Raw genomic sequence first — 56,530 nt, 5'->3', positions numbered from 1 at the left:
GAGCCGTCCCGCCGCTCTGTCGGCTCCTCGGGCCGGCGGTGCTGACGACCTCAAGAAGATCAAGGGCGTCGGTCCTAAACTGGAGAAGCAGGTGAACGATCTGGGGATCTATCACTACGACCAGATCGCGTCCTGGACGGCCGAAGACATTGCCTGGATGGACGAGAACCTGGAAGGCTTCAAAGGCCGTGTCAGCCGGGATGACTGGGTGGCACAGGCCAAGGCTCTGGCCAGCGAGGCCTGAGCGAGGCAGGGCAGGCGGGCCGTTTGCGAACGGCCGCGGCCGGGGTCCTGCAAGATCATCAAAGCGCCCGGCGGGTGGCCATGCCAGCCCGCCGGCCGCGCCAAGACCCAGCAGGCCGCGAGGCCGCGTCAGGACACCACAGCGGGGACGAACCATGCTGACCGATCAGGACCGGATCTTTACCAATCTCTACGGGATGTTCGACCGCAGCCTCTCCGGCGCGCGCGCCCGGGGACATTGGGACGGCACGGCTCAGGTCATCGCCAAGGGCCGGGACTGGATCATCGACGAGATGAAGAAATCCGGTTTGCGCGGCCGTGGCGGGGCTGGTTTCCCTACCGGGCTTAAATGGTCCTTCATGCCGAAGGAAAGCGACGGAAGGCCGCACTACCTTGTAATCAACGCCGACGAGTCCGAGCCGGGCACCTGCAAGGACCGCGAAATCATGCGGCACGACCCCCATACGCTGATCGAGGGCGCGCTGATCGCCTCTTTCGCGATGGGCGCGCATGCCGCCTATATCTACATCCGGGGCGAATATATCCGCGAGCGCGAGGCGCTGCAGGCGGCCATCGACGAGGCCTATGACGCCGGGCTTCTGGGCGCCAATGCCGCCAAGTCGGGCTGGGATTTCGACCTGTACCTGCATCACGGCGCCGGCGCCTATATCTGCGGCGAGGAAACCGCCCTGCTCGAAAGCCTCGAGGGCAAGAAGGGCATGCCGCGGATGAAGCCGCCCTTCCCGGCGGGCTCGGGGCTTTACGGCTGCCCGACCACGGTCAACAATGTCGAATCCATCGCGGTCGTGCCGACCATCCTGCGCCGGGGCGGCGACTGGTTCGCGTCCTTCGGGCGGCCGAACAACGCGGGCACCAAGCTTTTCGCCGTCTCGGGCCATGTGAACCGTCCCTGCGTGGTCGAGGAAAGCATGTCGATCGGGCTGCGCGAGTTGCTGGACCGCCATTGCGGCGGCGTGCGCGGCGGCTGGGACAATCTCAAGGCGGTGATCCCGGGCGGCTGTTCGGTGCCGCTTCTGCCTGCCAGCATCTGCGAGGATGCGATCATGGATTTCGACTGGCTGCGCGAGCAGCGCTCGGGGCTCGGCACCGCGGCGGTCATCGTGATGGACCAGTCGACCGATATCATCAAGGCGATCTGGCGCTTCGCGAAATTCTACAAGCATGAAAGCTGCGGCCAGTGCACGCCCTGCCGCGAGGGCACCGGCTGGATGATGCGGGTGATGGACCGTCTGGTGAGGGGCGAAGCCGAGATCGAAGAGATCGACATGCTGTTCGATGTCACCAAGCAGGTCGAGGGCCACACAATCTGCGCCCTCGGCGACGCGGCCGCCTGGCCGATCCAGGGCCTGATCCGGCATTTCCGCGACGAGATCGAGGATCGGATCCGGTCGCAGAAGACCGGGCGTTCGGGCGTCCTGGCGGCGGAGTAGGCGGATGAGCGAGCTCAGGAAGATCATCACCGACCGCGCGGAGTTCGAGGCGCGGACCATCGGGCGCGACAGCGCGGTGGCGGCGGCGTGATCGCGGGGGCGGTCATATCGCCCCGAGGACGGGCTGCGGCGCTTGCCGCGACGCTTGCCCTTGCCGCCGCGGCCACGGCCGAGGGGGCCGAGGCGCGTCCGGCGCTTCGCGACCAGGCCGGGATCGTCGAGGGGCTGCAGGTGATCGCGACCGCCAACATGATCCGCAAGAAATGCCCGCGGATCGAGGCGCGGATGCTGACCGCCTATGGCTATATGCGCGGGTTGAAATCGCGGGCATCGCGGCTTGGCTATTCGGATGCCGAGATCCGGGCCTTCGTCGAGGACAAGGCCGAGAAGGCGCGGGTCGAGGGCGCCGCGCGCGACTGGCTGGCGGCGCGGGGCGTCCGGAGCGACCAGCCCGAAAGCTATTGCCCGGTCGGTCTGGCCGAAATCAGGGCCCGGACCGAAATCGGCCGGCTGCTGAGGGCGCGCTAGGCATGGCGCTGCGGGCAGGGCCGATGGGGGCAGGAACAGGCCGGAGGGGCGCCGGATGGGCGGCCTTTGCGGCGGGGACGGGCGCCGGGCGCGCCCGCCCCGGGATCTAGGACGCAGCCCGCCGGACCGGGGGCGGGACGCAGCAAGCGACAAGGCAAGAGCATGGCACAGCTACGCAAGATCATCATCGACGGCACAGAGATCGAGGTCGACCCGGCCATGACGGTGCTTCAGGCCTGCGAGGTCGCCGGGATCGAGATCCCGCGCTTCTGCTACCATGAACGCCTGTCCATCGCCGGGAACTGCCGGATGTGTCTGGTCGAGATCGTCGGCGGCCCGCCGAAGCCCGCCGCCTCCTGCGCGATGCAGGTCAAGGACCTGCGCCCCGGCCCCGACGGTGCGCCGCCGGTCGTCAAGACCAACTCGCCCATGGTCAAGAAGGCCCGCGAGGGGGTGATGGAGTTCCTGCTGATCAACCACCCGCTCGACTGCCCGATCTGCGATCAGGGCGGCGAATGCGACCTGCAGGACCAGGCGATGGCCTATGGCGTCGATTTCAGCCGCTATCGCGAACCCAAGCGCGCCTCGATCGACCCCGATCTGGGACCGCTGGTCGGCACCTGCATGACCCGCTGCATCTCCTGTACCCGCTGCGTGCGCTTCACGACCGAGGTCGCGGGCATCACCCAGATGGGCCAGACCGGGCGCGGCGAGGATGCCGAGATCACCTCCTATCTGGGCCAGACGCTCGACAGCGAGTTGCAGGGCAACATCATCGACCTGTGCCCCGTGGGCGCGCTGACCTCGAAACCCTATGCCTTCACCGCCCGGCCCTGGGAGCTGACCAAGACCGAAACCATCGACGTGATGGACGCGCTCGGTTCGAACATCCGGGTCGATACCAAGGGCCGCGAGGTGATGCGGATCCTGCCGCGCAACCATGACGGCGTGAACGAGGAATGGATCTCGGACAAGACCCGCTTTGTCTGGGACGGGCTGAAACGCCAGCGGCTCGACCGGCCCTATCTCCGCGAGAACGGCAAGCTTCGGCCCGCAACCTGGCCCGAGGCGCTGCGCGCCGCCGCCGCCGCCATGACCGGGCGCAAGGTGACCGGGCTCATCGGCGATCTGGCCCCGGCCGAGGCGATCTTCGCGCTGAAATCGCTGGTCGAGGGTCTGGGCGGCACGGTCGAATGCCGGACCGACGGGGCCAAGCTGCCTGCGGGCAACCGCTCGGCCTATGTCGGCACCGCGGCCATCGAGGATATCGACCATGCCCGGCAGATCTATCTGATCAGCACCAATCCCCGCGCCGAGTCGCCGGTGCTGAACGCCCGCATCCGCAAGGCCTGGATGCACGGCGCGGCCGTGCATAGGGTCGGCCCGGCCGTCGATCTGACCTATGACGTGATTGAGGAAGGCTCGGACCGCGCGGCGCTGGTGAAGCTGGCGAAAGCCGCGAAACCGGCAGAAGGCGCGCTGGTCATCGTCGGGCAGGGCGCGCTGATCGAGGTCGATGGCGCGGCCGTCCTCAGCCAGGCGATGGCGCTGGCGGGCGGGCTGGGCGCGGGACTTCTGGTGCTGCACACCGCCGCCTCGCGGGTCGGCGCGCTGGATCTGGGCGCCGTCACCGAGGGCGGGATCGAGGCCGCGACGAAAGGCGCCGAGGTCATCTACAATCTGGGTGCCGACGAGGTCGAGATCGGCGAGGGGCCCTTCGTCATCTATCAGGGCAGCCATGGCGACCGCGGCGCGCATCGTGCCGACATCATCCTGCCCGGCGCGGCCTACACCGAAGAGGCGGGGCTGTTCGTCAATACCGAAGGGCGGCCGCAGATGGCGCTGCGCGCGGGCTTCCCGCCGGGCGAGGCCAAGGAAAACTGGGCGATCCTGCGGGCGCTGTCGGCCGAACTGGGCGCGACGCTGCCCTTCAACGATCTGGTGCAGCTGCGCCGCAAGCTGGTCGCGGCGGCGCCGGATCTGGCGCTGGTCGACGAGGTGATCGTGAACCACTGGCAGCCGCTGCCGGTCTCCGAGCCCGCCCGGGCCGAGTTCCGCTACGCGGTCAAGGATTTCTACCTGACCAACCCGATTGCCCGCGCCTCGGCGCTGATGGCCGAGCTGTCGGCCAATGCCAAGGCCCGGCGCGCCGCACCGATGGCGGCAGAGTAGGGTGGGTCTGGCGCCCCGACATATGGCCGGGCTGGCCGTTGCGGTGGCCACCGGAACCGCGGCGGGCTGTTCGCCGTTGCCGGGCGCCAATCGTGAGGGCGTCGTGCCCGCCTATCTGGGTGCCGAGACCACGGCGCTGAAGGACGGGCTGGTCGAGGTGGCGCTGAAGATGCGCGATCCCGGCGGGGTCGCGGCGCTGGACGAGTACGGGCGCTGCGCGGTCGCGCGGCATGCGCTCGACACCGGGTTCGGCTTCGCGCGCCATCTGCGCACGCGGATCGGCCGCGAGCAGGGCGGCGTCTGGACGGCAGACGCGGTCTACATGATGACAAGGACGTTTCCGCGGGGCGTCAGCCGGGTCGATGCCCGGCAGGAAATAAAAGACTGCGCCGCGCGGGGCGTACCGACGGTCTGAGGAATGACGAGGCGAGATGGCTGACTTCATGGATACCGGCATTGGGCTGGCGCTGACGATCATGGGACATGGCCTGCTGGTCATTGCCTTCGTGATGGTTTCGCTGCTGTTCCTGGTCTATGGCGACCGCAAGATCTGGGCGGCGGTGCAGATGCGGCGCGGGCCCAACGTGGTGGGGGTCTTCGGGATCCTGCAGACCGTGGCCGACGCGCTGAAATACGTGGTCAAGGAGGTGGTGATCCCCGCGGGGGTCGACCGCCCGGTCTTCTTCATCGCGCCGCTCATCGCCTTCGTGATGCCGCTCTTGTGCTGGGCGGTGATCCCGTTCTCGGACCGGCTGGTGATGGCCGACATCAACGTGGCCGTGCTCTACATCCTCGCGATCTCGTCGCTCGAGGTTTACGGCGTCATCATGGGCGGCTGGGCCTCGAACTCGAAATACGCCTTCCTCGGCTCGCTGCGGTCTGCGGCGCAGATGATCTCCTACGAGGTGTCGATCGGGCTGATCATCATCGGGGTGATCCTGTCGACGGGCTCTTTGAACTTCGGCGACATCGTCGCCGCCCAGGACGGCCGCTTCGGCTTCCTGTCCTGGTACTGGCTGCCGCATTTCCCGATGGTGTTCCTGTTCTTCATCTCGGCGCTGGCCGAAACCAACCGCCCGCCCTTCGACCTTCCCGAGGCCGAGTCCGAACTGGTCGCGGGCTATCAGGTGGAATACGGCTCGACGCCCTTCCTGCTGTTCATGGCCTGCGAATACATCGCGATCTTCCTGATGTGCGCGCTGATCAGCCTTCTGTTCTTCGGCGGCTGGCTGTCGCCGATCCCGGGTCTGCCCGACGGCGCGATCTGGATGGTGGCCAAGATGGCGGTGTTCTTCTTCCTCTTCTCGATGGTCAAGGCCATCGTCCCGCGCTACCGCTACGACCAGCTGATGCGGCTGGGCTGGAAGGTGTTCCTGCCGATGTCGCTGATCTGGGTCGTCGCGGTGGCCTTCTTCGCACAATTCGAACTGTTCGGCGGCGCCTATGCCCGCTGGGCGGTGGGAGGCTGACATGGCTGCAATCGACTGGCAACGGGCGGGCAAGTACTTCCTGCTTCTGGACTTCTTCGAAGGCTTCAAGCTCGGGATGAAGTATTTCTTCGCCCCCAAGGCCACGCTGAACTATCCGCATGAAAAGGGGCCGCTCAGCCCGCGTTTCCGGGGCGAGCATGCGCTGCGGCGCTATCCCTCGGGCGAGGAACGCTGCATCGCCTGCAAGCTCTGCGAGGCGATCTGCCCGGCCCAGGCCATCACCATCGACGCCGAACCCCGCGAGGACGGCTCGCGCCGGACCACGCGCTACGACATCGACATGACCAAGTGCATCTATTGCGGCTTCTGCCAGGAGGCCTGCCCGGTCGATGCCATCGTCGAGGGGCCGAATTTCGAATTCGCGACCGAAACCCGCGAAGAGCTGTTCTACGACAAGGCCAAGCTGCTGGAGAACGGCGACCGCTGGGAGGCCGAGATCGCCCGCAACCTCGAACTGGACGCGCCCTACAGATGAGCGGATACGCGAAACTCTTCGAACAGATGCTGGAGCAGAGCCACAAGATGGCCCGCGCCTTCAACCCGGCGTTGGAAAGCTTCCAGGTGCACGGGTTCGACAAGCTGATCCCGACCATGCCCAAGGACTTCATGGACATGATGTGGGGCAACACGTTCAACCCCGAGGGGCTGGACAGCAAGACCCGGCTGCTGGCGGTGATCGCGGGGCTCACGGTGCTGGGCGCGCAGGCCGATGCCCAGTTCAAGGTCACCGTGCGCCACGCGCTCGAGGCGGGGGCCACGGAACGGGAAGTCGCCGAGGTGATCTACCAGATGGCGATGCTGGGCGGCATTCCCGCCATGAGCCGGGCGCTGGAACTGGCGCAGACGGTGTTCGACGAAAAGGACGAGGAGACGGGCAAATGACCCTGGGTGAATTCGCGTTCTATGCGTTTTCGGTGGTGACCGTGGTCTCGGGCCTCTTCGTGGTCCTGGCGCGCAACCCCGTGCATTCGGTCCTGTGGCTGATCCTCGCCTTTCTGAGCTCGGCCGGGCTCTTCGTGCTGCTCGGGGCCGAATTCGTGGCGATGCTGATGGTGATCGTCTATGTCGGCGCCGTCGCCGTGCTGTTCCTGTTCGTCGTGATGATGCTCGATGTCGATTTCACCGAGCTCAAGGCGAAGATGGCGGCCTATTTCCCCATCGCGGGGCTCATCGGCGCGGTTTTCCTGGCGCAGCTGGTGCTGGTCTACGGCGTCTGGAAAAGCTCGGACGGCGCTGCGGCGCTGCGGGGCGCGCCGACGCCCGATCCGGCCGAGATTCACAACACGCTGGCGATCGGTCAGCTCATCTATGACGACTACATCCATCTCTTCCAGGCCGCCGGGCTGGTGCTGCTGGTCGCGATGATCGGGGCCATCGTGCTGACGCTTCGCCACCGGCCGAACGTCAAGCGTCAGAACGTGCTGGCGCAGATGTATCGCGACCCGGCGAAGGCGATGGAACTGAAAGACGTGAAACCGGGGCAGGGGCTGTGAGCGGCGCCGCGACCCCGGAACGGACGGGAATAGCGGGCGGACGGCCCGGAGGGACGGAATGATCGGACTGGAACATTACCTGACGGTGGCCGCGGCGTTGTTCGTCATCGCCATCTTCGGGATCTTCGTGAACCGCAAGAACGTGATCGTCATCCTGATGTCGATCGAGCTGATGCTCTTGTCGGTCAACATCAACCTGGTCGCCTTCTCGGCCTATCTGGGCGATCTGGTCGGCCAGATCTTCACCATGTTCGTGCTGACCGTCGCCGCGGCCGAGGCCGCCATCGGGCTTGCCATCCTGGTCTGCTTCTACCGCAACCGCGGGTCGATCGCGGTCGATGATGTCAACGTGATGAAAGGCTAGGGGCTCATGGAAAAGATCATCCTCTTCGCCCCGCTGATCGGCGCGCTGCTGTGCGGCTTCGGCTACCGGATGTTCGGCGAGAAGGCCGCGATGTGGATCACCACCGCGATGGTATTCCTGTCGATGCTGTTCTCCTGGGTCGTGTTCATGGGCTTCGACGGCGAGATGCGCCAGGTCGAGATCTTCCGCTGGATCGACAGCGGCAGCTTCGTGGCCGACTGGGCGATCCGGGTCGACCGGCTGACCGCTATCATGCTGATCGTGGTGACGACGGTGTCGGCCTTCGTCCATCTCTACAGCTTCGGCTACATGGCGCATGACCCCGAATGGCGCGAGGGCGAAAGCTACAAGCCGCGCTTCTTCGCCTATCTGTCCTTCTTCACCTTCACCATGCTGGCGCTGGTGACGGCCGACAACCTCGTGCAGCTGTTCTTCGGCTGGGAGGGCGTGGGCGTCGCCTCCTACCTCTTGATCGGGTTCTATTACCGCAAGCCCTCGGCCAATGCCGCGGCGATCAAGGCCTTCGTGGTCAACCGGGTCGGCGATTTCGGCTTCCTGCTGGCGATGTTCGCGCTGTTCTTCCTGCTCGACAGCGTCCGCTTCGACGACATCTTCGACAATGCGCCCCAGCTGGCGACGATGCAGCTGAGCTTCCTGAACGGGACCTGGAGCGCGGCTAATGTGGTCGGTGTGCTGCTGTTCATCGGGGCGATGGGGAAATCGGCGCAGCTGTTCCTGCATACCTGGCTGCCCGACGCGATGGAGGGGCCGACGCCCGTCTCGGCGCTGATCCACGCCGCGACCATGGTCACGGCCGGGGTGTTCCTGGTCTGCCGGATGTCGCCGGTGCTGGAATTCGCGCCCGATGCGAAAAACATGATCGTCTTCATCGGCGCCACCACGGCCTTCTTCGCGGCGACCGTGGGGCTGGTGCAGAACGACATCAAGCGGGTGATCGCCTATTCGACCTGCTCGCAGCTGGGCTACATGTTCGTGGCGGCGGGCGTCGGGGTCTATTCGGCGGCGATGTTCCACCTGCTGACGCATGCCTTCTTCAAGGCGCTGCTGTTCCTCTGCGCGGGCTCGGTGATCCATGCCATGCATCACGAACAGGACATGCGGAACTATGGCGGGCTTCGCAAGAAGATCCCGTTCACCTTCTGGACCATGGTGATCGGCACGCTCGCGATCACCGGCGTCGGCATTCCGCTGACCCATATCGGCTTCGCGGGCTTCCTGTCGAAGGATGCCATCATCGAAAGCGCCTGGGGCGGGCATGCCTATTTCGCCTTCTGGATGCTCGTGATCGCCGCGGCCTTCACCAGCTTCTATTCCTGGCGGCTGATCTTCATGACCTTCTTCGGCGAACCGAAGGGCGACCGGCATGCCCATGACCATGCCCATGAAAGCCCCGTGACCATGCTGGTGCCGCTGGGCGTGCTGAGCGTCGGGGCGGTGCTGGCGGGCATGATGTGGTACGGCAACTTCTTCGGCGACCATGACAGCGTGAACCGCTTCTACGGGGTGCCCTCGCATGAGGTGGCCGCCGTCGCGGGGCATGGCGAGACCGCCGCCGAGGGCGAAGCCGCGGCCGCGTTGCCGGGGCAGGGCGCGATCTATACCGCGCCCGACAACCACGCGATGGAAAACGCCCATCACGCGCCGCAATGGGTCAAGGCCGCGCCCTTCCTGGCGATGCTTGCGGGTTTCGCCGTGGCGTGGCTCTTCTACATCAACAAGCCCGAGCTTCCGGGCCAGACCGCGCGTGCGGCCCGTCCGCTGTACCTGTTCCTGCTGAACAAGTGGTATTTCGACGAGCTTTATGACGCGATCATCGTCCAGCCCGCGCGCAATATCGGCCGGGCGCTCTGGAAGGGAGGCGATGGCAGCATCATCGACGGCGGCATCAACGGGGTGGCGATGGGCATCGTGCCCTTCTTCACCCGCGTCGCCGGGCGGCTGCAGTCGGGCTATCTGTTCCACTACGCCTTCGCCATGGTCATCGGCATTGCCGTACTCGTTACCTGGATGGCTCTGACCGGAGGGGCCGAGTAATGGACAACCTGCTTTCGATCATCACCTTCACGCCCCTGATCGCGGCGCTGATCCTCGGCGTCTTCCTCAAGGGCGACAGCCCCTCGGATCAGGCCAACGCGAAATGGGTGGCACTGATCGCGACGACGGCGACCTTCCTGATCTCGCTCTTCGTGCTGTTCGAGTTCGATCCCTCGGATGCCGGCTTCCAGTTCGTCGAGGACCGGTCCTGGCTGCTGGGCCTGCGCTACAAGATGGGCGTCGACGGCATCTCGATCCTCTTCGTGATGCTGACCACCTTCCTGATGCCGATCACCATCGGCGCCTGCTGGACGGTGACGCACCGGGTGAAGGAATACATGATCGCCTTCCTGGTGCTGGAAACGCTGATGCTCGGCGTCTTCTGCGCGCTCGATCTGGTGCTGTTCTACCTGTTCTTCGAGGGCGGCCTGATCCCGATGTTCCTGATCATCGGCATCTGGGGCGGCAAGGACCGGATCTACGCCACCTTCAAGTTCTTCCTCTACACCTTCCTCGGGTCCGTCCTGATGCTGGTGGCGATGGTGGCCATGTACATGGATGCGGGCACCACCGACATTCCGACCCTGCTGGCGCATCAGTTCAGCGCGGGCGACATCGTGATCGGCGGCAAGACGATTGTCGGCGGCATGCAGACCTTCCTGTGGTTCGCTTTCCTCGCCTCCTTCGCGGTCAAGATGCCGATGTGGCCGGTCCATACCTGGCTGCCCGACGCCCACGTGCAGGCGCCGACGGCGGGGTCCGTGGTGCTGGCGGCGATCATGCTGAAGATGGGCGGCTACGGCTTCCTGCGCTTCAGCCTGCCGATGTTCCCGGTCGCTTCGGACATCTGGGCGCCGCTGATCTTCTGGATGTCGGCCATCGCCATCGTCTACACCTCGCTGGTGGCGCTGGCGCAGCAGGACATGAAGAAGCTGATCGCCTATTCCTCGGTCGCCCATATGGGCTACGTGACCATGGGCATCTTTGCCGCGAACCAGCAGGGCGTCGACGGCGCGATCTTCCAGATGCTGAGCCACGGCTTCGTCTCGGGCGCGCTCTTCCTCTGCGTGGGCGTCATCTACGACCGGATGCACACCCGCGAGATCGACGCCTATGGCGGGCTGGTGAACCGCATGCCCGCCTATGCGCTGGTCTTCATGCTGTTCACCATGGCCAATGTGGGGCTGCCGGGCACCTCGGGCTTCATCGGCGAGTTCCTGACGCTGGCGGGCATCTTCCAGGTCAATACCTGGGTGGCGGCGGTCGCCGCGACCGGGGTGATCCTGTCGGCGGCCTATGCGCTGTGGCTTTACCGCCGGGTGGTCTTTGGCGACCTGATCAAGGAAAGCCTGCGCACCATCACCGACATGAACCTGCGTGAACGCGCGATCTTCGCGCCGCTGGTGGCGATGACCCTGCTTCTGGGCGTCTACCCGTCGCTGGTGACCGACATCATCGGGCCCTCGGTCGAGGCGCTTCTTTCGAACTACCAGATGGCACTGGCCGAGACGCCCGTCTCGACCCAGCTGGCCGGAAACTGAGGGGAACGAGATGATCTCTGACGATCTTTCCGTCGTCCTGCCGGAAATCATCCTTTCGGTCTACGCGATGCTGGCGCTGGTCGGGGCCGTCTATACCGGCAAGGACAAGGCGGCGCCAATGCTGGTCTGGACCACCTCGGCGCTGATGCTGGCGCTGGCGGTCTGGATCGGGCTGACCGCGGGGCCCACCGAAACCGCCTTCGGCGGCGCGCTGATCGATGACGGCTTCGCCCGCTTCGCCAAGGTGGTGGTGCTGGCCTCGGCCGCGCTTGTCATGCTGATGAGCCAGGACTACATGCGCCGCCAGAAGACGTTGCTGTTTGAATTCCCGGTGCTGATCACGCTGGCGGTCGTCGGCATGATGCTGATGGTCTCGGCGGGCGATCTGATGACGCTTTACATGGGGCTCGAGCTGCAATCGCTGGCGCTGTATGTCGTCGCCGCGATCCGGCGCGACAACCTGAAATCGACCGAGGCCGGGCTGAAGTACTTCGTACTCGGCGCGCTGTCTTCGGGCTTGCTGCTCTATGGCGCCTCGCTGACCTACGGCTATTCCGGCACCACGCTGTTTGCGGGCATCCTTGCCTCGATCGGCGACGGGCCGATCGGCATCGGGCTGCTTTTCGGGCTGGTCTTCATGATCACGGGCCTTGCCTTCAAGGTCTCGGCCGTGCCCTTCCACATGTGGACGCCCGATGTCTATGAGGGTGCGCCGACGCCCGTGACCGCCTTCTTCGCGACCGCGCCCAAGATGGCCGCGATGGCGTTGTTCGCGCGGGTGCTGTTCGACGCCTTCGGGTCGGTCCCGGGCGACTGGGGGCAGGTGATCGCGGTTCTGTCGCTGCTGTCGATGTTCCTTGGGGCCTTCGCCGGGATCGGCCAGCGCAACTTCAAGCGGCTGATGGCCTATTCCTCGATTGCCCATATGGGCTTCGCGCTGATGGGGCTGGTCGCGGGCACCGCGCTTGGCGTGCAGGCGATGCTGGTCTACATGGCGATCTATGTCACCATGAGCATCGGCACCTTCGCCTTCATCATGGGCATGCAGAAGGACGGCCAGCCGGTCGTCGATATCCGCAGCCTGAACATGTATGCCTCGGTCGAGCCGCTGAAGGCGCTGGCGCTGATGATGCTTCTGTTCAGCCTTGCGGGCGTGCCGCCCTTCGTGGGCTTCTTCGGGAAGTTCTACGTCATCAAGGCGGCGGTCGATGGCGGCTATGTCTGGCTGGCCGTGGCGGGCGTGATCGCCTCGGTGATCTCGGCCTTCTACTACCTGCGCATCGTCTTCTACATGTATTTCGGCGAGGAGGGCGACCGCCGCCTCGACGGAACCATGCCGCCGGTGATGTGGGGCATCATGATGGTCGCGTCCTTCGCGATGATCGTGGGGGTCGTGAACCTCTTCGGTGTCGAGGGGCTGGCGCTGGCCGCGGCTCAGACCCTTGTCAACTGAGGGGCAGGGCTGGCACTGGCCGGCCGGGCATGACCTGATCCTGCTCGACGAGGTCGACAGCACCATGGCCGAGGCCCGGCGGCGCCGCGACATCACGCGGCCGACCTGGATCGTCGCCCGCCGCCAGACGGCGGGCGTCGGCCGCCGGGGCCGGGCCTGGGGCGCGCCCGAGGGAAACCTTGCCGCGACCCTGGTGCTGGCGCCGGGCTGCCCGCCCGCGACGGCCGCGCTTTATTCCTTCGTGACCTCGTTTTCGCTGTATGCAACCTGTCTGGCCTATGTCGAGGACCGCGAGGCGATCACGCTGAAATGGCCCAATGACGTGCTGCTGAACGGCGGCAAGCTGGCGGGCATCCTGCTTGAATCCGAAGGGACGATGTCCGAGGTCGGGCGGCTGTCGATCGGGCTGGGGGTCAATCTCAACGCCTTGCCCGAGGCCTCGGTGGTCGAGCCCCGGGCCTTGATGCCGGTGACGCTGGCCGAAGAGATCGGCGATGCCGTCGATCCGCTGGAATTCCTGGCCTTCTTCGCCGAGCATTTCGCCCATCAGGACCGCTTCTTCCGCGACGAGGGTTTCGGGCCGTTGCGGTCAGCCTGGCTGGAACGCGCCGCGCGGCTGGGCGACACGATCACCGCGCGGATGGGCGCCGAAGAGGTGTCGGGGCGGTTCCTGACAGTGGACGAGGACGGGCAGCTTGTCCTAGAGACGCCCGGCGGGCGGCGTGCCATCGCTGCTGCGGACGTGTTCTTCTGACGGGGGACCCCATGCTTCTTTGCATCGACTGCGGCAACACCAATACGGTGTTTTCGCTTTGGGACGGTGAAAGGTTCCTCTGCACGCTCAGGACGGCGACCGAGCATACCCGAACGGCCGATCAGTACTATGTCTGGTTCTCGACCTTGCTGGCGCGCTATCGGATCGAGCCCGAGATCACCGACGCCATCATCTCGTCGACGGTGCCGCGGGTCGTCTTCAACCTGCGGGTCTTCACCGACCGGTTCTTCAACATCCGCCCCTGGGTCGTGGGCAAGCCCGAATGCCTGTTGCCGCACTTGCCCCGGGTCGATCAGGGCACCAATGTCGGGCCCGACCGGCTGGTCAACACGGCCGGGGCCTTCGACCGGCACGGGGGCGATCTGATCGTGGTCGATTTCGGCACTGCCACCACCTTCGACGTGGTCGGGCAGGACGGGGCCTATCTGGGCGGCGTGATCGCGCCGGGGGTGAATCTCAGCCTCGAGGCGCTGCACATGGCGGCGGCGGCGCTGCCGCATGTGGATGTAACAAAGCCCGACCGGGTGATCGGCACGAATACGGTTGCCTGCATGCAGTCAGGTGTGTTCTGGGGCTATGTGGGTCTGGTGCGCGAGATCTGCGACAGGATCCGCACGGAATATGACCGGCCGATGCGCGTCATCGGCACCGGGGGGCTTGCGCCTCTGTTCGCGCAGGGCGATGTCCTGTTCGACCAGATCGAGGACGACCTGACCATGCACGGGCTGACCGTGATCCACGCCTATAACAAGGAAAACGGGGCGATATGAGCAAGAACAGACTGATCTACCTTCCCCTCGGCGGCGCCGGGGAAATCGGCATGAACGCCTATGTCTACGGCTATGGCGCCCCCGGGAAGGAGCGTCTGATCCTCGTGGACCTGGGCGTGACCTTTCCCAACATGGACACAAGCCCCGGCGTCGACCTGATCTTCGCCGACATCGCCTGGCTCGAGGAACGCCGCGACCGGCTCGAGGCGATCTTCATCACCCATGCCCATGAGGATCATGTGGGCGCTTTGGGGCATCTCTGGCCGCGGCTCAAGGCGCCGGTCTATGCCCGACCCTTCACCGGCACCATTGCCCGGCTGAAGATGGAGGATCAGGGCCAGGACCCCGAAACCGTCCGCTTCGTCGAGCCCTGGCCGAACCGGATCGCGGCGGGACCGTTCCAGGTGTCCTATCTGCCGGTGTCGCATTCGATTCCCGAAAGCTCGGGGCTGGTCATCGACACGCCGGTGGGGCGGATCGTTCATACCGGCGATTTCAAGCTCGACCGCACGCCCATCGTCGGCGACCCCTTCGACCCCGATCTCTGGGCCGAGGTCGCGGCGGACGGCGTCAAGGTGCTGACCTGCGATTCGACCAACGTCTTCTCGCCCAATCCGGGTCGGTCCGAAACCACGGTGGGTCCGGCGATCCGCCAGCTTGTGGAACGGGCCGAGGGCATGGTGGTGGCCACCACCTTCGCCTCGAACATCGCGCGGCTGAAGACCCTGGCCGAGGCCGGGCGCGATGCGGGTCGGTCGATCTGTCTTCTGGGCCGGGCGATGCGGCGGATGATCGAGGCGGGCGTCGAAAGCGGCGTGCTGACCGATTTTCCCAAGGTCGTCAGCCCCGAAGAGGCGGCCGACCTGCCGCGTGACAAGGTGATGCTGATCGTGACCGGCAGCCAGGGCGAACGGCGCGCCGCCTCGGCCCAGCTGTCGCGCGGCAAGTACATGGGGCTCAGCCTCGCTGCGGGCGATCTTTTCCTCTTTTCGTCCAAGACCATTCCGGGCAACGAGCGCGACGTGATCCGCATCGTCAACGCACTGTCCGAAATGGGCGTCGACGTGGTGTCGGACGATGCCGATCTTTACCACGTCTCGGGCCATGCCAACCGGCCGGACCTGTCGCGCATCCATACCCTGATGAAGCCCGAAATGGTCGTGCCGATGCATGGCGAACACCGCCACCTGCGCGAGCATGTGAAACTGGCCGCCGAGAACGGGCTGCCGGCGGTGGTGGCGGTCAACGGCACGATGCTGGATCTGGGCGGCGACCGGCCGCAGCCGGTCGAATTCATCGAGACCGGGCGGACCTATCTTGACGGCGCGGTGCAGATCGGCGCGATGGACGGGATCGTCCGCGACCGCATCCGCATGGCGCTGAACGGGCTGGTGGTCGTGACCGTGATCCTCGACGAAGAGGACGAGCCGCTGGGCGAGCCCTGGGTCGATCTGACCGGCCTGCCCGAGACCGGGCGGTCCCGCGCGGCGCTGTCCGAGGTGCTGGAGGAGGATCTGGACCAGTTCCTGCGCCGGGCCGACGACAAGACGCTGGCCGATGACGACAAGATCGAGGAGGCGATGCGCCGGATCGTGCGTCAGTCGGCACAGACCGAGATCGGCAAGAAGCCCGAGGTCGTGGTGGTCATCAGCCGCCTGAGCGCCTGAGCGCCTGAGCCCCGGGCCCGGTTTCAAGCCCCGGCCCCAAGTCCCGGTCTCGAGCCTCAGTCTGGGGCCTGAGATCAGGGGCCGGGGCCCCGGCCTTAGCGCCAGCACGCGACAGGAAATGAAAAGGCGCCCGACGGGGCGCCTTTTTCGTCATGTCTCGTTGTGCCAGCAGGTGCGGGGGCGCTTATTCGGCGCTCTCTTCCACCTGATCCTCGGTCACCGGTTCGGGTTCGCTTTTCGGCTTGAACGACCGCAGCAGGAAGGCGGGCATGTGATCGCCCATCCCCACCACGGGTTCGTCCCGATAGCCGCGGTCGCGGCCGCCGCGCCGGTTGTTGGCGCCGCTCCGGCCCTGCCTGTTGCGGTCGTGGCTGTCCGACCGCTCGTGGGTATGAGAGTTGCGGTCCTCGCCATGCCGGTCGGCGGTCCTGTCGGGCTGTCGCTCGGCCCCCCTGTCGCTGTTCCGCTCCCGGCGGTCGCCGCGCTGGGGCCGGGCGCTGCTGCGCTCTTCGGTCCGCTCCGGCGCCGAGGCGCCGGCCTCGTCGGCATGACGGCCGCGCTTGCCGCGATCGTCGCTGCCGCCTTTCAGCGGGCTGTCGACGCGGGGGATCTGCTTTTCGACCAGATCCTCGATGGCAGTCAGCCATTTCTCGTCATGGGGCACGCAGATGGTCAGCGCCTTGCCCTCGCGGCCCGCGCGGCCGGTGCGGCCGATCCGGTGCACGTAATCCTCGGCATGGGAGGGCACGTCGTAGTTGAACACATGGCTGACCGCGGGCACGTCCAGACCGCGCGCGGCGACGTCCGAGGCGATCAGGAACCGCAGCTTGCCTTCGCGGAAGGATTCCAGCGTCCGGGTCCGCTGCGACTGGTCCAGATCGCCATGGATCGGGGCCGCGTCATAACCATGGGTCTTGAGCGACTTGGCGACGATGTCGACCTCGGTCTTGCGGTTGCAGAAGATGATGGCGTTCTTGCAGCCCTCGCCCTCGCGGTCGATCAGCGCGCGCAGCAGCTCGCGCTTTTCCTTGGCCTGCCGGTCCTTGCGCGAGGCGGTATAGCAGATCACGGCCTGTTCGATGCTTTCGGCGGCACTGGCGCGGCGGGCGACCTCGATCTTGGCCGGGGCCGAGAGGAAGGTGTTGGTCACACGCTCGATCTCGGGCGCCATGGTGGCCGAGAAGAACAGCGTCTGCCGGGTGAAGGGGGTCAGCTGGAAGATCCGCTCGATATCCGGGATGAAGCCCATGTCGAGCATCCGGTCGGCCTCGTCCACTACCATGATCTGGACGCCGGTCAGCAGCAGCTTGCCGCGCTCGAAATGGTCCAGCAAGCGGCCGGGCGTCGCGATCAGCACGTCGACGCCCTTGTCGATCAGCGCGTCCTGTTCCTTGAAGCTGACACCGCCGATCAGAAGCGCCTTCGACAGCTTGGTCTTCTTGGCATAGGTGTCGAAGTTCTCGGCGACCTGGGCGGCCAGTTCGCGGGTCGGCGCCAGCACCAGGCTGCGCGGCATCCGCGCCCGGGCCCGGCCGCGGCCGAGCAGGGTGATCATCGGCAGAACGAAGCTGGCCGTCTTGCCGGTGCCGGTCTGGGCGATGCCCAGAACGTCGCGACCTTCAAGCGCAGGGGGGATGGCCCCGGCCTGGATCGGGGTCGGCGCGGTGTAGCCCGCGTCGGAAACGGCGGAAAGAACCTTGGGGTCGAGCCCCAGTTCAGCAAAAGTCGTCATGTAAGTCCTTGGCTCAGTTGCAGCATCATGGCCGCACCTGTCGCACGCGGCCTAGACCGGCCGTATTGCCAGTCAGATCCTCATTCGCGGCTCGATAGAGCAAACTCGCGCTTTCGTCAAGTTGAACGCCCGTGTGCGCGCGCCTGAGGTGTCATGGGTCAGGTGAAGACCCGCCAGATGAAGACGATTTCCGGCAAGAGCATGCAATAGGCCAGGAACGCGACCAGCCCGTCGCGGGTCGACATCGCAAGCCCCAGCATCAGCACATGCAGTGACAGCACGAAGGGCAGGCCGGGGATGAAGCCCAGCAGGAAGATCAGAACCCCCGTCGCCATCAGGATCAGCGCGATCAGGCGGGTGGCCAGACCGCTTTCCACAAACGTCACAAGCCGCGGCGCCAGCAGCGGGCGCAGCCACAGGGCGGCCGGTTGTGCCCGTGCGACCGAGACCGCCAGCACATGGCCCGAAAGATGCACCCGACGCAGCCGCCCGGGCAGCCAGAGCGTGGTCTTGCCGGTGATCATTCGCCCGCCGATCAGGATCATGAAGACCGCGACCACCCCGGGCAGGCCGGGCAGCATGCCGACCGGCAGGATCAGGAAGGCCGAGAGCATCACCAGCAGCGGCCCGAAGCCGCGCGCGCCCAGCGTCTCGATCAGATCGGCCACGCTGACGCGGTCGCTCGCCAGCGCCAGCGCCGCAAGGTCTTCGAGAAGGCTCGAGATGATCCAGTCGTCTGGGGCACTCATCGGCGGTCGGTCGGGTGAACGGAGGACGGCCGACGGGCGGCGCGGACGAAAACGGGTCTCGCTGTCATGTCGCGGCGGCGGCGCGCGAATTCAAGGGGCGGGACCTGCGCCCGGGATCTTGTCATGGAACTGACACGGGGCGGATTCGCGGCTGTTGCAGGGCCTCTGTAGGGCAACGGGCACACGCTCATCGAGATAGGGAATCAACGATGAAAAACAGTCTGTTCCTGCTTTCGGCCGCGGCCATCGCCTGCGCCGCGCCGGCGCTGGCCGAAGAGACCTTTCCGGCAACGCTGGCCGGTCACGCGGTGCTGCCCGCGATGACCATGGTCGCGCCGCCCGCCGATGCGCCGCGCGACGCCTGGATCTCGGGCAAGTTCACCGGGACCGCGCGGAACATGGTGCCGATGAGCGCGATGGGCGACACTGGCAAGCTGCACGGCAACCGCGCGACCGGCATCGCGCTGCCCTTCATCGGCCAGCCGCTGCAGGGCTTTTCGGGTTTCGCGATGGACCGCGCCGAGGACGGGTCGGTCTATGCGCTGACCGATAACGGCTTCGGGTCCAAGGCCAACAGCCCCGACGCGATGCTGTTCTTCCACCGCATCGCGCCCGATTTCGCGACCGGCAAGGTGGACGTGAAGGAAACCGTCTTCCTGCGCGATCCCGATTTCAGGGTGCCCTTCCGCATCGCCTATGAGGGCAGCGAGGGCCGCTATCTGACCGGCGCCGATTTCGACCTCGAAAGCCTTCAGCTGGTCGACGGCTCGCTCTGGATCGGCGAGGAATTCGGCCCCTACCTGCTGAACGTCTCGCTCGACGGCGTGGTGCTGGGCGTCTACCCGACCATGGCCGATGGCAAGGAACTGAAAGGCGCCGACAACCCCGCCGTGTCCGCGACCTCGGTGCCCGGCACCGACTGGAAATCGCAGCGCTCGGGCGGCTACGAGGGCATGGCCCTGCAGCCCGGCACGTCCAAGCTCTGGGCGATGCTCGAAAAACCGATCCTCGGCGATGACGGCAAGCCCGAGGGCGATTTCCTGCGGGTGATGGCTTTCGATACGGCATCGAAGGACTGGACCGGCGAGATGTTCAAGTTCGCCCTTGCCGAGGGCGCGACGGCCATCGGCGATTTCAACTTCATCGACGACACCCACGCGCTGGTGATCGAGCGCGACAACGGCGAGGGCGATCCCAGCCTGAAATGCGACGGCGCGCCAGCCGCCGACTGCTTCCCGGAACCCGCGCTGCACAAGTGGATCGTGCTGATCGACACGTCGGATGTGGATGCCGACGGGTTCGTCCGCCGGATCGGCCATATCGACCTGATGGACATCGCCGATCCCGACGGGGTGGCCCGGCTTGACACCGATGCGGCACGCGATCTGACGGGCAAGTTCACCTTCCCGTTCTTCACCATCGAGGACGTGATGCGGGTCGACGACACCCATATCCTGGTCGCCAACGACAACAACCTGCCGTTCTCGTCGGGCCGCAAGCTCGACGCCGCCGCCGATAACGAGGTGATGCTGCTGAGCGTGCCGGAGCTGCTGTCGGCGAAGTAATCGCCCGACAAACCGGACAATGGGGAAGGCGCGGGGGGCGGCGGCTCTCGCGCCTTTCTTTTGCCGGGGGACGCGCGCCGGGATCGGGGGATTTCCTGGCTCGCGCGCTTTTGCGCCATTTGCCATTTCGGCTGCCGCCGAAAGGTGATCTAGCTCGGCTCAGCTTTCGCGCGAGACTCTGGCGCCCGGCGCCGCGGCCGGTTGCGGTCTGCGACCCAAGCGATGCGGGTGCTGCGGCCGCCCGGCGCGAGAGCGGCCCCCGGGCGGCGCCAGCGGGGCTGTCCGGCGGCCGTCTGGAAGATGCAAGGAGAAGAGAATGCACACCAACAAGCTCGTTGTCATCGGGGCAGGGCATGTCGGGTCCTATGTCCTGGCCGATGCCATGAAGATCGGCCTTTTTGCCGAGATCGGCGTCATCGACATCCTCGAAAACGTGGCCTTCGGCGAGGCGCTCGACCAGGCGCAGGCGACGGCCTTGCCCTATATGAGCAATATCAAGGTCACCTCGGGCGGCTACGAGCAATGCGTCGACGCCGACGTGATTGTTGTGGCCGCGGGGCCAAGCGTCATTCCCGACCCCGACGATCCCAAGGCCGAGCCCGACCGCACCCTCTTGACCACCACCAATTGCAAGGTCATCCGCGAGGTGATGGCGGGGATCGTCAGGCACACGACCGAGGCCATCGTCATCCTGATCACCAATCCGCTCGATACCATGGTCTACATCGCCGAGAACGAATTCGGCTATCCGCGCGGGCGGGTCTTCGGGACGGGGACGATGCTTGATTCAGCGCGGCTCCGGAAGGTCGTGGCCGACGCCTGCGGGATCGACCCGAAATCGGTCACCGGCTTCATGATGGGCGAACATGGCAGCACCGCCTTCCCGGTCCTGAGCCATGTCAATGTGGCGGGCATCCCCTTCGCAGATCTCGGCCGCCATTTCGAGGCGCTGGACGACATCCGCGACCCCGAGACGGTCAAGGCCCGGGTCATCAGCGCCGCCTATGACGTCTTCAACGGCAAGGGCTGGACCAATGCGGGTGTCGCCCAGTCGGCGGTGACGATGGCGCGCGCCGTGCTGCTGGATGAACGCAGCGTCTTTCCCGCCTGCACCACCCTGCGCGGCCAGTATGGCCATGACGGCGACGTGGCGCTCAGCATGCCCTGCGTGCTGGGGCGCGAGGGGATCGTGAAACAGCTTCCGGTCAGCCTGAACGACTGGGAAACGGCGAAGCTGGCCGAAAGCATCGCCTTTATCCAGTCCGCGATGCGCGATGCCGGCACCGGGCCGGAAAAAGCCGTCGCCTGACGACCGGAAAACGGCGGGCCTCGGGGCCCGCCGCCTCGCGATCAGTTGGTCTGCATTTCCTTGGTTGCCGACAGCGTCAGTTCGGGATGGTCGCGGACCACGCGGTCGATGTCCCATTGCAGCCGGGTCATGTAGACCACGTCGCCGTCATTGTCGGTCGCCATGTGCTGCTTGTTCTTCTGAACGAAGCTCTCGACCGCCGTCTTCTCGCCATGGACCCAGCGGGCCGAGGTGAATTGCGAGGGCTCGAAGCGCACCGGCAGGCCGTATTCCTGTTCGATCCGGCTGGCCAGCACCTCGAATTGCAGCGCGCCCACGACGCCCACGATGAAGCCCGCGCCCACCATCGGCTTGAAGACCTTGGCCGCGCCCTCCTCGGCGAACTGCATCAGGGCCTTGTCGAGATGCTTGGCCTTCATCGGGTCGCCCGCGCGGCAGTTCTTCAGCAGCTCCGGCGCAAACGAAGGAATGCCCGTGACCTTCAGCGCCTCGCCCTCGGTCAGCGTGTCGCCGATGCGCAATTGCCCGTGGTTCGGGATGCCGATGATGTCGCCCGCCCAGGCCTCTTCGGCCAGTTCGCGGTCGGCCGCCAGAAACAGCACCGGGCTCGACACCGTGATCGGCTTTTTCGAGCGCACATGGGTCAGCTTCATGCCGCGCTGGAAATGGCCCGAGGCGAGACGCACGAAGGCCACCCGGTCGCGGTGCTTGGGGTCCATGTTGGCCTGCACCTTGAAGACGAAGCCCGCGACGGTCGGTTCCTCGGGCGCGATCTGGCGCGGTTCGGCCGCCTGGATCTGCGGCTCGGGGCCATAGGTGGCGATGCCGTCCATCAGCTCCTTCACCCCGAACGAGTTGATCGCCGAGCCGAACCAGATCGGCGTCATATGCCCTTCCAGCACCGCCTGCGGGTCGAGCGCGGGCAAAAGCTCCTTCGCCATCTCGACCTCTTCGATCAGCTTCTCGCGCAGATCCTGCGGCACATGCTCGGCCAGTTTCGGATCGTCGAGCCCCTCGATCTTGATCGACTCGGCCACCTTGTTGCGGTCGGCCCGGTCCATCAGCTCGAGCCGGTTCCTGAGCATGTCGTAGCAGCCCAGAAACTCGCGCCCGACCCCGATCGGCCAGGAAGCGGGCGTCACATGGATCGCCAGCATCTCCTGGATCTCGTCGATGATCTCGAAGGTGTCGCGGCTTTCGCGGTCCATCTTGTTGCAGAAGGTCAGGATCGGCAGATCGCGCAGCCGGCAGACCTCGAACAGCTTCCGGGTCTGGCTTTCCACACCCTTGGCGCCGTCGATCACCATCACCGCCGCGTCGACCGCGGTCAGGGTGCGATAGGTATCCTCGGAAAAGTCGCTGTGGCCGGGGGTGTCGACCAGATTGAAGCGGAACTCGCGATAGTCAAAGGACATCGCCGAGGCCGAGACGGAAATGCCCCGGTCCTGTTCCATCTTCATGAAGTCCGACCGCGTCCGCCGCGCCTCGCCCTTGGCCCGCACCTGTCCGGCCATCTGGATCGCACCGCCATACAGCAGGAACTTCTCGGTCAGCGTGGTCTTGCCCGCATCGGGGTGCGAGATGATGGCAAAGGTGCGCCTCCGGGCAATTTCCGGCGGCAGGGCGGGGCGGTTCGGCGGGGCATCCAGCATGGCCGCGGATATAAGCGAGCGGGGTGGCACTGTCCATTACCCGAACAGCGTCGGAATGTACCTCAGCCAGGGCAGGATCCAGTCGAATTCGGCGGGCAGAATTCCGGCCAGCTTGCTCAGGGTGGCCCCAAGCCCCGTGACCACGCCGAGGGCCAGTCCCTTGATCGCCAGCTCGCGAGCCTCACTGCCGGTGTCCCGGACCAGTCGCCTCAGTTCGGTCATGGTGACGAAGGTCAGATCGTTCAGAAGCGTCGTCGCAGCAAGGTAGCCTTCGATGGTGGCCGTGTTCACGTATTCCGACAGCCGCTCCGGCAGAGCCGGGGCAAAATGTGTGGGGTCCTCCTTCATCCGCTCGGCCGCGCCCTCGATGGCCTCCGCGATCTCGTCTTCATGCGCGGCCACCGGTGCCCTGTCTTCGGCGGTTTCCTTGAGAAACGCCTGCCAGTCCGGCAGTCGGGCGGCGATCAGTTCCGCCGACAACAGGGCAGCGTCCAGATCGCCGGTCTTCTCCGGCGCGGCCTCCGAAAGGTCTTGCCGGGAGGCGTCGAGTTTCAGTCTCAGGGCCTTGGTTTGAACGCCGAACCGGATCTGATCGAGATCGGCATAGGCGCAATCGACGATCCCGGCATAGCGCGACAAGGCGGTTCCGAGGCCTCTGGAAATGTTGTCGAAAGCGCCACTCGACAGCAGCGCGGCCAGGTCCTCGCGCAGATCGCCATGGATCGTTTCCAGATCGCTCCGGGGCGGCGGGGAGATATTCACCAGAACCAGCCGCCCGTCCTGTTCTTCGATATCGCTGGGTGCAGTGCCTGCGGGGAGGGGCGGCGGCGCGTTCCCGTCGATGGACACCTGCGGCGGTTTCGGATCAGGCCAATGCGCCGGATAGTGCAGCCGCTCGGGCAGAATCGTGCCAGTATCTCCCCATATTCCTTCAATCTGAGCTTGCGTAAGTCCGAAGGATAAAGACATATCTGTGTATTCGGGGCGGCTGGATTCTTCTTCACGCGGCCGAACAAATACTGTCCGTATTCTAGTGGCCTCGAAAACAGTTTTCGTGAAGTTTGTCTGATCTAGTTCAGCCGCGTCCAAGATCGTTTGCCGCAGACATGCCCCTTCGAGATCTGCCCCGTCCAGAATAGCAAAAGTAAAGTTGGCGGCTACGAGTTTTGCGTTCTTAAGTTTTGCCCAACTGAAATTGGACCCGAGGAGATCTAGGTTCTCCAGGTTTGCTGCTTCGAGGTCCGCGCCAGAGAAGTCCGCGCCCCACAAGTCCGCTCGTTTGAGATTGGCCCCTTTGAGAGTTGCTTTCCGAAAATCTGCTTGCCGAAGATCCGCTCTCGTAAGATCAATGCTATTGTTCGCGAGTTTTCCTGCCTTCTCGAAAGCTTCCCGGACATCCATGCCGCTCAAATCTGGCGCAAAACCCTGCCTCCTCCGCCGCGCGTTCCAGGCCTCAACGCCTTCCAGCAGCCACTCCAGATGTTGGGGATTGCCCACCGCCCGTCTCCTCCGCCCGGGCGAAGCCTAGATCGGCCCCGCCCAGGCGTAAAGCGGGCGCTAGCGCGCGACCAGCAGGTCGCAGGGCGGGGCGCGCATCAGGTCATTGGCCAGCGAGCCCAGGATCGAGGGCGCGGCGCCCGCGCGGCCATGGGCGCCAAGGACCAGAAGGTCGGGGCGACGGGCCTCGATCTCGGCGTTCAGCACCAGATGGGCGGCGCCTTCGACGAGGGCGACATCGGCCAGCCGGGCGGGCAGGTCGTTCTGCGCGCGCCACTCGGCCAGGCGCATCTCGGCGCTGCGGCGGAAGGGGGCGATGGCGATGGAACTGCCATGGGGCGCGATGAAGCCGCGATAGGGGATGTGCAGCGCGTGCACGCCGTGGATCGCGGCCTCGGGTGCCAGACGCGCGGCGATCTGCAGCGCGGCGGTCGAGGCCGGGGCAAAGTCGAGCGCAGCCAGCAGCGCGGCATAGTCGTGATCGACCGGGTCGCGCACCAGCAGAACCGGGCGCGAGATGTGGCGGACGATCCGCTCCATCGTGGTTTCGCGCAGCAGATCGAGGAAGGGCCGGTCGCGATGCAGGCCCAGCACCACCAGCGCGGCGTCGGTCTCATCGGCCAGCCGGGGGATCGCGCTGCTGGGATCGCCGGTCACGATGCGGGTGGCGTGGCGGACCTCGGCCGCCTGCGGGATCGCGGCGGCAAAGCGGGTCAGCCGCGCGGCGGCGGCCTCGGCCATCGGGCGGGCCACGTCCTCGGGCAAGTCGCTGTCGATGACCGTCGCCAACAGGACGTCGGCGTCCATCGCGCGGGCCAGCCGGAAGGCGCGGTTCACGGCGCGGTCGGCGCGCGGGCTGAGATCGGTGGCAATCAGGATCGTGGCAGTCATCGTGTCCTCCCTTGGGTCTGTCAACGTCAGGTCGGGGCGCCAGGGGCAGGCTTCAAGGGCGACATGGTGTCGGTTCCGTATATACATTGCATAGCAGGTGTGAACGGGTATGGTGGGGCGGTCGAAGACGAAAGGGGTGGGGATGAAGACGGTGCTGATCGCCAATCGCAAGGGCGGCTGCGGCAAGACGACGATCGCGGTGACGCTGGCCGCGGCGCTGGCCGATGGCGGCTGGAAGGTGGCTCTGGCCGATGCGGACCCGCAGAAATCCGCGCTGCGCTGGCTCAAGCGCCGCCCCGCAGGCGTGCCCGAGATCCGTTCGCTGGACTGGTCGGCCGAGATCGGCGCCGGCAAGGGCGGCAAGGGCACCGACTGGGTGATCGTCGATGCGCCGGGGGCGATCTATGACGAGGCCGCGGCCGGTCTCGTGGCCGAGGCGCGCGCGGTGGTGGTGCCGGTCATGCCGTCCTTCTTCGACGAGGATGCGACCCGGCGGTTTCTGAAGGAGATCGCCGAGTTGAAACGGATCCGGAAGGGCAAGGTCGGGGTCGAACTGGTTGCGAACCGGGTCCGCCCGCGCGGTCGCGACGCGCACCGGATCCGGGCCCTGGCCGAGCAGGTCGGGCAGGCGCCGGTGGCCGAGATCGCGGACCGCGTGGCCTATGGCGACCTGGCCGAGCAGGGATTGACGGTCTTCGACAAGCCGCAGCGCGCCTATGCCGCGCTTCGCGCGCAATGGACCCCGCTGCTGGCGGCCCTCACTGCCTGATCGGGACCGGCGCCCGGCCATCGCTCGCGCTGCAATTCTTCGCAGAAGAATTGCGCTTCCGAACGCCACAACACGAAAATTCGCGAATTTTCGCACCCGGACCCGCCCGCGTCGCGTCGGGGCGCAACGCGCCCTGGCCTCCGCGCCTGGGCTTTTCCGCAGCACCCGCGGCTGCTAAGCCGGGGCGGACGTCGACAGGGAGAACCGCAATGGATCTGGGACTGAAGGGCAAACGGGCGCTGGTCTGCGCCGCGTCGAAGGGGCTTGGCCGGGGCTGCGCCGAAGCGCTGGCGGCCGCAGGGGTCGACCTTGTGATCAACGCCCGTGGCGCCGAGGCGCTTTTGGCCACCGCCGAAGACATCCGCGAGCGGCATGGCGTGACGGTGACCCCGGTCGCGGCCGACATCGTGTCGGAAGACGGGCGCGCCACGGTGCTGGAGGCAGCCGGTCCGGTCGACATCCTCGTCACCAATGCCGGCGGCCCGCCGCCCGGGCTCTGGTCGGACTGGGAGCGCGCCGATTTCATCGCGGCGCTCGATGCCAACATGCTGACGCCCATCGCGCTGATGAAGGCGCTACTGCCCGGAATGATCGACCGGGGCTGGGGCCGGGTGGTCAACATCACCAGCCAGTCGGTCAAGGCGCCGATCCCGGTGCTGGGTCTGTCGAATTCGGCCCGGGCCGGGCTGACCGGCTATGTCGCGGGCACCGCTCGGCAGGTGGCGCCGCATGGGGTGACAATCAACAACCTGCTGCCCGGGATCCATGCCACCGACCGGGCCGACGCGCTGGATCGAGGCGTGGCCGAGGCCGATGGCATCACCCTCGACGAGGCGCGGGCCCGGCGCGCGGCAACCATTCCGGCGCGTCGCTACGGCACGCCCGCCGAATTCGGCGCCGCCTGTGCGTTCCTTTGCTCGACCCAGGCGGGGTTCATCGTCGGCCAGAACATCCTGCTCGACGGCGGGGCCACCAATTCCGTGCTTTAGCTCAGCGCGGTCGATTTCACCCAGCTCGGCCGGCGCGAATTCTGCACCAGGCTCACCCGCGGCGCGTAGCGCCCGCCAAGTGCGAGCGTCGCCGCGCGCAGCATCTCGATCCCGTCCTCCGACCGAACCGGCAGGGCGCCCGGCGCGATCGGTTCGCCCACCGTCATCCGATAGGGCTGACGCTCCTTGTTGAGGGTCTCGTGAAAGAGCGTGATATCCCTCAACGTCGGGTGGATCAGATCGAACAGATAGAACAGCACCGAGTTCCGGGCGCGGATATTGATGGGGATCACCGGCAGGTCGAACTTGCGCGCGATCATCGCCGCCGACGGCATCCAGGGCCGCTCGTGCAGCGACAGCCCGCGCCGCTTGGCCAGCCGCCCCGAGGGGAAGATCACCGCCAGCCGCCCCTTCTCGATCGCGGCGCGGGTATAGGCCATGGTCTCGCGGGTCTTGGCATGGCTGCGCTTTTCCTCGCGCCACTCGACCGGGGCAATGATCTCTTCCATCTGCGGCAGTACCCGCAGGATGTCGCGGTTGGCGTAGAAGAACAGATCGGGGCGGCGCTGGCGCAGGAGGCTCCACAGCATAACCCCGTCGGCGATGCCCGTCGGGTGGTTCGCCACGATCATCGCCGGACCCGAGGCCGGAATGTTCTCGATCCCGGTGCCGCGCAGGTCGCGCGCCAGCAGCCGGGCCATTTCGTCCATGATCACATGCGAGGGATGGTCCTGCAGGACCTCGCCCAGGGCAACGGTCCGGTCATAGCCCAAAACCCCGTTCAAGAGCCGCCGGGACGGCCCGCTCCAGGGATGATCGGCAAATAGCCAGGGGGCCCGTTCCTCGATGAGCGGATCGATTCTTTCTTTCATGCGCCTTGTCACCACACCCGAATGACGCTTCCGTGACACCAGAGCCGATTCCGCCGGCTCCGGTCAAAGCAATTCCCGACCCTGACCACGGGCTCAGGCGGCGATCCGCCCGGCGGCAAGCAGCCGGTCCACCATCTCTCCCATGTCCCGGCTCAAACCCTCGCGGGCGGCGATCCGTTCCAGCGCCGCCTGCGCTTTTTCCCGGCGGCCCGCGTCATAGCGCGCCCAGGTCTCGAAGGCGGTCGACATCCGGGCCGCGGTCTGCGGGTTGACCGCATCGAGCCGGATCAGCCAGTCCGCGACCAGATCGTAGCCCGCGCCCGAGGCGTCGTGGAAGCCCGCGGCATTGGCTGAAAAGCCGCCGATCACCGCGCGGAACCGGTTGGGGTTCTTCCAGGTGAACTCGGGATGCTCGGTCAGCGCGCGGGTCACCGCCACCGCGCGCTCGGGCGCGGCCAGCGTCGCCTGCAACCCGAACCACTTGTCCATCACCAGCCGGTCATGGCCCCAGCGCCGGGCAAAGCGGTCAAGCGCCTCGTCCGCGCCGCCGGTTTCCAGAAGCACGCTCAGCGCGCCGATCTCGTCGGTCATGTTGTCGGCGGCCGCGAAATGCGCCTGCGCCCGGGCGCCGCCGTCAAGCCGCGCCATGTAGCCAAGTGCCGCGAGCCTCAGCGCGCGCCGCCCGGCATCGGCCGCCCCGGGGCTGTAGGGGCCGGGGCAGTCCATCTGCGCGTAAAGCCCCGCCCAGAGCGGGTCCAGATGGCGGGCGACGGCGGTCTTGGCGCGTTCGCGCGCGGCATGGATCGCCAGCGGGTCGGGCACGGTGCCGCGCTCGGCCAGCGCCTCGGCCAGTTCGTCCTCGCCCGGCAGCCTCAGCGCCAGCGCCCGGAAGGCTGGGTCCAGCGCCTCGTCGCGGGCGACGGCGGCCAGCGCGTCCAGCCAGGCAGGCGCAGGCGCCGCTTCCTCGGTCACCATCGCGATCAGCACCTCGCGCGCCAGCGACCGCCCGGCCTCCCATTTGTTGAACGGGTCGGTGTCATGGGCCAGCAGGAAGGCGCGTTCCTCGGGCGCGCTGTCGCGTTCAAGGATCACCGGCGCCGAGAAGCCGCGCAAGAGCGAGGGCACGGGCTTCGCCGCAAGCCCCTCGAAGACGGCGTCCTGCCGTGCCTCGGTCAGTTCGATGACGGTCGTCGGCAATACCTCGTCGCCATTGGACGACAGCAGCCCCACCGCCAGCGGAATGACTTGCGGCTGCTTTTCGTCCTGCCCCGGGGTGGGTGGCGTTTTCTGTTCCAGATGAAGAGTATACGTGCCGTCCCTGAAGTCTTCCGTGACCTTCACGCGGGGCGTTCCGGCCTGCGAATACCAGCGCTTGAACTGGGTCAGGTCGCGGCCCGTCGCCTCCTCGAAGACCTGCAGCCAGTCCTCGATGGTGCAGGCCTGCCCGTCATGGCGCGCAAAGTAGAGATCGAGCGCCCTGGCATAGCCCTCGGGCCCCACCAGACGGCGCAGCATGCCGATCACCTCGGCGCCTTTCTCATAGACGGTCGCGGTGTAGAAGTTGTTGATTTCAGTATAGCTTTCGGGCCGCACCGGATGCGCCAGCGGGCCGTTATCCTCGCGGAACTGACGCGCGCGCAGGGTCATCACATCCTCGATCCGCTTGACCGCGGCGGACCGCATGTCGGCCGAGAATTGCGAGTCGCGGAAGACCGTCAGCCCCTCTTTCAGCGACAGCTGGAACCAGTCGCGGCAGGTGATGCGGTCGCCGGTCCAGTTGTGGAAATATTCGTGCGCGATGATCCGCTCGATATTCTCGTAATCGCGGTCGGTCGCGGTCTCGGGGCTGGCCAGCACATAGCGCGAGTTGAAGACGTTGAGCCCCTTGTTCTCCATCGCGCCCATGTTGAAATCGTCGACCGCGACGATGTTGAAGACGTCAAGGTCATAAGCCCGGCCATAGACCTCTTCGTCCCATTTCATCGACCGGATCAGGCTGTCGAGGGCATAGTCGGCCTTGCCCTGATCGGCGGGGCGGACCCAGACATTCAGCGCGACCTCGCGGCCTTCCGAGGTGGTGAACCGGTCCGAGGTCGCCACCAGCTCGCCCGCGACCAGCGCGAACAGATAGCTGGGCTTGGGCCAGGGGTCGTTCCATTCGGCCCAGCCCGCGCCTTGGGCCACCGGGTTGCCGTTCGACAGCAGCACCGGCAGGTCGCAATCGACGCGCACCCGGAACGGCGCCATCACGTCGGGGCGGTCGGGATAGAAGGTGATCTTGCGGAACCCTTCCGCCTCGCACTGCGTGCAATACATGCCGTTCGACATGTAAAGCCCTTCCAGAGCTGTATTTTCCGCCGGTGCGATTTCGACCTCGGCCTCCCAGACGAAAGGCGCCTCGGGCACCGGACAGCTCAGACCCTCGGGGGTGATCTCGGGGGTGACGGGGCTGCCGTCGATGGCGGCCGAGATCAGCGTCAGATCCTCGCCATGCAGGAAGAAGCGCCGGTCGCGGGCCGCCGGATTGGGGCGGAAGGCGATCTTCGCGCGGACCCGCGTCGCGGTCGGCTGCAGGTGAAAGTTCAGCTCGACCTGGTCCACCAGAAAACCGAAAGGGGTGTAGTCCTTCAGGAACACGGGCTGCGGCGCGGCGTCTGTCATCTGTCTCTCCAATTCGGACCCCCCAGACCTATACCCCTCAGGCCCAAGCGCAAGATGCCCGTGGCGGGGCCCCGGATGTTCGATTTATGTTCCGGTCATGGAGGTCACGATTCTCTGGCTCCGGCGCGATCTGCGTCTTGAGGATCACCCGGCGCTGGCGCGGGCCGCGGCGGGCGAGGGCGCCGTGCTGCCGCTTTACATCGTCGATCCGGCGGTCTGGGCCGCGCCCGAGGCCTCGGCCCGGCACTGGCGCTTTGTGGCCGAGGGGCTGGCCGCGCTGTCGGACGCGCTGGCCGCCCGGGGCGCGGCCCTGCAGATCGAGGCGGGGCCGCCCGCCGAGGTGCTGGCGCGGTGCGCGGCGCGCTGGCCGGTGACGCGCGTGCTGACGCTGGACGATGGCACGGGCGGTGACGCCGCGCCTTGGGCGCGGGGGAGCGGCATCGCCTTCGAGGAAGTCCGGGCGCCGCGCGGGGCCGCCCTGCCGCCGCCCGGGGCGCTTCGCGGGCTCGACGGGCTGGTCCCCGCCGCGATCCCCGGGGCGCGCGATCTGGGGCTTGGCTTCGATCCCTGTCCGGGACGGCCACGCGGCGGCCGGGCCGAAGCCGAGCGGGTTCTGGAGGCGGCTCTGTCCGATCCGGCGCCGGAGCGCGCGCTGTCGGCGCATCTGGCCTGGGGCACGCTCTCGGCGGCCGAGGTGTCGCGCGCGGCACGGGCCGCTGGCGCGGGGCCGCTGACAGCCGGGCTCGCCCGCCGGGCACGTCTGATGCGCGCCCCGACCGGACGCGGCGACACGCCCCGGCCGCCGGACCATGCCGCCCGCTTTGCCGCCTGGGAGAAGGGCGAGACCGGGCTGCCCGCGGTCGATGCGCCGATGCGGGCGCTTTGCCATTCGGGCCTCATCGATCCGTCCTGGCTGGGGCTGCTGGCCTCGGCCGGGATCGGGCTCCTGGGCCTCGATCCGGAGGATTGCGGGCGGGTGCTGGCGCGGCTTTGCCTCGATTACCACCCTGTGCTCCATCGGGCGCGGATGCGGGCGGCGGCGGCCCGGCCCGCCGATCCGCTGCGGCAGGCGCGCGATCTTGATCCCGAGGGCGCGATGCTGGGCGCCTGGCTGCCCGAACTTGCCGATCTGCCCGGGCCCGCGCGCCATGCGCCCTGGACCTGGAGAGGACCGTTGGCTCGGCCCGGGCGGCGCTATCCGGCGCCGGTGATCGACATTGCGACCGACCCCGCGCGGCCCGTTCGTCCCGCGCCTGCACGGGCGCGGCGACGCCCGGCCGACCGGCGGCAACTGGCATTCGATCTCTAGGCCCGCGCCGGGGGCCGAGATGCACAGCGCCTGTGCAGATCCGGTCGCGCCGGACCGGACAGGCCCGGGAAATAGGCGGAATCGCCGGGAAATGTGCGTCCGGAGGGCGTCATGCCGCAGCATTGCCGCGCCCCGGCCCCGGCTCTTCACCCCCGTGGAAATGCCCTATATCCTCTGAGGAAACGCGAACACGAGGCTCCCATGGCACGCCCCAGGGTCGGTATCATCGGCAACAGCTATCTTCTGAACGACCAATACCCCGCCCATGCCGGTGGCACGATGAACTCCGAGGCAGTGGCCGAGGTCGTGGGCGCGATCCCGCTGCTGATCCCGGCCGATCCGCGCTTCGTCTCCGTGCCCGAGCTGCTCGACTGTTTCGATGGCTTCCTGTTCACCGGCGGGCGGCCCAACGTCCATCCCGAGGAATATGGCGAGGCCGAGACCGAGGCGCATGGCGCCTTCGACCGGGCGCGCGATGCCATCGCCCTGCCGCTGATCCGCGCCCTTGTCGAGCGCGGCCAGCCCTTCTTCGCCATCTGCCGCGGCTTTCAGGAAGTCAATGTCGCGATGGGTGGCACGCTGCATCCCGAAATCCGCGACCTGCCCGGGCGCATGAACCACCGGATGCCGCCCGATGGCTCGCTGGAAGAGAAATTCGCCCTGCGCCACAAGGTCTGCCTGACCGAGGGCGGCATTTTCCACCGCATCCTGGGTGCGACCGAGGTGATGACCAACACGCTGCACGGGCAGGGCATCAAGCGGCCCGGGCCGCGGATCGTTATCGAGGGGGTGGCGCCGGACGGCACGCCCGAGGCGATCCATGTGGCCGATGCGCCGGGCTTTGCGCTGGCGGTGCAATGGCATCCCGAATACCGCGCCGCCCGCGATCCGGTGTCGCGGCCGCTGTTCGAGGCATTCGGGAAGGCCGTGGCCGCCTGGGCCGAGGGCGAACGCCCGGCGGTGCTGAAGACCGCCTGAGCCCATGCCAGACCTCGCGCATCGCGCGAGGAGTGCCGTCTAAAGATCTATTTCCATGCGGAAATTCGTCAGGGCAACGCCATGGCGGATGACGCTTTGCCGGGCCGTTTCGCGCCAGCCATGGCGGGCGAAGAAGGGCCGGGCCACAAGGCTTGCCTCGGTCGAAAGGCGGCCGAGCCCGGTCCGGCGCGCCTCGCGCAGGATCGCCTGCAACAGCGCCCGGCCGATGCCGCGCCCGGTCCAGTCGGGGGCGACATAGGCGAAATCCAGATAGCCGTCCTCGCTCAGCGTCATGAACCCCACCAGCGCGCCGCGGATTTCGGCGATGACGGTGTGGCGGCTCAGCAGCTTCTGTTCCCAATCGTCTGGCACCTCGGGCGAGGGCGACCAGGCATCGCGCTCTTCCGGCGAATAGCTGAGCGAGGCGCCGCGATGCACCGCATCGTGAAACACCGCGCGGGTCGGCGCCCCGTCGCCGGGCCGGGCGCGGCGCAGCCGCAGGCGCGGGGGGCGGCCGGTCAGGTGACGGCGGCGCGGAAACGATAGGCCGGTTCGTCCCATAGCCGGTTCTCCATCACGTCCTGAAGGATCAGTGCCGCGCGCATAAGCTCCTCCTCGCCGATGTAAAGCGGGGTGATGCCGAAGCGCATGATGTCGGGGGCGCGGAAATCGCCGACGACGCCGCGCGCGATCAGCGCCTGGATCGCAGCATAACCTTCGGAGAAACCGAACGACACCTGACTGCCGCGGCGGCTTGGATCGCGCGGGGTCAGCAGGGTCAGCTGCGGGCAGCGGCTTTCGACCTCGGCGATGAACAGGTCGGACAGCTGGATCGACCGCTGCCGCACGTCCGCAAGCGAGACGCCCTCCCAGACCCCCAGCGCGGCCTCGACCACCGCCATCTGCAACACCGGCGGCGTGCCGATCCGCATCCGGTCGATACCCACGCCGGGCCGGTAGCCGGGCTCGAATGCGAAGGGGGCGGCATGGCCGAACCAGCCCGACAGCGCAGGCAGCGCCCTGTCGGAATGGCGCGGCGCCACATAGATGTAGGCCGGGGCGCCGGGCCCGGCATTGAGGTACTTGTAGGTGCAGCCGGCTGCGAAATCGGCGCCGGCGCCCGCCAGATCGACGGGCAGCGCGCCCGCCGAATGCGCGAGATCCCAGATCGTCAGGGCGCCTGCCGCCTGCGCCCGCGCGGTCAGCCGGGCCATGTCATGCAGCCGCCCGGTGCGGTAGTCGACCTCGGTCAGCAGCACGACCGCGACGTCCTCGTCGATGGCCGCCTCGACCTCTTCGGGCGCGACCATGCGCAAGGTGTGGCCCCGGCCGAGGCTCGCGATCAGCCCTTGCGCCATATAGAGATCGGTCGGGAAATTGCCGCGATCGCTCAGCACCACGCGGCGGTCGGGCCGCATCTCCAGCGCCGCCGCGAGCGCCTGGTAGATCTTGATCGACACCGTGTCGCCCAGGACGACCGATCCGGGCTCGGCCCCGATCAGCGTGCCGATCCGGTCGCCCAGGATGCGGGGCATCTCGATCCAGCCGGCCCGGTTCCAGCCGCCGATCAGCATTTCGCCCCATTCCTCGCGGACCGCCGCGGCCACCCGCGCCTCTGCCGTTCGCGGCAATGGCCCGAGCGAATTTCCGTCGAGATAGATCACATCCTCGGGAATATGGAACTGGGCTCGCGTGGCCGCAAAATCGGTCATATCGAGGTCTCCTTGCCTACAGACTAGGCGCGGGACGGCGCCGGGTTCAAGGGGGATGACGATTCAGCCCCTTGATCGTGGCGGCAGGGACTCTCTAAAGGGGGGCGACATGCGTGACGGAGATCCGATGGCCCGGCTGCTGCACTACCTGGAACTACCGCCGGTCTGGCTGGCGCTCTTCGCGGGGCTGGCCTGGGCGCAAGCGTCAGTGCTTCCGCTGGCCTTTCTCGGCCGGGCGGGCGACGTCGCGGGGGCGGTGGCGCTGGCCTTCGGGCTGGGGCTTTCGGGTTGGGCGGCGCTGCGGGTGGTTCTGGCGGGAACCTCGCTGATCCCGCGCGAGCGGCCCGATTGCCTGGTGGTCGAAGGTCCTTATCGCCTTTCGCGCAATCCGATCTATCTTGCCGACGCGGCCATCCTGCTTGGGCTGATCCTGATCTGGGACGCGGTGCCGAGCCTGATCCTCGTGCCGGTCTTCCTGAAGCTGATCGAATGGCGCTTCATCCGGCGGGAAGAAGCGCTGATCCGGGACGCCTTCGGATCGGAGTATGACGCCTATTGCGCCCGGGTGCGGCGCTGGATCTGATCTGACGGAAAAACCTGAAACAAGGGAATAGCCAACCCTGCAACTTGTGAAACATTGTTGCGCAATGCTATGAGACAGCGGCCTGCAGCGGCCCAACGCCTGAAAGAGGGGACTAGAACGTGAAAATCGGGGCACCGAAAGAGATCCTGGAGGGTGAGGCCCGCGTGGCCATGACCCCCGACTCTGCGGTCCAGCTTCGGAAGCTGGGCTATGACTGTCTGATCGAGGCCGGCGCGGGCGAGGCCGCCGGCTTCGCCGATGCGGCTTATGAAAAGGCCGGCGTCAAGGTGGTGCAATCCGCCGCGGCGCTCTGGCAGGGCGCCGACATCGTCGTCAAGGTGCGCGAGCCTGTCGCCGAGGAGGTGGCGCGGCTGCGCAAGGGGCAGACGCTGATCAGCTTCTTCTGGCCCGCTCAGAACGAGGCACTGCTCGAGCAGTGCAAGGCCAGGGGCGCCACCGTGATCGCGATGGACATGGTGCCGCGGATCAGCCGGGCGCAGAAGATGGATGCGCTTTCGTCGATGGCCAATATCGCGGGCTACCGCGCGGTGATCGAGGCGGGGTCGAATTTCGGGCGCTTCTTCACCGGCCAGGTGACGGCGGCGGGCAAGGTGCCCCCGGCCAAGGTGCTGGTGGTCGGCGCGGGTGTCGCGGGTCTGGCCGCGATCGGCACGGCGACCTCGCTGGGGGCCATGGTCTATGCCTTCGACGTGCGTCCCGAAGTGGCCGAGCAGATCGAGTCGATGGGCGCCGAATTCGTGTTCCTCGACTTCGAGGACAGCACCGCCGACGGGTCTGAATCGGGCGGCTATGCCAAGCCTTCCTCGCCGGAATTCCGGGAAAAGCAGCTTGAGAAATTCCGCGAGCTGGCGCCCGACATGGACATCGTCATCACCACCGCGCTGATCCCCGGCCGTCCCGCGCCCAAGCTCTGGCTCGAGGACATGGTGGCGGCGATGAAGCCCGGCTCGGTCGTGGTCGATCTGGCCGCCGAGAAGGGCGGCAACTGCGACCTGACCCGGCCCGGCGAGAAGATCGTCAGCGACAATGGCGTGACCGTGGTCGGCTATACCGATTTCGCCAGCCGCATGGCGACGCAATCCTCGACGCTTTACGCCACCAACATCCGTCACATGATGACCGACCTGACGCCCGGCAAGGATGGCCAGGTCGTGCATAACATGGAAGACGACGTGATCCGGGGCGCGACCGTCACCCATGAGGGCGAGATCACCTTCCCGCCGCCGCCGCCCAAGGTGAAGGCGATCGCGGCTGCGCCCAGGAAGGAAAAGCCGAAAGAGCTGACCCCCGAAGAGAAGAAGGCCCAGGAGGCCGCCGCCTTCCGCAAGCAGACGATCACCCAGGTCGGCATGCTGGTCGCGGGCGGTCTTCTGATGGCGCTGATCGGAGCCTTCGCGCCGGAAAGCTTCATGAGCCATTTCATCGTCTTCGCGCTGAGCTGCTTCGTCGGCTTCCAGGTGATCTGGAATGTCAGCCACTCGCTGCACACGCCGCTGATGGCGGTGACCAACGCGATCTCGGGGATCATCATCCTGGGCGCGCTTCTGCAGATCGGGTCGGGCAACTGGCTGGTGGTGATCCTCGCCACATTCTCTGTCCTGATCGCGACGATCAACATCGTGGGTGGCTTCCTGGTGACACGCCGGATGCTGGCCATGTTCCAGAAATCTTGAGGGGGCAGGGGATATGTCCATCGGTATCGTTTCCGCGGCCTATATCGCCGCCGCCGTTCTCTTCATCCTCGCGCTCGGCGGGCTGTCGAACCAGGAAAAGGCCAAGCGCGCCGTCTGGTACGGCATCGTCGGCATGGGGCTTGCGGTGCTGGGCACCGTCTTCGGCCCCGGCATCGGCCATTACTGGCTGCTGATCCCGGCCGTCCTGATCGGCGGCTATGCCGGCTACGAGGTCGCGCGCCGGGTCGAGATGACCGAGATGCCGCAGCTGGTGGCGGCGCTGCACAGCTTCGTCGGCCTCGCTGCGGTCTTCATCGGTCTCAATGCCCAGCTTGAACTCAACCACGTCATGGCGCTGAAGGCGGCTGATGACGGCGCCGCGGTCGAGGCGCTGCGGGGCTTCGCCGCCGTGCTGGCGCACAAGACGCCTGTCGAGATCTCGATCCTGAAGGTCGAGGTCTTCCTCGGCATCTTCATCGGGGCGGTGACCTTCACCGGGTCCGTCGTGGCCTTCGGCAAGCTTGCGGGCAAGATCGACGGCAAGCCGCACAAGCTGCCGGGCGGTCACATCCTGAACCTGGTCGCGGTGCTCGCGGCCATCGCGCTGGGTTATCTCTACTTCACCGGCGCGGGCATCTGGACCATGGTCCTGATGGCGCTTCTCGCGGGCTTCATCGGCTGGCACCTGATCATGGGCATCGGCGGCGCCGACATGCCGGTCGTAGTCTCGATGCTGAACAGCTATTCGGGCTGGGCCGCGGCCGCCATCGGCTTCACGTTGGGCAATGACCTGCTGATCGTGACCGGCGCGCTTGTCGGTTCGTCGGGGGCGATCCTCAGCTACATCATGTGCCGCGCGATGAACCGGCATTTCGTCAGCGTGATCCTGGGCGGCTTCGGCGGCACCGGCGGCCCCGCGGCCGAGGTCGAGGGCGAGATGGTCGCGATCGACGCCGATGGCGTGGCCGCGGCGCTCGAGGATGCGGACAGCGTCATCATCGTGCCGGGCTACGGCATGGCCGTCGCCCAGGCGCAGAACTCGGTTTCCGTGCTGACCGAGCATCTGCGCAAGCAGGGCAAGACCGTGCGCTTTGCCATCCACCCGGTGGCGGGCCGTCTGCCGGGGCACATGAACGTGCTGCTGGCCGAGGCCAAGGTCCCCTACGACATCGTGCTGGAAATGGACGAGATCAACGAGGACTTCCCGCAGACCGACGTGGCCATCGTCATCGGCTCGAACGACATCGTGAACCCGGCGGCCCAGGACGACCCGAACTCGCCCATCGCGGGCATGCCGGTTCTGGAAGTCTGGAAGGCCAAGCAGGTGATCGTGTCGAAGCGCGGTCAGGGCACCGGCTATTCGGGGATCGAGAACCCGCTGTTCTACAAGGAGAACACGCGGATGTTCTATGGTGACGCCAAGCAGAGCCTCGACAAGCTGCTGTCGATGATCCGCTGAGGCTAGTCCTAGCCAGTCCTGGCCTAGACCAGCAAGCGCCCCGCCCCTCCGGCGGGGCGTTCTGCATCCGGCAGCTTGTCCAGAGGCGCGCCTTCGGCGCAATCCTTCAGCGGGCGGCCCTGACCGGGCCGCCGGATTTGGGGTATTTTGGCCAAGAAGAAGCCCCGCTTTCCATTTCTTCTTGGTCCAAATACCCGGGCCCCGCAGGGGCCGCGCGCACAAGCGCGCCCTGACGCGTTTACAAATCGCGCGGCTCGGCTAGAGGTGGTGTGACTCGCGGGAACAGAAGGCCAGCCTCCATGCCGATCCAGGACCATCCGCTGCGCTATGCGCTGACGAACGAGCTGCATGCCCGGCCGTTCCCCTCGCTCGAGGCGCCCTGCCATGCGGCCTTTCTGGCCATCAAGCCGCCGCTTGACGCCGCGATCCGTGACCGCGATGCCGACCGGGCGCATGTGATCGACCTGCTCGACCGGTTCGGCGCGCAGCATCCCAAGCCCGGCGACACCCATTTCTTCGGCCAGATGGGCCGGCACAAGATGAAATGGGAAAGCCATACCGAGTTCGTGACCTACACCGTCTTCACCCCCGGTGTCGCCGACCGCGCGTTCGACCCGTCCGCCTTCGAGGTCTTTCCCGACGACTGGCTCGACACCGCGCCCGGCGCGCGGCTGACCTCGGCGCTGATCCGGATCGAGCAGGTGAGGGAAGGGCCGGACCAGATCGGCGCGCGGCTGGGCGAATGGTTCGCGCCCGACAGCCTGTCGGCGGCGGCAATCCTCGACGATGCCGCGGTGATGGCCACCGATTTCCGCATCGACAATGGCGGACACATGCGCATGGCGGTCTTCGTCGAGCCGGGGATCGGCCAGCGGCGGATCGGGCGTATCGTCCAGCGGCTGACCGAGATCGAGACCTACAAGGCGATGTCGATGCTGGGCTTGCCCCGGGCGCGGCAGGTCAATGAGCGCCTGGCCGAGCTTGACCCGCAGCTGAGCGAGCTGGTGGGCGAGATGAACCGCGGCAACCGGATCCCCGAAGAGACGCTTCGGAACCTTCTGGCCGTCTCGGCCGAGCTGGAAAGCCTGCTGGCGCAATCGGCCTTCCGCTTTTCGGCTACCACCGCCTACGAGGCTTTGGTGCATCAGCGGATCGAGATCCTGCGCGAAGAGCGGTTCCAGCACCGCCAGACCTTCGCCGAATTCATGATGCGTCGCTACGATCCGTCGATGCGGACGGTGAAGGCGACCGAGGCGCAGCTCGATTCGATGACCCGGCGCGCGGTCCGCGCCGCGAACCTTCTGCGAACCCAGGTCGATGTCGAACGCTCGGCCCAGAACCAGAAGCTGCTGGAAAGCATGGACCGGCGGGCCGATCTGCAACTGCGCCTCCAGCGCACGGTCGAGGGGCTGTCGGTGGTCGCGATCAGCTATTACGCGGTCAGCCTCGTGGCCTACATGATTGCCCCGGGCGCCGAGGTCCTGGGCGTGTCGAAGGCGCTGGCCACCGCCGTCGTGACGCCCGTTGTCGTGCTGGTGGTCTGGCTGATGATCCGCCAGATCCGCCGCGGCATGGAGCACTGAGCCGCCGCCCTTCGGGGGCTCAGCGCCCCCGGATCCGCGGATCGAGCGCGTCGCGCAGCCCGTCGCCCATGTAGTTCACGCTCAGCACCGTCAGCGAGATCGCGAGTCCGGGCCAGATCACGCGTTCGGGATATTGCTGCAGATAATCGGTCGAATCGAACAGAAGCCGCCCCCAGGTCGGGAAATCGGACGGGAAGCCGAGCCCCAGAAAGGACAGGGCACTTTCGGTGATGATCGCGTTGGCGATCCCCAGCGTCGCCGAGACCATGATCGGCGACAGCACGTTGGGCAGGATATGGCGCGTGATCATCCGCCGCGAGGGCGTGCCGATGGACCGCGCGGCCAGCACGAATTCCTGTTCCTTCAGTGCCAGCACATCGCCCCGCACGATCCGCGCGGTCTGCATCCAGGACGTGATGCCGATCACGAAGACGATCAGCACGAAGATGCCGCCCTCGGGGCCGAAGGCGCTGCGCAGCGCGTCGCGGAAAAGCATGATGATGACCAGCAGCAAGGGCAGCAGCGGCAGCGCGAGGAACAGGTCGGTCAGCCGCATCAGCGCCCCGTCGAGCCGCCGGAAATAGCCCGCGAGCACGCCGATCAGCGTGCCCAGCACCAGCGACAGGCCCATCGCGGTCAGCCCCACCGCCAGCGAGACCTGCCCGCCCGCCAGCATCCGCGCCAGCGTGTCGCGCCCCAGCTGGTCGGTGCCGAACGGGTGGGCGAGGCTCGGGCCCTGGTTGCGGGCGCGGATGTCGATATAGGTCGGGTCGATCTGCCAGATCAGCGGGCCCAGAAACACCGCGGCCAGGATGAAGGCGAAGAAGGCCGCGCCCAGAAGCGCGCCGCGATGGCTGCGGAACTGGTCCCAGACATCGAGCCACTGGTTGCGGGGCGGCCGGGCGATTTCCATCGTCTCGATCATCGGGGCGTCAGTCATAGCGGATCCTCGGGTCGAGCAGGCCGTAAAGCACATCGGCGATCAGGTTGAACAGGACGATCAGCACGGCGAAGATGAAGGTCAGGGTCTGCACCGTGGGCACGTCGCCGCCCTGGATCGCGATGATCAGCAGCTGGCCGATGCCGTTCACCTTGAAGACCTGTTCGGTGATGATGGCGCCGCCAAAGACCGTGGGCACCCCCAGCGCGATCACCGTGACGACCGGGATCATCGAGTTTCTCAGGACGTGCAACAGCACCACGACGCGCTCGGTCATGCCCTTGGCGCGGGCGGTGCGCACATAGTCCTGGTTGAGGTTGTCCAGCATCGAGGCGCGCATGAAGCGGCTGATCTGGGCCGCGTTATACAGCGCCAGCACCGCGACCGGCATGATCATCTGCTTGATCTGCAGCCAGAAGGTCGACAGGTCGGTGACCCTCAGCGTCGTGTCGTAGATCGAGGGGAACCAGCCCAGATGGACCGAGAAGATCACGATCAGCAGCACGCCCGTGAAGAAGGTCGGCACCGAAAAGCCCACCATCGAGACGAAGGTGCCGATCTGGTCGAACCAGCTGTATTGCCGGTAGGCCGAGACGATGCCGATGGGCAGCGCGATCAGCACCCCCACCACATAGGAGGTGCCGACGACCCAGAGCGTCTGCGGCAGGCGCTGGACGATCAGGTCGGCGACCGGGCTGCGGGTCTGCCAGCTGAGGATGCGCTGCATGTCCTCGCCGGCGAGGCTGAGGCCGAAGGCCTGGTCCAGCATGTGCAGGGGCTCGTAGAGGAAGAACTGCCTCAGCCACAGCAGGTAGCGCACGAGGATCGGTTCGTTCAGCCCCAGCGCCTCGCGCATCTGGGCGCGGACCTCGGAGGGGATCGACAGCGGCAGGTTCGCGGTCGGGTCGCTGGGGGCGAGCGTCACCACAAGAAAGATGATGAGGCTGATGACCAGCAGCGTCGGGATCGCGATCAGCAGCCGGCGGATCGTGTAGGTGAACATTATGGACGGCCTCGGGCTCGATGGGCGGGCAGGGAGGAGGCGCCCGGGCAGGGCGCCCCCCATGGGCTCATTTCACGCGGTACCAGTCGGCCGCGTTCCAGAGCTCGCTGTCCCAGGCATTCATGACGAAGCCGCCCAGCGACGTGGCCCGGGCCGAGACCCGGCCCCGATGGACCAGAGGCAGCATCACGTAATCCTGCATCAGGATGTCGTTCATCTCCTTGGCCAGCGCGATCCGTTCGTCCATCTTGCCGGTCTTGGCCATTTCGGCGACCAGCCCGTCATAGGCCTCGTTGCAGTAGCGCGGCATGTTGTTGCCCTGCCACTGGGTTTCGGGGCGGGGCGCCTCTTCGCAGATCCAGTTGGCCATGTAGGCCTCGGGATCGGTGCCGTCGAAGCTGTTGGCATACATCTCGACATCGGCATAGAACTTCTGGAACGTGTCGGGGCTGCCGGGATCGCCGCCGAAGAAGACCGACGAATCGACATTGCGCAGCTCGCTCTCGACGCCGATTTCCGACCACCACTGCTTGATCAGCGCCTGAAAGTCCTGCCGGACCGCATTGGTCGAGGACTGGAAGAGCATGCTCAGCCGCATCCCGTCCTTCTGGCGCACGCCGTCGGGGCCGGGGACCCAGCCCGCCTGATCGAGCAGCGCCTTTGCGCCCTCGATATCCTGCACGAGGCAGCCCTCGTTGGCCTCCGAGGCATAGATCTCGGGTGCGGCCAGCACGTTGCAGGTGGTCCGCCCGGCCTGCCCGTAGCCGATCTCGGTCAGGAGGTCGCGGTCGATGGCCATCGACAGCGCCTTGCGCACCGCCTTGTCGGTCAGGAACGGGTGCGGATGGTCGGCGGTCGCGCGGCGCTCCCCCCATTTCGGGTCGGGATCGGTGAAGTTGACCATGATCCGCTCGACCAGCGTGCCGAAGGCGACCTCGACCTCGCCCTTGCCGGCGGCGGCCATCTGGTCCAGCACCTCGGGCGCCAGTTGCAGGTTCCAGGCGAAATCGTATTCGCCGGTTTCCAGCACCGACCGGCCCGCGGCCATGGCATCGCCGCCGCCCTTGAAGTTCACCGTGGCGAAGGCGGGTTTCTCGGGGTCGCGGTAATGCTCGTTGGCTTTCAGCGCGATCACGTCATTGGGCCGGAAATCGGTGACGATGAAGGGGCCGGTGCCGACCGGCATGAAATTGGCGTCGGTGCAACCGGGGGCCTTGGCGCCGAGGCAGTCGGCGAATTGCGCGGCCTGCAGGATCGGGGCCTGGTTGCCGACGAAGGGACCGTAGGGATAGGGCTTCGGCACCGAGAAGCGGACAATGGCGGTCAGCTCGTCGGGCGTCTCGACATCGGCCACGTCGTTGTATTTTTCCGACTGCGAACAGCCGCCGCCGTCGGCCGTGCAGTATTGCCAGGTGAACCGCACATCGGCCGAGGTGACGGGGGTGCCGTCCGACCACAGCAGGCCCGGCTTGATCTTCCAGGTGACCGATTTCAGGTCTTCGGACACGCCGCCGTTTTCCAGCGTCGGCACGCTTTCGGCCAGGAACGGCACCATGTTGCCATCGGGATCGTAGCGCGCCAGCGGCTCCAGCGACAGGCTCGCCGCCTCCAGTTCCTTGATGCCGCCCGACAGGTACGGGTTCATCGTCGAGGGGCCCTGCCAGTAGATGATGTTCACCTGACCGTCGCTGCCGCGTTCGGCGAACGCGGCGGGCGCCAGGGCAAGGGCCGCGGCGGCGCCCAGAAGGGCGTGTTTCGCTGTCATGTCACTCTCCTTGTTGGGGTTGGTCGTTCGCCGCCGTAGGTTCGGCGGTCGGGGCATGATCCGGGTCGTGCAGGTGGCAGGCCGCGAAATGCCCGGGCCTCAGCTCGCGCATCTCGGGGTCGATCCGGTGGCAGACCGGCATCGCCTGCGGGCAGCGGGTGCAGAAGTTGCACCCCTCGGGCGGATTGGCCGGCGAGGGCACGTCGCCCTTCAGGATGATGTGGCGGCGGCTCGCTTCCAGGCCCGGGTCGGGTTCGGGCACCGCCGACAGAAGCGCCTGCGTGTAGGGGTGCAGCGGTGCGCCATACAGGCTGTCGCGGGGCGCCAGCTCGACCACGCGGCCCAGATACATCACCGCCACCCGGTCGGCGATATGGCGCACCATCGACAGGTCGTGGCTGATGAAAAGATAGGTCAGCCCGAACCGGTCCTGCAGGTCCTCCAGCAGGTTCACCACCTGCGCCTGAATCGAGACGTCGAGCGCCGCGATGGGTTCGTCGCAGACGATGAATTTCGGGTTCAAGGCCAGCGCCCGGGCGATCCCGATCCGCTGGCGCTGTCCCCCCGAGAACTGGTGCGGGTAGCGGTTCGCGAAATTCCGGTTCAGCCCGACCGCGTCCATCAGCTCGTAGATCCGGTCCAGCTTTTCGGCGCGGCTCAGCGTCGTGTGTTCGTCGAGCGGTTCGCCGATGATGCGGGCCACCGTCATGCGCGGATTGAGGCTGGCCTGCGGGTCCTGAAACACCATCTGCATCCGCGGCCGGCGCGGGCGCAGCGCGTCCTGACCAAGCGTGCCGATCTCGTCGCCCTCGATCCGGATCGAGCCCGAGGTGATGTCGTAAAGCCTGAGGATCGCGCGGCCGCAGGTGGATTTCCCGCAGCCCGATTCGCCCACGAGGCCCAGCGTCTCGCCCTCGTGGATGTCGAAGCTGACACCGTCGACCGCGCGCACCGCGCCGACCCGGCGGCGCAGCACCCCGGCATGGATCGGGAAATGCATCCTGAGATCGCGTATCTCGACCAGCGGCCGGGGGCTTTGATCAGACATTGTGGTTTCAGACATGGCGGGGCGCTCCCCGGTCGACATCCCAGAAACAGGCGGCGTCATGGTCCGGGCCGACCGCGACGCGCGCCGGGTTGGCGCGGGCGCAGGTCTCGAAGGCATGGGGACAGCGGGCGCGGAACGGGCAGGCGCGGGGCGGGCCCGACAGCACCGGAGGCTGGCCCTCGATCACCTTCAGCCGGTCGGCCCGGGCGCCGGTGACATGGGGCACGGTCTGCAGAAGCGCGCGGGTATAGGGGTGCTGGGGCCGCGCGAACAGCGCCTTGACCGGCGCCTGTTCCACCACCTGGCCGCCATACATCACCATCACCCGGTCGGCGATGCCCGCGATCACGCCCAGATCATGGGTGATCCAGATCACCGCCATGCCCAGCCGTTCGCGCAGGTCCTTCATCAGCACGAGGATCTGGGCCTGGATCGTGACGTCCAGCGCGGTGGTGGGCTCGTCCGCGATCAGCACCTCGGGGTCGCAGGCCAGCGCCATCGCGATCATCACCCGCTGGCGCATGCCGCCCGAGAACTGGTGCGGGAAATCGCCCAGCCGCCGCGCGGCATCGGGGATGCCGACCAGTTCCAGCAGCTCTTGCGCGCGGCGCCGCGCGGCGGCGCGGTCAAGCCCCATATGCTTGCGCAGCGGCTCCATGATCTGAAAGCCCACCGGAAAGACCGGGTTGAGGCTGGTCATCGGGTCCTGGAAGACAAAGCCGATGCGCGCGCCGCGAATGTCGCGCAGCTGTCGGGCGGGCATCCGCAGCAGGTCGTCGCCGCCAAACCGCACCGTGCCCGCCCGGACCTCGGCCGGGGGCGAGGGCAGAAGCCCGATCAGCGACATCATGGTGACCGATTTGCCCGACCCGCTTTCGCCGACCACGCCCAGCAACTCGCCCGGCTGCAGGTGGAAATCGACGGAATTGACCGCGTGAATATCACCGCCCCGGGTGCGAAACACGGTCTGCAGACCCTGCACCTCGAGGATGGGCGAAGCCCCATCTGGCATGCAAACTCCCTGAAGTTGCTGCTATGATTGTACTTTTCTGGTTTCCCGGACGTGGCGCCGGTGATTTCGCCCAAAGTGTGACCAGTGAAACCGCGCTCCGCAATATCAATCTGCCTCAGGGCCGCCCGACCTTGCGGAAATTTTGACCTTGCGTTCAATATTTCAGCGTTGACGCTTGACCTTGTCCGGCGCGGGCCGCAGTCTCGGCGCAAGACCCATCCCGGAGCCCCCCCATGGTCAGCCCGCTGACACAGCGTCAACTGTTTGAAAAACTTGTATCTTTCCCTACGGTCAGCCGCGATGGCAACCTCGATCTCATCGACTGGGTCGAAGAGTATCTGACCGGGTTCGGCATCCATTGCGCCCGGGTCTGGAACCCGGTGCGGTCCAAGGCCAGCCTTTATGCCCATGCCGGACCTTGGGTCCCGGGCGGCGTGATGCTGTCGGGCCATACCGATGTGGTGCCCGTCGACGGACAGGACTGGAGCTCGGACCCCTGGGAGCTGACCGAACGGAACGGACGGCTCTACGGGCGCGGCGCCTGCGACATGAAGGGCTTCGACGCGCTGGCGATCTGGGCGCTGGTCGAGGCCAAATCCCGCGACGTGGCGCGCCCGCTGCAACTGGCGCTGAGCTATGACGAAGAGCTGGGCTGCCTGGCCGCACCGGCGCTGATCGCGGCAATGGCGCGCGCGGACCTGCCCAAGGCCGCGGCGGTGATCGTGGGCGAGCCCTCGATGCTGCAGGTGGTGACCGGCCACAAGGGCAATATCGGTTTCGAGATCCGGCTGAAGGGCCATGAGGTGCATTCCTCGATGCAGCACAAGGGCGTCTCGGCGGTGATGGAGGCGGGGCGGCTGATCCAGTGGGCGAATGACGCGAATGACCTGAACCGTTCCCGCCCGCCCGAAGGCGATGACGGGCTTTTCGATCCGCCCTGGACCACCGTGCATGTCGGCGAGATCGCGGGCGGCACCGCGCAGAACATCACTGCCGCCGATTGCCGGATGGGGCTCGATTACCGCTGCGTGCCCTCGGACAGTCTCGCCGCCTGCCGCGAGGCGCTGATGGCCGAGGTGGCGCGGGTCGAGGCGGGCATGAAGGCGATCCGTCCCGAGACCGCGATCACGGTCGAGGACACCTTCTCGGTGCCCGCGCTTGCCCCCGAGGCGGACGGCGCGGCCGAGGCTCTGGCTCGCCGGCTGACCGGCGACAACGCCACCCATGTGGTCAGCTACGCGACCGAGGCCGGGCAATTCCAGGAGGGCGGCTTTTCCACCGTCGTCTGCGGCCCCGGCGACATCGCCCAGGCGCATCAGCCCGACGAATACATCACCCTCGACCAGTTCCGGCAGGGCGAGGCCTTCATGGCCCGGCTGCTCGACCATCTGAAGGAGTAAACGCGCATGCCCGTCAAGAACCGCCTCGCCGAGATGCAGCCCGAGATTGCCGCCTGGCGCCGGGACATCCACGAGAATCCCGAACTGATGTACGACCTGCCGCGCACCTCGGCGCTGGTGGCCGCGAAGCTGAGGGAATTCGGCTGCGACGAGGTGGTTGAAGGGATCGGGCGGTCGGGCGTGGTCGGGGTGATCAAGGGCCGCTCGGACGGGCAGGGGCGGGCGATCGGGCTGCGGGCCGACATGGACGCCTTGCCGATCCTCGAGGCGACGGGGCTGCCCTATGCCTCGAAGACGCCCGGCAAGATGCATGCCTGCGGCCATGACGGCCATACCGCGATGCTGCTGGGGGCCGCCAGATACCTGGCCGAGACCCGCAATTTCGACGGCCGCGCGGTGGTGATCTTCCAGCCCGCCGAAGAGGGCGGCGCGGGCGGTCTGGCGATGTGCGAGGACGGGCTGATGGAGCGGTTCGGCATCGAGGAAGTCTATGGCATGCACAACATGCCCGGCATCCCGGTCGGCGCCTTCGCGATCCGGCCCGGGCCGATCATGGCCGCGACCGACGAATTCGACATCACCGTCACCGGCAGGGGCGGGCATGCCGCCAAGCCCCATGAATGCATCGACACGACGCTGGTGGCCTCGCATATCGTCGTCGCGCTGCAATCCATCGCGTCGCGGAATGCCGATCCGCTGAAACAGATCGTGGTGTCGGTCTGCACCTTCCGCACCGAATCCGAGGCCTATAACGTGATCCCCCAGACCGTCGAGCTGAAAGGCACGGTCCGGACGCTGGAAGAGGGCATGCGCGATCTGGCCGAGGCGCGCGTTGCCGCGGTGGCCGAGGCGACGGCGGCGGCCTATGGCGCGACGGCCAAGGTGCGCTATCAGCGCAACTATCCGGTGACCGCCAACGCCCCCGAGCAGACCGATTTCGCGGTCGCGATGGCCGAGAAGGTCTCGGGCCGGGTCGATCCGGCCACCGCGCCGCTGATGGGGGGCGAGGATTTCAGCTACATGCTGCTAGAACGGCCCGGCGCCTATATCTTCCTCGGCAATGGCGACACCGCCTCGGTGCACCACCCGGCCTACAATTTCGACGACGAGGCGATCCCCTTCGGGTCCTCCTGGTATGTCGAACTGGTCGAGAACCGCCTGCCCGCCGCCTGAGCGCGGCGACGGGCGCGGGGTCGGCTGCGGCCGTCTCGCCACGGCCCGGCCGCGGCCTCGTCCCTGCGCTCTCTGGGCCTATGGCGCGATCTTCGGTCCGGGGGTAACCTGCTGAAAAGAGGCGCATGCGAGGGACCCCCATGACCGGAAAGAATGACGAGCGGTTTCCGAAAAGCCTGATCCAGGCCGACCGGATCGTGACCGATACCAAATGGAACATGGCCGAGAACGGCTCGACCCCGTTTTCCGATTTCTTCGGCGTGGCGATGCTGTCGAAGGGCGCGGTCACGGCGGCGCTGACGACGCGGCGGCCGACGCCCTTCTCGGGCGCGCTGCACCTGCCGCTGATCTTCCGCCGCCGGTCGAAGACGCGGCTCTGGACCGGCGGCCGTCTGCTGTCCTGGCGCTAGTAGCTCAGCAGCATCGCCTTCAGGATCAGCGGCCAGTTGCGCTGTTCCAGCGTCGGCGCGCAATGCGCGGCGCCGGTGAAATCCTCGCCCTCGGTATAGGTGCTGGGGGTGATGACGACCCCAAGCCCTGCCGCCCGCGCCGATTGCAGGCCGATATGGCTGTCCTCGAAGGCAAGGCACTCACGCGGCGGCATCCCCAGCCGGTCGAGCGCCAGCCGGTAGATCGCGGGGTCGGGCTTCTTGCGCTCGACCTCGTCGCCCGAGGCGATCACGTCGAAGACCCGGTCGGCGGGCCTGCCCCAGCAGGTCCGCGCCAGCACCTCGACATTCGGCCGCGAGGTGGTGGTGGCCATGGCGATGGCCATCTCGGCCTCGCGGGCATGCAGGATCAGGTCCTCGACCCCGGGGCGCAGCCCGACCGCGCCTTCGGCGATCATCCGGCCGAAGGTTTCGGTCTTTTCGGCATGAAGCCGCAGGATATCGGCCTCGGGCAGCCGCGCCGCCTCGGGCAGCCCCGCCTGAAAGGCGCGCAGCCGCTCCTTGCCGCCGCCGGTCTTCAGCAGAACGGCATAGTCCTCGCGCGACCAGTGCCAGTCGAGCCCATGGGCGGCGAAAGTCGCGTTGAACGCCGCCCGGTGGGTTTCCTCGGTCTCGGCCAGCGTGCCGTCGAGATCGAAGATCAGGGCCTTGATGGTCATCTCAGCTCGTCGGCGAGCCGCGCCACGATGGCGACCAGCACGTCATAATCGGAAAACCGTGCATCCTGCGGGATGTCGTCGACATCCTCGGACCGGTGATAGCCCTCGGTAAAGAGCGCAAAGCGCATGCCGGTGGCCAGTGCCGTCGCCGCGTCGATCTCGCTGTCGCCGACAAAGACCGCCTGCTTGGCCTGAAGCTGGTCGCGCACCGCCAGAAGCGGTTTCGGGTCGGGCTTCTTGACCTCGAGCGTGTCGCCGCCGACCACCGCGCCGAAGAAGCCGTCGATGCCGAAGGTCTTGAGGATGGCGCGCGAGGGCGCCTCGGGCTTGTTGGTGCAGACGCCCATCGCCCAGCCTTCGTCGCGGAACTGTTCCAGCGCGTCCTCGACGCCGGGATACAGCGTCGTCAGCGTCGCCGGGTCGGCTTCGTAATGGCCAAGGAACGTCTCGACCATGGCGTCGCGCTGACCGGCGTCAAGCCCGCGGGCTTCGATCACGCGCTCCATCAAGACCTGCACTCCGTCACCGATAAAGGCGCGGATGGTGTCGAGGTCAAGCGCCTCCCGGCCCATCCCGGCAAGCGTCCGGTTCACGGCGGCATGGATATCGGGGGCGCTGTCGATCAGCGTCCCGTCGAGATCGAAGATGATGGCCTTCACGCGGCATCCTTCCATTTGATCGAGCATCCCATCGACGGGATCTGCTCGGCGGGTCCGTGGCCGGTCTCGGCCACCTGTTTCATCGCCTCGTAAAGGTCGCGGCGCAGGTCGGGCGGGCCCGCCTGCTTGCGCGAGGCATCCAGCCGTCCGCGATATTGCAGCCCCATCCCGGCATCGAAGCCGAAGAAATCCGGGGTGCAGACAGCGCCATAGGCCCGCGCGACCGACTGGTCCTCGTCATGGAGATAGGGGAAGGGAAGGTCAAGTTCCTCGGCGACGCGGCGCATGCCCTCGATCCCGTCCTCGGGATAGGCCGAGGCGTCGTTCGAACAGATCGCGGCAACGCCGATCCCAAGGCCTTGCAGGTCGCGCGCGTCGCGGATCAGCCTGTCGCGGACCGCCAGCACATAGGGGCAGTGGTTGCAGATGAACATGACCAGCGTGCCCCTGGGGCCGCGGATGTCCGAAAGCCTGTGGGTCTTTCCGTCGGTGCCGGGCAGGGCGAAGTCCGGGGCGGTCCAGCCGAAATCGCAGACGGGGGGAGAGACGGCCATGGAAACCTCCTTCGAATGGGACACGGGTGCCGGAAAGAAGGTAACGCGGGGCGGCGGGCGGGCCAGCCGGTCCTTTGGTGGCGGTCCCTCAGTGTGACAGAGCCGCCCCGGGGGCAACGGGGCGCGGAAGGGCGCGCGGCCCGCGCCCTCCCGGACCTGTGGTCTGGCTTCAGGCCGCCTTGCGCGCGCCTTCGGCGGCTTCGCGGATCGCGCGGATATTGGCGCCATAGACCTCGGGCGCATCGACCGAGCCGCCCTTGAAGACGGCCGAGCCCGCGACCAGCACATCGGCGCCCGCCTCGACCACGAGGGGCGCGGTCTCGGGGGTGATGCCGCCGTCGATCTGGATATGGATCGGGCGGTCGCCGATCATGGCGCGGACCTTGCGGGTCTTCTCGATGCCGGAATGGATGAATTTCTGCCCGCCGAAGCCCGGGTTCACGGTCATGATCAGGACCATGTCGCAGAGATCGAGGATATGCTCGACGCTTTCCGCAGGCGTCGCGGGGTTCAGCACAACGCCCGCCTTGACGCCCTGCGCCTTGATCGCCTGCAGGGTGCGGTGGATATGCGGGCCCGCCTCGATATGGGCGGTGATCATGTCGGCGCCCGCCTCGGCATAGGCCTCGATATAGGCATCGACCGGCGAGATCATCAGGTGGACGTCCATGAAGGTCTTCACATGCGGGCGGAACGCCTTCACCGCGGGCGGGCCGAAGGTCAGGTTCGGGACGAAATGCCCGTCCATCACATCGACATGCACCCAGTCGGCGCCCTGCGCCTCGATGGCCCGAATCTCGGCGCCGAAATTCGCGAAATCGGCAGACAGGATCGAGGGCGCGATCTTGATCGAACGGTCGAACATCTTGGGGTTCCTCCCGATAGGGCCGGTTTTTGCAAGGTTGGCGCGGCCCCGGGGCAGGGCCGCGCCGGAGCGTCATTCGGCGGCGACAGCGCCCAGCGCTTCGCGCCAGCCGGGGTAAAGCTTGTCGGCATCCTGCGGGAAGCTTTCGAAGGCCCGGGCCAGTTCCTTGTGCTCCTTGGCGTAGTCGACAAGGCCGACGCCCGACTTCCAGGCGTCATGGGCCTGGCGCAGCGAGATCGCCCCCGCGGTGCCGCCATCGACATGGCCGAAGGCGCCGCCGCCCGAGGTCTGGATCACGTTGGAATGGCCCAGATTGTCGAAGAAGCCCGGCAGCCGCAGCGCGTTCATGCCGCCCGAGATGATCGGGGTGGTGGGTTTCATCCCCAGCCAGTCCTGCCGGTAGAAGGGGCCCTCGGCCACGTCGTCGGTCAGCATGAAGGCCATGATCTTGTCGGACGGATCGCCCTCCATCTTGCCAAAGCCCATGGTGCCGGTGTGGATGCCCGAGGCGCCCTGCAGACGCGCCATCTTGGACAGCACGAAGGCGGTGTAGCCGCGTTGGGATTCCGGCGAGGTCACGGCGCCGTGGCCCGCGCGGTGATAGTGCAGGAACTGGTGCGGGAAGGCGCGGCGCGCGGTGGTGATCGCCGCCGGACCGGCCACATAGCCATCGACGAGGAAGGCCACGTGATCGGCATTCTCGCCGAAGGTCTCGAGGATGTATTCACCCCGGGCCAGCATTTCATAATGGTCGTCGGCGGTGATGTTGGCCGAGAACAGCTTGGCCTCGCCGGTCTTGTCCTGGGCGCGCTTCATCGCGTCGGCGACCAGACGGATCGTCTCTTTCAGCGGCGCGAAGACCTGGTTGCCTTGCGGCTCATCGTTCTTGATGAAGTCTCCACCCAGCCAGAATTCGTAGCAGGCATCCGCGAAGGGCTGCGGGCGCAGGCCGAGTTTCGGCTTGATGATGGTGCCCACCACCATGCCGCCATCGGTGACGCTGCGGCCCAGAACGCGCCACATGTCGGCGATGTTCATCACCGGCCCGTCGAAGAGCCGCAGATAGGCCGGCGGCACGTAGAAGTCGCGCATCTTGGCATGCGCCACGTCGCCCATGCCCTGGTTGTTGCCGATCGTCAGCGTCAGGAACGAGGCCAGCATGGCGCGGCCGTCGATGATGTTGCGGTCGAACAGCTCGACCGGATAGGCGATCTTCATCACCTCGTTTTCGGGGTCGATCTCGTAGACGAGCGCATCGACGCCCTTGGTGAAATCGTCGGTGGTGTGCACCTCGACATTGGTGCCGGTCGAGCTTTCGGCGGCGAAATGCGCCGCGGTGGCTAGGTAGTCCCCGTCCCCCTTGGGCTTCATCGTATAGGCGCAAAGCACGTGACGGCCGCCGGCGATGAGCGCTTTCTCATCGAGGTCGAGGCGGGCATATCGGTTCGACTGATCCATTTCCTATGGCCTTTCGGTTCGTCTTGTCCCCGGGTTCCGGTGGTCTTCGTTCTACGTTGCGCGCGTTTCCGGAGCGGGCCCGGCCCCCGCGAGGGCCGGGCGCCAGAGATTTATTTCGTCTTCGGATCGAGGCTGCCATCGGCATAGCGCTTGGCCATGTCCTCCATCGGGATCGGCTTGATCCGCGAGGCATTGCCGGCGGTGCCGAAGCGCTCGAACCGGTCCTTGCACAGCTTGGTCATCTCGGCCATCGCGGGCTTGAGGAATTTCCGCGGGTCGAATTCGGCCGGGTTTTCCTGCGCGATGCGGCGGAAGGTGCCGGTCATCGCCATCCGGTTGTCGGTGTCGATATTGACCTTGCGCACGCCCATCTTGATGCCGCGCTCGATCTCTTCGACCGGCACGCCATAGGTCTGGGGCATCGCGCCGCCATTCTCGTTGATCAGGTCCTGCAGGTATTGCGGCACCGAGGACGAGCCGTGCATCACCAGGTGCGTGTCGGGCAGCTTGGCGTGGATCTTCTCGATCACGCTCATCGCCAGCGTCTCGCCGGTGGGCTTCTGGGTGAACTTGTAGGCTCCGTGGCTGGTGCCGCAGGCGATGGCCAGCGCATCGACCCGGGTCTTGGCGACGAAATCGGCGGCCTGATCGGGGTCGGTCAGCAGCTGGTCGTGGCTCAGCTCGCCCTCGGCGCCATGGCCGTCCTCGGCTTCGCCCATGCCGGTTTCCAGGCTGCCCAGAACGCCCAGCTCGCCCTCGACCGAGGCACCGACCCAATGCGCCATGTCGGCCACGCGCTTGGTGATGTCGACGTTATACTCGTAGGACGCGGGCGTCTTGCCGTCGCCTTCCAGCGAGCCGTCCATCATCACCGAGGTAAAGCCGTGCTTGATGGCCGACAGGCAGGTCGCCTCGTTGTTGCCGTGGTCCTGATGCATGCAAAGCGGGATGTCGGGATAGATCATCGACAGCGCCTCGATCATCTTCGCCAGCATGATGTCATTGGCATATTGGCGCGCGCCACGGCTCGCCTGGATGATGACCGGCGCGTCGCAGGCCTTGGCGGCCTCCATGATCGACAGGCCCTGTTCCATGTTGTTGATGTTGAACGCCGGGACGCCGTAGCCGTGCTCGGCCGCGTGGTCCAGGAGTTGGCGAAGGGTGATAAGAGCCATCGTTAATCTCCGTCAGTCTGCGCGCTGGGCGCGTTCGAGGGCTTCGAGACCGGGGAGCGGCCGCCCCTCCAGCCATTCGAGGAATGCTCCACCGGCGGTGGAGACATAGGTGAAATCATGGGCGAGGCCCGAGCGGTTCAGCGCGACCAGCGTGTCCCCGCCGCCCGCGACCGACACGCAGATCCCGGCCCGGGTCTGTTCGGCCACGGTTTCGGCCAGTGCCCGGGTCGCGCCGTCGAAGGGCGGGGTTTCGTAGGTGCCCATCGGCCCGTTCCAGACGATGGTGCGGGCCGTGCGCAGGAGGCCGCGATACAGCTCGACCGTATCGGGTCCCAGATCGTAGACCCGGCGGTTCGGGCGGATGCCGCCCAGCGGCACCGGATAGGCATGCTGGCCCGCATGTTGCAGCCCGTCGACGACGAAGTCCCTGGGCATCACGATCCTGCAGCCCGCGACCTCGGCCAGCGCCGCGATCTCGAGGATCTCGTCGGCCAGTTCGGGTTCGCAGAACGACTTGCCGATGCTGTAGCCGCGCGCGAACAGGAAGGTATTGGCCAGCCCGCCCCCCAGCAGGACGGTGTCGATCTTGGCCACCAGCCGTTTCAGAAGCCCCAGCCGTTCGGCCATCGAGCGCCCGCCGACCAGCGCCACCGAGGGCGAGAGCGGGGTATCGAGCGCCCGGTCGAGCTGGGCCAGCTCTTCCAGCAGCAGCGGTCCGGCGGCGACCGTCTCGGCGGCGTCGACCGCCGCCGTGGTCGAGGCATGCAGCCGGTGACAGCAGGAAAAGGCATCGTTGACATAGATGTCGCCCAGCCGGGCCAGATCCGCCCCGAGCCGCGGGTCGTTCACTTCCTCGCCGCGCTCGAAGCGCAGGTTCTCGCACAGCAGAACCTCGCCCGGGGCCAGCGCGAGGCTGGCGCGCTCGGCCATGGGGCCCGCGCAGGTGTCGATGAAGCGCACAGGCGCCTCCAGGGCATCGGCCAGTGCGCCCTTGACCCGTTCCAGCGACAGGGCCGGGGTCAACTCGCCCTCGGGACGGCCGAGATGGCTGAGAACCACCAGCCGCGCGCCTTGTGCCAGAAGCGGTTTCATGCCCCTGGCGAACCGGGCGATGCGCGTGGCATCGCCCACCCCGTCGGGGCCGAGCGGAACGTTCAGATCCGCCCGGACCGCCAGGCGTCTGCCCGAAACATCCAGCGATGTCAGGGGCGTCGGCGCCATCAGATCAGGGCCCCCATGGCCACGGCGGTATCCGCCATCCGGTTGGAGAAGCCCCATTCGTTGTCATACCAGGTCAGGATGCGGACCATGGTGCCGTCCATCACCTTGGTCTGGTCCATGTGGAAGACCGAGGAATGCGGGTCGTGGTTGAAGTCCGACGAGACCAGTTTCTCGTCGGTATAGCCGAGAATGCCCTTCATCGGACCGTCGGCCGCCGCCCGGATGGCCGCGTTGACCTCGTCGACGGTGGTCGCCTTCGAGGCCTCGAAGACCAGATCGACGACCGAGACGTTCGGCGTCGGCACCCGGATCGCGACGCCGTCGAGCTTGCCGTTCAGTTCCGGCAGCACGAGACCCACGGCCTTGGCGGCCCCGGTCGAGGTCGGGATCATCGACATCGCCGCGGCGCGGGCGCGATAGAGATCCTTGTGCATCGTGTCCAGCGTCGGCTGGTCGCCGGTGTAGCTGTGGATCGTGGTCATGAAGCCGCGGGTGATGCCGATGGCATCGTTCAGGGCCTTGGCGACCGGCGACAGGCAGTTCGTCGTGCAGGAGGCGTTCGAGACGACCAGATCGTCCTTGGTCAGCACGTCATGGTTCACGCCATAGACGATGGTCTTGTCGGCCCCGGCGCCCGGCGCCGAGATCAGCACCCGCTTCGAGCCGTTTTCCAGATGGATCGCGGCCTTGTCGCGGGCGGTAAAGATGCCCGTGCATTCCAGCGCCACATCGACATCGCCCCAGGGCAGCTCCTTGGGGTCGCGGATCGCGGTCACCTTGATCGGGCCGCGGCCCACGTCGATGGTGTCGCCGCTCACGGTCACGGTGCCGGGGAAGCGGCCGTGAACGCTGTCGTAGCGCATCAGGTGGGCGTTGGTCTCGACCGGGCCCAGATCGTTGATCGCGACGACCTCGATATCGGTGCGGCCCGATTCAACGATCGCCCGCAGCACGTTGCGCCCGATCCGGCCGAAGCCGTTGATTGCTACCTTAACTGTCATCTTCCACCCTTCTTGTCTTACCTGATCAGTTTCTTCGCGGCGGCGGCCACGGCTTCGGCGGTGATGCCGAAATGCTTGTAAAGGTCGTCTGCCGGCGCCGAGGCGCCGAAGCCGGTCATGCCCACGAAGGCGGATCTGGCGC

The 56,530-nt window shown here is 66.8% G+C and carries 52 protein-coding genes (2 of these 52 only partly in view); 29 read left to right on the top strand and 23 right to left on the bottom strand.

All coding sequences use genetic code 11. The features are described 5' to 3' along the window. The 16 genes from C8N38_RS13845 to C8N38_RS13770 all read left to right on the top strand — a co-directional run. Positions 1-244: the 3' portion of a hypothetical protein gene (locus C8N38_RS13845; RefSeq protein WP_108027760.1), read on the top strand. Its footprint begins 440 nt before the window's first position; only the last 244 of its 684 coding nucleotides appear in the window; its start codon lies beyond the left edge, outside the window; the stop codon is at positions 242-244. 154 nt (positions 245-398) lie between these two features. Continuing rightward, a complete protein-coding gene (gene nuoF, locus C8N38_RS13840; RefSeq protein WP_108027759.1) occupies positions 399-1,694 on the top strand; it encodes an NADH-quinone oxidoreductase subunit NuoF in 1,296 nt (431 codons plus the stop codon). 87 nt (positions 1,695-1,781) lie between these two features. Further along, positions 1,782-2,222 (top strand): DUF5333 domain-containing protein, encoded by a 441-nt coding sequence (locus C8N38_RS13835; RefSeq protein ID WP_108027758.1) that lies wholly within the window; start codon positions 1,782-1,784, stop codon positions 2,220-2,222. A gap of 162 nt (positions 2,223-2,384) precedes the next feature. Next, positions 2,385-4,394 (top strand): NADH-quinone oxidoreductase subunit NuoG, encoded by a 2,010-nt coding sequence (gene nuoG, locus C8N38_RS13830; RefSeq protein WP_108027757.1) that lies wholly within the window; start codon positions 2,385-2,387, stop codon positions 4,392-4,394. Between the two features lie 22 nt (positions 4,395-4,416). Further along, positions 4,417-4,809 (top strand): hypothetical protein, encoded by a 393-nt coding sequence (locus C8N38_RS13825; RefSeq protein ID WP_108027756.1) that lies wholly within the window; start codon positions 4,417-4,419, stop codon positions 4,807-4,809. 16 nt (positions 4,810-4,825) lie between these two features. After that, positions 4,826-5,863, top strand: a complete 1,038-nt coding sequence (nuoH, locus tag C8N38_RS13820) for an NADH-quinone oxidoreductase subunit NuoH (RefSeq protein WP_075786503.1) — start codon at positions 4,826-4,828, stop codon at positions 5,861-5,863. Position 5,864: 1 nt separating this feature from the next. Continuing rightward, a complete protein-coding gene (nuoI, locus tag C8N38_RS13815) occupies positions 5,865-6,359 on the top strand; it encodes an NADH-quinone oxidoreductase subunit NuoI (RefSeq protein ID WP_075786502.1) in 495 nt (164 codons plus the stop codon). Beyond that, positions 6,356-6,766 carry a carboxymuconolactone decarboxylase family protein gene (locus C8N38_RS13810; RefSeq protein ID WP_108027755.1) on the top strand — a complete coding sequence of 137 codons (411 nt, stop codon included), beginning with the start codon at positions 6,356-6,358 and terminating at the stop codon, positions 6,764-6,766. The genes nuoI and C8N38_RS13810 overlap by 4 nt, the downstream gene beginning before the upstream one ends. After that, positions 6,763-7,377 carry an NADH-quinone oxidoreductase subunit J gene (locus C8N38_RS13805; RefSeq protein ID WP_108027754.1) on the top strand — a complete coding sequence of 205 codons (615 nt, stop codon included), beginning with the start codon at positions 6,763-6,765 and terminating at the stop codon, positions 7,375-7,377. The genes C8N38_RS13810 and C8N38_RS13805 overlap by 4 nt, the downstream gene beginning before the upstream one ends. A 58-nt stretch (positions 7,378-7,435) precedes the next feature. Continuing rightward, positions 7,436-7,741: an NADH-quinone oxidoreductase subunit NuoK gene (nuoK, locus tag C8N38_RS13800; protein ID WP_042462923.1), complete on the top strand. Its 306-nt coding sequence runs from the start codon at positions 7,436-7,438 to the stop codon at positions 7,739-7,741. Between the two features lie 6 nt (positions 7,742-7,747). Then, a complete protein-coding gene (gene nuoL, locus C8N38_RS13795; RefSeq protein ID WP_108027753.1) occupies positions 7,748-9,796 on the top strand; it encodes an NADH-quinone oxidoreductase subunit L in 2,049 nt (682 codons plus the stop codon). Next, positions 9,796-11,337, top strand: coding sequence for an NADH-quinone oxidoreductase subunit M (locus tag C8N38_RS13790; RefSeq protein ID WP_108027752.1), 1,542 nt, complete (start codon positions 9,796-9,798; stop codon positions 11,335-11,337). Before nuoL ends, C8N38_RS13790 begins: the two co-directional genes overlap by 1 nt. Before the next feature lie 10 nt (positions 11,338-11,347). Then, positions 11,348-12,790 carry an NADH-quinone oxidoreductase subunit NuoN gene (gene nuoN, locus C8N38_RS13785; RefSeq protein ID WP_108027751.1) on the top strand — a complete coding sequence of 481 codons (1,443 nt, stop codon included), beginning with the start codon at positions 11,348-11,350 and terminating at the stop codon, positions 12,788-12,790. Next, positions 12,780-13,544: a biotin--[acetyl-CoA-carboxylase] ligase gene (locus C8N38_RS13780; protein ID WP_281258231.1), complete on the top strand. Its 765-nt coding sequence runs from the start codon at positions 12,780-12,782 to the stop codon at positions 13,542-13,544. Before nuoN ends, C8N38_RS13780 begins: the two co-directional genes overlap by 11 nt. A gap of 11 nt (positions 13,545-13,555) precedes the next feature. Then, positions 13,556-14,335: a type III pantothenate kinase gene (locus C8N38_RS13775; protein ID WP_108027750.1), complete on the top strand. Its 780-nt coding sequence runs from the start codon at positions 13,556-13,558 to the stop codon at positions 14,333-14,335. Next, positions 14,332-16,002, top strand: coding sequence for a ribonuclease J (locus C8N38_RS13770; RefSeq protein WP_108027749.1), 1,671 nt, complete (start codon positions 14,332-14,334; stop codon positions 16,000-16,002). The genes C8N38_RS13775 and C8N38_RS13770 overlap by 4 nt, the downstream gene beginning before the upstream one ends. Before the next feature lie 184 nt (positions 16,003-16,186). Here the strand turns inward: C8N38_RS13770 and C8N38_RS13765 are convergent, their stop codons facing one another. Both C8N38_RS13765 and C8N38_RS13760 read right to left on the bottom strand, forming a co-directional pair. Beyond that, positions 16,187-17,734 carry a DEAD/DEAH box helicase gene (locus C8N38_RS13765; RefSeq protein WP_108027748.1) on the bottom strand — a complete coding sequence of 516 codons (1,548 nt, stop codon included), beginning with the start codon at positions 17,732-17,734 and terminating at the stop codon, positions 16,187-16,189. A gap of 158 nt (positions 17,735-17,892) precedes the next feature. After that, the gene (locus C8N38_RS13760) at positions 17,893-18,483 is read right to left on the bottom strand and encodes an exopolysaccharide biosynthesis protein (RefSeq protein ID WP_108027747.1); all 591 of its coding nucleotides are present in this window, start codon (positions 18,481-18,483) and stop codon (positions 17,893-17,895) included. 209 nt (positions 18,484-18,692) lie between these two features. Here C8N38_RS13760 and C8N38_RS13755 point away from each other — a divergent pair, with 209 nt between their 5' ends. Next, positions 18,693-20,048 carry an esterase-like activity of phytase family protein gene (locus tag C8N38_RS13755; protein ID WP_108027746.1) on the top strand — a complete coding sequence of 452 codons (1,356 nt, stop codon included), beginning with the start codon at positions 18,693-18,695 and terminating at the stop codon, positions 20,046-20,048. Positions 20,049-20,364: 316 nt separating this feature from the next. Beyond that, positions 20,365-21,357: a lactate/malate family dehydrogenase gene (locus tag C8N38_RS13750; RefSeq protein ID WP_108027745.1), complete on the top strand. Its 993-nt coding sequence runs from the start codon at positions 20,365-20,367 to the stop codon at positions 21,355-21,357. A gap of 41 nt (positions 21,358-21,398) precedes the next feature. Here the strand turns inward: C8N38_RS13750 and C8N38_RS13745 are convergent, their stop codons facing one another. From C8N38_RS13745 to C8N38_RS13735, 3 genes are read right to left on the bottom strand one after another with little or no spacing between them, the layout of a single operon-like run. Beyond that, positions 21,399-23,009: a peptide chain release factor 3 gene (locus C8N38_RS13745; RefSeq protein ID WP_108027744.1), complete on the bottom strand. Its 1,611-nt coding sequence runs from the start codon at positions 23,007-23,009 to the stop codon at positions 21,399-21,401. Positions 23,010-23,045: 36 nt separating this feature from the next. Beyond that, a complete protein-coding gene (locus tag C8N38_RS13740) occupies positions 23,046-24,506 on the bottom strand; it encodes a pentapeptide repeat-containing protein (protein WP_108027743.1) in 1,461 nt (486 codons plus the stop codon). A 60-nt stretch (positions 24,507-24,566) separates the two neighbouring features. Continuing rightward, positions 24,567-25,397 carry a universal stress protein gene (locus C8N38_RS13735; RefSeq protein ID WP_158272355.1) on the bottom strand — a complete coding sequence of 277 codons (831 nt, stop codon included), beginning with the start codon at positions 25,395-25,397 and terminating at the stop codon, positions 24,567-24,569. 142 nt (positions 25,398-25,539) lie between these two features. Here C8N38_RS13735 and C8N38_RS13730 point away from each other — a divergent pair, with 142 nt between their 5' ends. Further along, the gene (locus C8N38_RS13730; RefSeq protein WP_108027741.1) at positions 25,540-26,166 is read left to right on the top strand and encodes a ParA family protein; all 627 of its coding nucleotides are present in this window, start codon (positions 25,540-25,542) and stop codon (positions 26,164-26,166) included. 209 nt (positions 26,167-26,375) lie between these two features. After that, entirely contained in the window at positions 26,376-27,155 is a 780-nt protein-coding gene (locus tag C8N38_RS13725) for an SDR family oxidoreductase (RefSeq protein WP_108027740.1), read from the top strand. Here C8N38_RS13725 and C8N38_RS13720 read toward each other — a convergent pair. Continuing rightward, a complete protein-coding gene (locus C8N38_RS13720) occupies positions 27,152-28,027 on the bottom strand; it encodes a lysophospholipid acyltransferase family protein (RefSeq protein ID WP_108027739.1) in 876 nt (291 codons plus the stop codon). The genes C8N38_RS13725 and C8N38_RS13720 overlap by 4 nt on opposite strands. Positions 28,028-28,120: 93 nt before the next feature. Further along, positions 28,121-30,688 carry an aminopeptidase N gene (gene pepN / locus C8N38_RS13715; RefSeq protein WP_108027738.1) on the bottom strand — a complete coding sequence of 856 codons (2,568 nt, stop codon included), beginning with the start codon at positions 30,686-30,688 and terminating at the stop codon, positions 28,121-28,123. A 97-nt stretch (positions 30,689-30,785) separates the two neighbouring features. Between pepN and C8N38_RS13710 the strand changes: the two genes are divergently transcribed. Further along, positions 30,786-31,997: a deoxyribodipyrimidine photo-lyase gene (locus C8N38_RS13710; protein ID WP_108027737.1), complete on the top strand. Its 1,212-nt coding sequence runs from the start codon at positions 30,786-30,788 to the stop codon at positions 31,995-31,997. 201 nt (positions 31,998-32,198) lie between these two features. Further along, positions 32,199-32,975, top strand: coding sequence for a gamma-glutamyl-gamma-aminobutyrate hydrolase family protein (locus C8N38_RS13705; RefSeq protein WP_108027736.1), 777 nt, complete (start codon positions 32,199-32,201; stop codon positions 32,973-32,975). Between the two features lie 39 nt (positions 32,976-33,014). Here the strand turns inward: C8N38_RS13705 and C8N38_RS13700 are convergent, their stop codons facing one another. Continuing rightward, the gene (locus tag C8N38_RS13700) at positions 33,015-33,536 is read right to left on the bottom strand and encodes a GNAT family N-acetyltransferase (protein WP_108027735.1); all 522 of its coding nucleotides are present in this window, start codon (positions 33,534-33,536) and stop codon (positions 33,015-33,017) included. Then, positions 33,494-34,687, bottom strand: a complete 1,194-nt coding sequence (kynU, locus tag C8N38_RS13695; RefSeq protein ID WP_108027734.1) for a kynureninase — start codon at positions 34,685-34,687, stop codon at positions 33,494-33,496. The genes C8N38_RS13700 and kynU overlap by 43 nt, the downstream gene beginning before the upstream one ends. 109 nt (positions 34,688-34,796) lie before the next feature. Here kynU and C8N38_RS13690 point away from each other — a divergent pair, with 109 nt between their 5' ends. The 4 genes from C8N38_RS13690 (at position 34,797) to C8N38_RS13675 (ending at position 40,006) form a co-directional block, all read left to right on the top strand. Continuing rightward, positions 34,797-35,270 (top strand): methyltransferase family protein, encoded by a 474-nt coding sequence (locus C8N38_RS13690; RefSeq protein WP_158272354.1) that lies wholly within the window; start codon positions 34,797-34,799, stop codon positions 35,268-35,270. A gap of 119 nt (positions 35,271-35,389) precedes the next feature. Continuing rightward, positions 35,390-36,964, top strand: a complete 1,575-nt coding sequence (locus C8N38_RS13685) for a Re/Si-specific NAD(P)(+) transhydrogenase subunit alpha (protein WP_108027732.1) — start codon at positions 35,390-35,392, stop codon at positions 36,962-36,964. A 13-nt stretch (positions 36,965-36,977) separates the two neighbouring features. Continuing rightward, complete coding sequence (locus tag C8N38_RS13680) at positions 36,978-38,423, top strand: NAD(P)(+) transhydrogenase (Re/Si-specific) subunit beta (RefSeq protein WP_108027731.1); 1,446 nt, start codon at positions 36,978-36,980, stop codon at positions 38,421-38,423. A 299-nt stretch (positions 38,424-38,722) separates the two neighbouring features. Continuing rightward, a complete protein-coding gene (locus tag C8N38_RS13675) occupies positions 38,723-40,006 on the top strand; it encodes a DUF3422 family protein (RefSeq protein WP_108027730.1) in 1,284 nt (427 codons plus the stop codon). 19 nt (positions 40,007-40,025) lie between these two features. On the opposite strand, the gene C8N38_RS13670 is transcribed toward C8N38_RS13675, so the two are convergent. The 5 genes from C8N38_RS13670 to C8N38_RS13650 all read right to left on the bottom strand — a co-directional run bounded on the left by C8N38_RS13670 (position 40,026) and on the right by C8N38_RS13650 (position 45,774). After that, on the bottom strand, positions 40,026-40,946 hold the full coding sequence (locus C8N38_RS13670) for an ABC transporter permease (RefSeq protein ID WP_108027729.1): 921 nt from the start codon (positions 40,944-40,946) through the stop codon (positions 40,026-40,028). Continuing rightward, complete coding sequence (locus C8N38_RS13665; RefSeq protein WP_108027728.1) at positions 40,939-41,949, bottom strand: ABC transporter permease; 1,011 nt, start codon at positions 41,947-41,949, stop codon at positions 40,939-40,941. Before C8N38_RS13665 ends, C8N38_RS13670 begins: the two co-directional genes overlap by 8 nt. 67 nt (positions 41,950-42,016) lie before the next feature. Next, positions 42,017-43,714, bottom strand: a complete 1,698-nt coding sequence (locus C8N38_RS13660; protein ID WP_108027727.1) for a peptide ABC transporter substrate-binding protein — start codon at positions 43,712-43,714, stop codon at positions 42,017-42,019. 1 nt (position 43,715) lies between these two features. Continuing rightward, positions 43,716-44,762 (bottom strand): ABC transporter ATP-binding protein, encoded by a 1,047-nt coding sequence (locus C8N38_RS13655; RefSeq protein ID WP_108027822.1) that lies wholly within the window; start codon positions 44,760-44,762, stop codon positions 43,716-43,718. 7 nt (positions 44,763-44,769) lie between these two features. Beyond that, positions 44,770-45,774 (bottom strand): ABC transporter ATP-binding protein, encoded by a 1,005-nt coding sequence (locus tag C8N38_RS13650; RefSeq protein ID WP_108027726.1) that lies wholly within the window; start codon positions 45,772-45,774, stop codon positions 44,770-44,772. Between the two features lie 233 nt (positions 45,775-46,007). On the opposite strand from C8N38_RS13650, the gene argE reads away from it, so the two are divergent. From argE to C8N38_RS13635, 3 genes are all read left to right on the top strand, one after another. Next, positions 46,008-47,174, top strand: a complete 1,167-nt coding sequence (gene argE, locus C8N38_RS13645) for an acetylornithine deacetylase (protein ID WP_108027725.1) — start codon at positions 46,008-46,010, stop codon at positions 47,172-47,174. A gap of 6 nt (positions 47,175-47,180) precedes the next feature. Beyond that, positions 47,181-48,347, top strand: coding sequence for a M20 aminoacylase family protein (locus C8N38_RS13640; protein ID WP_108027724.1), 1,167 nt, complete (start codon positions 47,181-47,183; stop codon positions 48,345-48,347). A gap of 140 nt (positions 48,348-48,487) precedes the next feature. After that, positions 48,488-48,757 carry a hypothetical protein gene (locus tag C8N38_RS13635; RefSeq protein ID WP_108027723.1) on the top strand — a complete coding sequence of 90 codons (270 nt, stop codon included), beginning with the start codon at positions 48,488-48,490 and terminating at the stop codon, positions 48,755-48,757. Here C8N38_RS13635 and C8N38_RS13630 read toward each other — a convergent pair. The 9 genes from C8N38_RS13630 to tkt form a co-directional block, all read right to left on the bottom strand. Next, the gene (locus tag C8N38_RS13630) at positions 48,754-49,455 is read right to left on the bottom strand and encodes an HAD-IA family hydrolase (protein ID WP_108027722.1); all 702 of its coding nucleotides are present in this window, start codon (positions 49,453-49,455) and stop codon (positions 48,754-48,756) included. The two genes, C8N38_RS13635 and C8N38_RS13630, sit on opposite strands and share 4 nt — an antisense overlap. Then, entirely contained in the window at positions 49,452-50,114 is a 663-nt protein-coding gene (gph, locus tag C8N38_RS13625) for a phosphoglycolate phosphatase (protein WP_108027721.1), read from the bottom strand. Before gph ends, C8N38_RS13630 begins: the two co-directional genes overlap by 4 nt. Then, on the bottom strand, positions 50,111-50,668 hold the full coding sequence (locus C8N38_RS13620) for a thioredoxin family protein (RefSeq protein WP_108027720.1): 558 nt from the start codon (positions 50,666-50,668) through the stop codon (positions 50,111-50,113). The genes gph and C8N38_RS13620 overlap by 4 nt, the downstream gene beginning before the upstream one ends. 169 nt (positions 50,669-50,837) lie before the next feature. Continuing rightward, positions 50,838-51,533: a ribulose-phosphate 3-epimerase gene (gene rpe / locus C8N38_RS13615; protein WP_108027719.1), complete on the bottom strand. Its 696-nt coding sequence runs from the start codon at positions 51,531-51,533 to the stop codon at positions 50,838-50,840. Between the two features lie 72 nt (positions 51,534-51,605). Continuing rightward, the gene (locus C8N38_RS13610; RefSeq protein ID WP_108027718.1) at positions 51,606-52,991 is read right to left on the bottom strand and encodes a ribulose-bisphosphate carboxylase; all 1,386 of its coding nucleotides are present in this window, start codon (positions 52,989-52,991) and stop codon (positions 51,606-51,608) included. Positions 52,992-53,101: 110 nt separating this feature from the next. Beyond that, positions 53,102-54,166 (bottom strand): class II fructose-bisphosphate aldolase, encoded by a 1,065-nt coding sequence (gene fba / locus C8N38_RS13605; protein WP_108027717.1) that lies wholly within the window; start codon positions 54,164-54,166, stop codon positions 53,102-53,104. 12 nt (positions 54,167-54,178) lie between these two features. Further along, positions 54,179-55,387 carry a phosphoglycerate kinase gene (locus tag C8N38_RS13600; RefSeq protein WP_108027716.1) on the bottom strand — a complete coding sequence of 403 codons (1,209 nt, stop codon included), beginning with the start codon at positions 55,385-55,387 and terminating at the stop codon, positions 54,179-54,181. Further along, complete coding sequence (gene gap, locus C8N38_RS13595; RefSeq protein ID WP_075786459.1) at positions 55,387-56,388, bottom strand: type I glyceraldehyde-3-phosphate dehydrogenase; 1,002 nt, start codon at positions 56,386-56,388, stop codon at positions 55,387-55,389. Before gap ends, C8N38_RS13600 begins: the two co-directional genes overlap by 1 nt. A 17-nt stretch (positions 56,389-56,405) precedes the next feature. Continuing rightward, positions 56,406-56,530, bottom strand: partial view of a transketolase gene (tkt, locus tag C8N38_RS13590; protein ID WP_108027715.1) — the end only. 1,867 nt of this gene lie beyond the right edge of the window; only the last 125 of its 1,992 coding nucleotides appear in the window; its start codon lies off the right edge, out of view; the stop codon is at positions 56,406-56,408.

Source organism: Rhodovulum kholense (assembly GCF_003053725.1).
Lineage (GTDB): Bacteria > Pseudomonadota > Alphaproteobacteria > Rhodobacterales > Rhodobacteraceae > Rhodovulum > Rhodovulum kholense.
This window is presented reverse-complemented; position numbering and strand designations above follow the sequence as displayed.

Coding starts and splice junctions, on each gene's coding strand:
- C8N38_RS13755 (WP_108027746.1), top strand. CDS start 18,693: ATGAAAAACAGTCTGTTCCTGCTTTCGGCCGCGGCCATCGCCTGCGCC.
- nuoL (WP_108027753.1), top strand. CDS start 7,748: ATGGAAAAGATCATCCTCTTCGCCCCGCTGATCGGCGCGCTGCTGTGC.
- C8N38_RS13735 (WP_158272355.1), bottom strand. CDS start 25,397: ATGACTGCCACGATCCTGATTGCCACCGATCTCAGCCCGCGCGCCGAC.
- C8N38_RS13660 (WP_108027727.1), bottom strand. CDS start 43,714: ATGACAGCGAAACACGCCCTTCTGGGCGCCGCCGCGGCCCTTGCCCTG.
- C8N38_RS13650 (WP_108027726.1), bottom strand. CDS start 45,774: ATGCCAGATGGGGCTTCGCCCATCCTCGAGGTGCAGGGTCTGCAGACC.
- C8N38_RS13725 (WP_108027740.1), top strand. CDS start 26,376: ATGGATCTGGGACTGAAGGGCAAACGGGCGCTGGTCTGCGCCGCGTCG.
- C8N38_RS13630 (WP_108027722.1), bottom strand. CDS start 49,455: ATGACCATCAAGGCCCTGATCTTCGATCTCGACGGCACGCTGGCCGAG.
- C8N38_RS13705 (WP_108027736.1), top strand. CDS start 32,199: ATGGCACGCCCCAGGGTCGGTATCATCGGCAACAGCTATCTTCTGAAC.
- C8N38_RS13620 (WP_108027720.1), bottom strand. CDS start 50,668: ATGGCCGTCTCTCCCCCCGTCTGCGATTTCGGCTGGACCGCCCCGGAC.
- C8N38_RS13750 (WP_108027745.1), top strand. CDS start 20,365: ATGCACACCAACAAGCTCGTTGTCATCGGGGCAGGGCATGTCGGGTCC.
- C8N38_RS13665 (WP_108027728.1), bottom strand. CDS start 41,949: ATGTTCACCTACACGATCCGCCGGCTGCTGATCGCGATCCCGACGCTG.
- C8N38_RS13655 (WP_108027822.1), bottom strand. CDS start 44,762: ATGTCTGATCAAAGCCCCCGGCCGCTGGTCGAGATACGCGATCTCAGG.
- C8N38_RS13745 (WP_108027744.1), bottom strand. CDS start 23,009: ATGCTGGATGCCCCGCCGAACCGCCCCGCCCTGCCGCCGGAAATTGCC.
- pepN (WP_108027738.1), bottom strand. CDS start 30,688: ATGACAGACGCCGCGCCGCAGCCCGTGTTCCTGAAGGACTACACCCCT.
- C8N38_RS13790 (WP_108027752.1), top strand. CDS start 9,796: ATGGACAACCTGCTTTCGATCATCACCTTCACGCCCCTGATCGCGGCG.
- C8N38_RS13600 (WP_108027716.1), bottom strand. CDS start 55,387: ATGGCGCCGACGCCCCTGACATCGCTGGATGTTTCGGGCAGACGCCTG.
- C8N38_RS13770 (WP_108027749.1), top strand. CDS start 14,332: ATGAGCAAGAACAGACTGATCTACCTTCCCCTCGGCGGCGCCGGGGAA.
- nuoK (WP_042462923.1), top strand. CDS start 7,436: ATGATCGGACTGGAACATTACCTGACGGTGGCCGCGGCGTTGTTCGTC.
- C8N38_RS13700 (WP_108027735.1), bottom strand. CDS start 33,536: ATGGGACGAACCGGCCTATCGTTTCCGCGCCGCCGTCACCTGACCGGC.
- C8N38_RS13765 (WP_108027748.1), bottom strand. CDS start 17,734: ATGACGACTTTTGCTGAACTGGGGCTCGACCCCAAGGTTCTTTCCGCC.
- C8N38_RS13610 (WP_108027718.1), bottom strand. CDS start 52,991: ATGGATCAGTCGAACCGATATGCCCGCCTCGACCTCGATGAGAAAGCG.
- kynU (WP_108027734.1), bottom strand. CDS start 34,687: ATGACCGATTTTGCGGCCACGCGAGCCCAGTTCCATATTCCCGAGGAT.
- C8N38_RS13670 (WP_108027729.1), bottom strand. CDS start 40,946: ATGACTGACGCCCCGATGATCGAGACGATGGAAATCGCCCGGCCGCCC.
- C8N38_RS13775 (WP_108027750.1), top strand. CDS start 13,556: ATGCTTCTTTGCATCGACTGCGGCAACACCAATACGGTGTTTTCGCTT.
- C8N38_RS13760 (WP_108027747.1), bottom strand. CDS start 18,483: ATGAGTGCCCCAGACGACTGGATCATCTCGAGCCTTCTCGAAGACCTT.
- gap (WP_075786459.1), bottom strand. CDS start 56,388: ATGACAGTTAAGGTAGCAATCAACGGCTTCGGCCGGATCGGGCGCAAC.
- fba (WP_108027717.1), bottom strand. CDS start 54,166: ATGGCTCTTATCACCCTTCGCCAACTCCTGGACCACGCGGCCGAGCAC.
- nuoN (WP_108027751.1), top strand. CDS start 11,348: ATGATCTCTGACGATCTTTCCGTCGTCCTGCCGGAAATCATCCTTTCG.
- C8N38_RS13675 (WP_108027730.1), top strand. CDS start 38,723: ATGCCGATCCAGGACCATCCGCTGCGCTATGCGCTGACGAACGAGCTG.
- nuoG (WP_108027757.1), top strand. CDS start 2,385: ATGGCACAGCTACGCAAGATCATCATCGACGGCACAGAGATCGAGGTC.
- C8N38_RS13720 (WP_108027739.1), bottom strand. CDS start 28,027: ATGAAAGAAAGAATCGATCCGCTCATCGAGGAACGGGCCCCCTGGCTA.
- C8N38_RS13680 (WP_108027731.1), top strand. CDS start 36,978: ATGTCCATCGGTATCGTTTCCGCGGCCTATATCGCCGCCGCCGTTCTC.
- nuoH (WP_075786503.1), top strand. CDS start 4,826: ATGGCTGACTTCATGGATACCGGCATTGGGCTGGCGCTGACGATCATG.
- argE (WP_108027725.1), top strand. CDS start 46,008: ATGGTCAGCCCGCTGACACAGCGTCAACTGTTTGAAAAACTTGTATCT.
- C8N38_RS13810 (WP_108027755.1), top strand. CDS start 6,356: ATGAGCGGATACGCGAAACTCTTCGAACAGATGCTGGAGCAGAGCCAC.
- C8N38_RS13640 (WP_108027724.1), top strand. CDS start 47,181: ATGCCCGTCAAGAACCGCCTCGCCGAGATGCAGCCCGAGATTGCCGCC.
- C8N38_RS13825 (WP_108027756.1), top strand. CDS start 4,417: ATGGCCGGGCTGGCCGTTGCGGTGGCCACCGGAACCGCGGCGGGCTGT.
- C8N38_RS13710 (WP_108027737.1), top strand. CDS start 30,786: ATGGAGGTCACGATTCTCTGGCTCCGGCGCGATCTGCGTCTTGAGGAT.
- C8N38_RS13690 (WP_158272354.1), top strand. CDS start 34,797: ATGCGTGACGGAGATCCGATGGCCCGGCTGCTGCACTACCTGGAACTA.
- C8N38_RS13730 (WP_108027741.1), top strand. CDS start 25,540: ATGAAGACGGTGCTGATCGCCAATCGCAAGGGCGGCTGCGGCAAGACG.
- rpe (WP_108027719.1), bottom strand. CDS start 51,533: ATGTTCGACCGTTCGATCAAGATCGCGCCCTCGATCCTGTCTGCCGAT.
- nuoI (WP_075786502.1), top strand. CDS start 5,865: ATGGCTGCAATCGACTGGCAACGGGCGGGCAAGTACTTCCTGCTTCTG.
- C8N38_RS13635 (WP_108027723.1), top strand. CDS start 48,488: ATGACCGGAAAGAATGACGAGCGGTTTCCGAAAAGCCTGATCCAGGCC.
- C8N38_RS13805 (WP_108027754.1), top strand. CDS start 6,763: ATGACCCTGGGTGAATTCGCGTTCTATGCGTTTTCGGTGGTGACCGTG.
- nuoF (WP_108027759.1), top strand. CDS start 399: ATGCTGACCGATCAGGACCGGATCTTTACCAATCTCTACGGGATGTTC.